Genomic DNA, 57671 nt, shown 5'->3' with positions numbered 1-57671 from the left:
AGCTCGATATCCACGTTTATGAAGACCATCTCCAGAAGTATCCAATAGAATGGTTGCAATATCATTCAACATAATTATCTCTAATCTATATCTGGCACCAGTTTCTGTTAGCCATCCAGTAACACCATAACTCTTCTTCATTTTTTCTACTATTGCTTTTTTAACAATTGATTGACAGTCTGAAACACTGAATAATGTAGACTTATGGCTACGTCCATCTACAGGGAATTTAGCATCTACTGGAAGATATTTATCCCATTCTATTTCTTTTGTTTTTTCAAATAACTCCTCAAAAGTATAAGCTGGAAATTGTGCAACAACGATTTTCACCCTATCAGCACATCTTAACCATAGATTTGAACGAACAATCGCTCTTTTATCTCCTGAGTAATAAACTCTCCCATTTTCTACTTTTGTTTCATAACCTAATTCTTGAACTTCTTTAGCCACTATTGCTTCAATACCCATAGGGGTCGTTGCTACTAAATTAAATTTCATCTCTTCCTCCTTAAAAAAAGAGGCTCCTAAGAGCCCCTAGAACTAGTTGTTTTTCTTATCATAAGCCATATTCTGTATCTACCTTACTCAATCGAGTCTAGTCTACTCTCGTAAAAATAGCTGTGATCATCTGTCTAAATATATACATATTTCCTATTCCTACATTCATTTCTGCGGAATAAGTGCTTCTACCAAAATTTGAATTGCTCACTCAAGGGGTTTACCGCGTTCCACTTCTTATATTTCTACAAGAACTCCGTCACTGTGGCACTTTCAAGACATATAACCATATAGAAAACTACTTAGGTTATATTTTCTGCCGTCACCATAAGGTGCCTAAACTTATTTTTTCGTTTAGCGTTGAACACTACAAGCATCTCAGCCTGTGTGAGTATGGACTTTCCTCAGCATTACTGCCGCGATCACTCAAAGAAAAACACTTATACTACTTTACACTAAAAATATTATTTTGTAAACAATATTTTAAACTATTTTTCTAAAACTGAAATTTTCCCTTCAGCAATTTCTTCTAATGCTTTACCTACTTCTTTATGAGAAGTATATTTATCTAATTTTGCTGTTTCAGGGTTTGCAAATAATTCTCTAGCTCTTTTACTTGCTAATGAAACTAACATATATTTTGAATTTACTTTTGATTTTAATACATCTAATTTTGGATATAACATCTTCTTCTCCTACATTTCTTCTAATTCTAATAATGCTCTTCTATATTTCATTTCTATACGTTCACGTTTTAAATGTTCACTAAGTATAATCGCTTTGATTCTTTCTACAGCTTTATCTACTTCATCATTCTCTACAACATAATCATATAGATGCATCATATTAATTTCTTTTTTTGCCTTAGCTATACGTGATTCTATTACTTCATCGCTTTCAGTACCACGACCTTTTAATCTATCTTTAAGATCTGCAATACTTGGTGGAGCTAAAAATATAAACAAGGCATCTGGAATTTTACTTTTAACTTTCTCAGCGCCTTGGACTTCAATTTCTAAAAATATATCTTTTCCTTTTTCCATCGTCTCCCTAACGTACTTAACGGGAGTTCCATAATAATTGTCGACATACTGAGCATATTCTAATAATTCACCTTGTTGAATTAAACTTTCAAATTCTTCTTTTGTTTTAAAGAAATAATCAACTCCATCTTCTTCTCCAGGCCTCATGCCTCTTGAAGTCATTGAAATTGAATATTCGAAGTCAACATCATTACTTTCAAAAATTCTCTTTCTTACAGTACCTTTACCTACTCCTGAAGGTCCTGAAAGAACTATTAGTAATCCTTTCTCCATTTTTCGTATCCTTCTATCATGTTTTATTATCTTTTTATAATACCATAAATCGAAAAAAATTTAAACTATAAACATGTATATTTAAGTTGAAAATTAATTTGTTAGTATTTTTTAAAAATTCTTAATTTTTATTTCTAATAAACATCGCAATCTTAATCTATACTTTCTAAAAAACATATCTTATTATCGCTAAAGATACTATTCCAACTACAACAATTACTAGAAGACTTTTTGAAATAATAGCACTAACTACTGTAGGTAGAGACGCTAGTAGATTTTCATAATTGATTTGAGGAAATTCTCCAATTTTTTGTATAAATAAACTATCAAACCATAACGCTGACATTATAACAATCGGCACAAAGCTAAGATACTCTATTACCGCTTTAGGCAAATCAAACTTTTTCAATAATACAAATGGAAGTACTCTAGATAACCATGTTACAATTGTACATCCCAATATTGTTAAGAGAATATAACTAGTCGATAACATTTTTTAAAATCACTCCTATCGCACACCCTATTAAAGTAACTACTATTATCAATACATTACTAGGAATAAAAATCATTCCAAAATATACTAAAAATAACACAACGGTAATAACAATAAACTGAACCTTTTTCTTAATAGTAAAATCTGATAATACTTGCAGGTACAACAATCCTATAAACATTGCTACTAAAGCAAAATCTAAACCAAGAGATTTGGGATCCTTAACTATTTCCCCTAATAATGCCCCTGCTACTGATGAAGTAAACCATGTAAAATAAGATATTAAATTTGCTGTATTAAACCATTCATAAGTAAGATTTCCACCTGTATAGTTTTGCTTATTCATTCCTAAAGCAAAACTCTCATCGGTTAAAAAAGTGCCAATTACTATATTCTTAAACACACTATAACGTTTAAAAAATGGAGCTATTGCCATACTCATTAATATCATCCTCGAATTAATTAGAAATGTTGCTAGTATGATTGAAAGTATAGGAGCACCACTTGAGAGCATACTCACTGTAATAAATTGAGCTCCTCCTGCATAAATAAATAATGACATTGCTCCAACAAAGAAAGGATTAATCCCCACTGAACTAGCTATAATTCCAAATGCCAACCCTATACCTATATATCCAAACACGGTTGGTAATGTATCTTTTATAGCTGTTTTTGCATCCAATTTATCATTCATGTGTTCACCTTCCTTTGATGTTTAATATTTAATTTTTATCATTTGTTAAAAGTTGTCCAATTAGATCTTTATCTATCTTTTGCTTAACAGTTTTTTGTCCTGTATACGTCACTAATCCAGGTTTAGCACCAGATATTTTTTTCACGTTTTTTATTAATGTTCTATCTACATTAACATATTCTTCGTTTTTAAACTTCGAATAGTATGCTGCTAACATTGATGCAACTTCTATTGTATCTTCACTTGGATTATTATCAAAAATTACAACATGACTACCTGGAATATCTTTTGCATGAAACCATAAATAGTCACGTCTTGCTAATTTATTTGTAATAGTATCATTTTGAAGATTATTCTTTCCAACATAAATTGCTGTCTCATTATGATGAATAATAAAATAATTACTCTTGTTCTTTTTCTTATTAATTTTTATCTTTTCTTTTAAAATCCCATTAGCAATCAATTCTTCTTTAATCTCTGCTATATCTGTTTTATCCGCATTTTCAAGTTGGAATTTTATCGTCTCAAAATACCCTAAATCTTCTTTAGCTATCTCTATTTGTTCAATTAGATTCTCAATAGTTCTCTTATTCTTTTTATAAAGATTAAAATACTTCTCCGAATTTTTTTCAATAGTTAAACTCGGATCTAATTCTATCTCAATTTCAGATAAATCTTCACTATAAAAATTCTGCAACGTTACTGTTTCTGGTATATCTCTTTTAAATAAATAAATATTAGAAATCAATAGCTGACCTTTTAATTTGTAATCATCCCTATTTTCAGCTTGAATAAGCTCGCTTTCTAGTATACTTACCTTTTTATTTAGTCTATTTATTTTTGTATTAATAAAATTAAATAGTTTTCTGTCAGTATTCTTATTAATTGATTCTCTGGCTATGTCCATATAGTAGTAATCAAGGAGTTGTGATAACGAATCAAACTCTTTACTATATTCTTTAACGTCAAAGAAGTAAAAATCCTTTTTACCATTTTCTTCAATCAAAATAGGCTTATTATAGTTATCAAATTCCTCACAGAAGTTTAGAAAAGCATTTTTCAAATTCAACTCAGAATGTCTTTCGAAATAATTATTTAATAAAGCAGAAACACCATAGAAATTTTTCATTAAAAACTTCTTATCTTTATTCTCAAATTCTAAATTTTTATATTTGTCATAGTCGAATGGATCAAATTTCTCTTTAGTAGGAGGTAAAGTATAAGCCATGTTTGAAATTGTAGATCGTTTATATTCAAGACTATAACTATTTTTCAATGATTCAAGTATAATATTATCTTCATTAGTTAAAATAATATTAGAATGTTTCCCCATTAGTTCTGTTATTAAATAATAGTATTTCTCATATCCAAGGTCATCAAAATTTTTAATTTTAAAAATCAAAATACGATCATTATTTACTTGCTTTATTTCTTGTATTATCCCACCTGTTAAGTATTTTCTAAGTACAGAACAAAAATTTGAGGGTGTTGAAGGATTTTCATAACTATTATTAGTTAATTGTATTCTAGATGCACTTGGATTTGCCGATAGAAATAATTTCAAATTTTTCCCTTTTCTTATTGAAAAGACGAACTCATCTGTTGATAGATTATTTACTTTATTTATTCGTCCTTGTAATATACTTTCTTCTAACTCTTTTACCATCTTTCTTACAAAAAAACCATCGAATGCCATTTTTCTCCTCCTAAATCTAATATAATATATATTTTAAAATTATATCATATATCTTTCTATGTGTATATGAAAACTAGAAGTCCAAGTTAACAGAAAAAGAAGAGATAATAACTATATCATCTCTTCTTTATATATATTATTTATTTTCAAATCTTTTTGATACTAAAATTCCCCAAACTAATAATCCAAGTAATACAACCCAGAAAATCACAGTCCAAAGTGTTGAATGAGGAAAATCGTGTGGTATTAATCCTAGTTTTTCATGAGCTGCTGCTATAACAAATAGTTTAATACCTACCCAGCCAACTATTAAGAAAGCTGCAATTTCTAAACCAGGCTTAGTTTCCAATACTTTGATAAAGATATTAGCAGCATAACGCATTATTACAACACCTACAAAACCACCGATTACCATAACAGAGAATTGTCCAAGGTTAATTCCTCCGATTGATGCCTCTGAGATATGCGGTAATGTAATCGCAATTGCCACAGCTGCTAAAATTGAATCAATAGCAAAAGCTATATCTGTTAGTTCTACTTTTATAACTGTTGCCCAAAAACCACTTTGTTTTTTCGGCGCTTTTACTTCCTCTTCAGAATTTTTTTGTTTCTGTTTATCAAAAAATTCCTTGATATGCGTACCAGCCATATATATAAGATATAGTCCACCTAGTACCTGTATTTCCCAATACTGTGCTAAAATTGTAATTAGGAAAATTGCAATTATTCTAAAAATTAATGCTCCTGCAAGACCATACATTAAAGCATGTTTTTGATCCTTCGGAGGAAGATGTCTAACCATAACAGCTAGTACAATTGCATTATCTGCTGACAATAATCCTTCTAATAGTATCAAACTAAGCAACACTATTACATACTGAATTAATATCTGTGTATCCATTAAAATCTCCTTCTATCCGAATATTTTTTTTATTAATCTTACTATATAAATAACTATTACTAACCCAACAAAATTTAACACTACAGGTAAAAAAGTAGTAAGGTTAAATGTAATATGCTGATTCAAATTATTAAATGATTTAGTAAAAATAGTAAGCACACTATTATCTATTCTTTCACTTGCAAAGTTAAGCCTTGTTTTGATCATCTTAGCAATTACCTCTCCACCTAAAAAGTATAAAAGAGAAACAGAAATAGCCAAATTAGTATTATTGAATAATGTTAACGATAATAAGAATATAATATTTGCAAATAATAACAATAATATTAACATTGTTGCGAACGCTCCTGCAGTATTTACATTCATCATAATCGATTTTATTTCACTAAATAAACTATTCTTACGAACAAATAATAAAGCTAATAAACTTGATACTATTATTACATAATAAACTAAAAAGTAAATTAAATTAGCTAAAATTGAAGAAAAATCTCGGACACTTTTCTTTTTATGAATCTCAAAAAAAACATTTACCTTTGAAATATAATCTTCTCTGTACGAAAAGATGTAATTCAATCCCATAATAAATAATATTAGCACCAAATCTATTTTTAATACAATATTAAAAATAATATCCACTAAAGACTTATCATAAAATAATGATAAAGAATCTAATTTGAAAACTACACCTAAATTTAATAAAATTAAAATTAATGCGAATAGATAATTAAATTTCCTTCTAAATAACTTACCAAATTCAATCTTAAAAAACATTATAGATCATCCTCGCCCTCATATAATTTAATTTTCTCACCTAAGTTACGAATTTGATATACTTCAATACTATTTTTTAATAAACTATAAACTACTTCTTCAAGAACCTCTTCTCTTACTACTATTTCATTATCATGATATATAGTATACTGATATCCAGATAGTATATCATCTAGTTTTTCATTGTCAGAAATATTAATGGCAGTAAGTTGTTTTAAGATTAATAAATCTTCAAGATTTCCGAAATATGATTTAATCCCATCAGTAATAACTAGAACCTTATCTGCAATACTGTTATATCTATTTAACATAGTATCTAAAATAATTACATTGGCATTATTTGATTTATCCAAAACAAAATCACTAATAGCTTCCATATCTTCTGGAGTTAAATCTTTGTCAGTATTATCAATAATAAGAACATTTTGGTCTACTAATATTGAAAACAATATATGAAACTTACTAATTTCATTTGGTGATATGTCCTTATACTTAGAACTTGGTTTAAGACCTAAAAATTCTAAATCATTAGCTAAATCATCAATAGAATATTTCACATTGAATAATTCTAATGCTACTTTTAAATTTTTTAATAATGTTAAATCGTTATAAAATCCGAAATCTTTAGTAAATAAAAGTTTTTGCTTACTAACATCTTCATCATCGAAAAGAATCTCACCTTTATACTTCGTTCTTTTTCTAAAAGAATCTTTTAGAAGTTCTAAATTCTCCGATTTATTATTAATAATAGTTAAAATTTCACCTGTATCCACCTGTAAATCTAATTCTAAGATGGTATCTTTTTTTATTTTCTTTTTATATTCTCTAAATTCTAAAACCATTGCTTCTCCTATATAAAAATAACAAAATTTTATTACTCTTCTTCTAGATCTTTTTTTTCTTAAAAATATAAGACTACATCTTAATATAATACCATTGCTTTATCTTATTGTCAAAACAATAGTCAAAAAATTTAAAAAGATGATAGAAGATTAAACTCCTATCATCTTTTTAAAAAATTATCTTTTTTCTTTTACAAAAAAAGTTAAAACGATACCTAATACAAAACCAATTAAAGCAAAGTCTAACCATGCAAAATCTGCAGGTACTGGTAAGAATTTAACTTTTGCTAATAAATTATCAACAGCTGGTACTGCTAATTTAAATGTTGAAATTACAGTTGAATATAAACTAAATAATCCTGTAAATAACACTGTAGTTACATAAACAACTCTCTTTCCACCAAAGAAATTATTTAAGAATCCTAATAGGATTAATACCATTGTTAATGGGTATAATAATACTAATACTGGTACTGCACCTTGAATGATTGCAGCTAATCCATAGTTACCTACTGCAAATGAAAATAAAGTAAGTGCAATAGCATAAGTTTTATAGCTAACTTTATCATATAATCTTACGAAATATGAAGAACAAGCTGTTACTAATCCTACACTTGTTGTTAAACAAGCTAAAAATACAATAACGAATAATAGTAATTTACCAACATTACCGAAGTAAAAAGTTGTTGCCCCAGTTAATACTCCTGCACCTGTTTTTTGTAATCCTAATACTGAAACAGATGTAGCTCCAATATTTGAAATGAATACATAAACTAAAGCCAGTAATACCGCTGCAATAATTGCTGATTTAGCTGTATTGTTAAATACTTCTTTCTTAGTTTTAGCTCCATATAGTTTTACAGAGTTAATAACGATAATACCAAATACTAATGACGCCAATGCATCCATAGTATTGTATCCTTCCATTAAACCATTCGTAAATGCTAATGAAGTAGTAGCATATGTTTTTGTAGGTTCTTGAGCTACACCCATAGGTTTAACTAATGATGCAATAATTAACACAACCATTGAAAGTAGTAAAACCGGAGTAATTACTGTTCCAATTCTATCTACTAGTTTGTTTGGGCTAATAGCTAACCATAATGTTAATCCCATGAATAAAGCTAAGAAAATAGCCTGAGCAATTGTAGTATTTTCAGGTGCTACAAAGCTTGATAATCCTAATTCATAAGTTGTAGTTCCTGTTCTAGGAATTGCAAAGAAAGGTCCGATTGTTAAATATAATAAAGTCGTAAAAGCAATACCGAATCCTTTACCTGCTCTACTAGATAAATCTAATAAGTCCTCAGCTCCTGAGTACCCCATTACTATAACTCCTAAAAGTGGTAATCCCACTCCCATAATAATAAATCCTATCATCGCTGTAGATAAATTAGTTCCAGCGTTTTGTCCTAGGAATGCTGGGAAAATTAAATTACCAGCACCAAAGAACAGTGCAAATAACATAAGTCCGATTGATACATATGGATTTTTCTTTAAAAATTTCAACATGTCATCTCCTCCAAATAATTTTTGTTTTTTAAAGTATGTTATATACAATAATATATTTATTAACATTTGTCAATAGATTTTTAAAAAATATTTCTTTTTTTGTTGGATAAATGTTTTAAATTTTCTGATAATTAAACTTTCAAATAATTTAAGTGAATCGTTTTCTCAGTTAATTCACTATATTTAAATACGTTTTTTTATACTAATAAATTATTAGCTATCAATAATTAAAAATTAAAAAGATTTGACAATTAAATAAATTATCAAATCTTTTTTATTATTTCTATTTTTTAATTTCTTCTTTATAATCACAGTGATCACAATGAACACCTTTTTTACCTTCAAATAGAATATTATCACACTTAGGACAATTTCTATTTATCGGCTTATCCCATGATACAAAATCACAAGTTGGAAATCCTTCACATCCATAGAAAAGTTTACCTTTTTTAGATTTCTTTTCTAATATATCATGTTTCTTACATTTTGGACATTTTACTCCTACTTTTTTCTGAATTGTATTTGTATATCTACAATCAGGAAAATTAGAGCAAGCTATAAATTTACCAAATTTTCCTAGTTTAAATACTAGTGGAGAGGAACATTCTGGACAAGATTCTCCAGTAAATTCTTGTTTAATCTCAACTTTTTCCATTTCTGATTCTGCTTTTTCTACATCTTTTCTAAAACCACTGTAGAAATTATAAATTGTTTTTTCCCATCCAACTTTACCTTCTGCAATATCATCTAGCTGACTTTCAAGATTTGCAGTGAATTTTGTATTAATAATATCAGGGAAATACTGTTCAGTAATTTTACTTACTAATGTTCCTAATTCTGTTGGAGTAAACACCTTATTTTGCAACTTAGCATAATATCTTTTTTGTAGAGTATCCACTATTGTTGCATAAGTTGATGGACGACCTACACCTAATTCTTCAAGTTCAGCAATTAATTTTGCTTCAGAATATCTTGCTGGTGGCTGTGTGAAGTGTTGCTCTTCTTTTATTTCTTTAACCTTAGCATCTTCTCCAACTTCAAATTCTGGTGCTAATTTAACTTTTTCTTTTTCTTTTAATACAGCTAAAAATCCATTAAATAATAGATTAGAATGTGCACCACGATACACAACTTCATTGTTTTCAAAAGTAGTTGTACTAGTTTCATAAACTGCAGCACTCATGCGACTCGCAAGGAATCTTTCCCAAATCAATTTATATAACTTGTATTGATCATTTGATAGATATTCCTTAATTGAATCTGGTGTAAAATTAACATTCGTTGGTCTAATACCCTCATGGGCATCTTGAACATTCTTACTAGCTTTTCTTGATTTTACTGATGTGGCTAAATATTCTTTACCATAATTATTCAATATAAAATCACTTGCCATTTTTACCGCTTCATCAGAAACCCTCGTAGAATCTGTTCTCATATACGTGATTAAACCTGTAACACCACCTAATTTTTTAAGATTTATTCCTTCGTATAGCTCTTGAGCTACACTCATTGTTTTACGGGTTTTGAAGTTAATCTTTCTTGAAGCATCTTGTTGCATAGTAGAAGTAATATACACATTTGGTGCATTTCTATTTTTCTTAGTTTTCGCTACATCTATTACTTTGAATGTATCACCTATTATAGCTTTTCTTATTTTGTCTACATCTTTTTTGCTCTCAAGTTTAATTTTTTCACCTTTATACGAATAGAAATTAGCTGTTAAAACTTTTCTATTTTTTATAAAGTCTATAGGCATTGACCAATATTCTTGAGGTACAAATTTTTGTATCTCCTCTTCCCTATCAACAATTAGTTTTAATGCGGCATTTTGCACTCGACCAGCCGATAGTTTTGGTTTAACTTTTTTCCATAAAACAGGTGAAATATTATACCCTACAAGACGATCAAGAATTCTTCTTGCCTGTTGTGATTGAACTAAATCCGTATTAATTTTTCTTGGATGTTTAATTGCATCTTTTACCGCATCTTTTGTTATTTCATTAAATACTATTCTATTATCAGAATCATTATCTAAACCTAATATGTGAGCAATATGCCATGCTATTGCCTCTCCTTCTCTATCAGGGTCGGATGCTAGGAAAACTTTTTTTCCTTTAGCCTCTTTTTTTAGAGACTTGATTACATCACCTTTTCCTCTTATAGAAATATAATCAACATCTACACTCCCATTATCTAGTACTTCTACTCCCATTCTACTTTTAGGTAAGTCTCTTACATGACCTTTTGAAGATATTACTCTGTATTTTTTCCCTAGATATTTTTCAATAGTTTTTGCCTTTGAAGGAGATTCGACTATTACTAAATTTTCTGCCATTTTCTTCTCTCCATATTTTTTTAATAAGTAGTATCTTAAAACATTTTTATTAACTTGTCAACTTTTTTCAATGAAAATTAATCTATTTTTGTTAAGATTAACGGTTCTTGATTTTCACGAACTACAATTGTATGTTCATATTGAGCGATATATGAACCGTCATTTGCGACTAATTCCCATTCGTCTCTCTCTGAATTTCCTACAGTTTTTGCTTTTGTAGATACGAATGGTTCTACAGCTAAACACATACCATCTTTTAGGATAATGTTATCCCATGGATCAAAATAGTTGAAGACATGTTGTGGCTCTTGGTGCAATGAAGTTCCAATTCCATGACCAGTTAAATTTTCAATTACTTCTAATTTATGTTCTTTAATTTTTTTATGAACATTTTTTCCAATTTGATTAATTTTTCTTCCTGCAACAGCATGTTTGATACCTTCGTAAAATGCTTCTTTAGCAACTTCACATACTTTTTCTTTCATCGGATCATCAACTTTACCAACAACAAAAGAAATACCAGTATCAGCATAGTAACCATCTTTACACCCCGATACATCAATATTAAGAAGATCTCCATCTTTTAAAATTTTAGTACTAGATGGGATACCATGTGCAGCTTGATAATTTAATGAAATACATGTATACCCTGGGAAGTCATACTCAGTTATTGGAGCTGATTTCGCTCCATATTTTTCAAATAATTCTTTAGCAATATTATCTAGTTCTTTTGTTGAAACACCTGGAACTGCTTTTTTTACCATTTCATCTCTGATTGTTGCACAAATGAAACCTATTTCTTTCATTTTCTGTAATTGTTCTTCAGTTTTTATAATCATTTATATTCTCCTCACTATTTAATCAATTGATATAAGTTTTCTATTGAATACGTTGGTTTTTTTTCTTTGTCTTTCAATTCTTCGAAGCTTGTCACACCTGTTTGAACATGAATTGTATCTATTCCACTATTTATACCTGACATAATGTCTGTATCATAATTATCACCTACCATTACTATTTCATCTTTTCTATAATTGAATAATTTAATGGCAGATTCCATAATAATATTACTAGGTTTACCTATAATTGTAGCCTGCGTAGAAGTTGCATATTCCAAATATTTGACTTGCCCCCCATTACTTGGCACGAAACCCTGTGCAGTAGGTAATAATGTATCTGGATTAGTACCAATAAGTTCTGCTCCATTTAAAATAGCTTTAGTAGCAATAGCTAATTTTTCATATGTAAGTTCTCTATCTAGACCTACTACTACTGCTTCAACATCTTCTTCAGTATCCTTTTGGCAAAATGAACTTAGTGTATTCTTTACCCCAGCTTCTCCTATTACATATAAGTTTTTATATCCTTTAGATTCAAGATAAATTTTAGTAGCGTCACTTGAAGTAAAAACATGTTCTTCTGAAGTGTATATATCAAATTTCTTAAGATGCTCAGCGACATCTTTTGGTTCTTTCGTCGAATTATTTGTTAAAAATAAATAGTCTATATTCTTTTCGTTTAAATATTCAACAAACTCTTTAGCATACCTGATTTTTTTTTCTCCATTATATATAGTACCATCTAAATCTATCAGGTATAATTTATAATCCTTTATAGTCATGCTATTACTCCATAAGTTTCTATTAACATAACAGTAAAATCATCAAATTAAAATAATTTTCATCTAAAAATATTAATTAATATCAATTAATATTGCATAAGCTATATAAATCATAATTTTGATTCATTTTAACACATATTATGTTACTCTTTATATTTTACACCGTTTATAAAAAAAATAAAAGCATTAATTAGGTTTTTCCTATTTAATGCTTTAAATAAAATCGTTAAATATTCTATCTAAAAAGATTAACCATGAGTTCATTTCAGATAATTGTTTTTTCTCATGATACCAAACTATCATAATAACTGATTGTAACGTTATATACCACTTCAATCTATTTCTATATTTTAAAGTAGGTTCTTGACCATATATCGCTAACCATTCATTCCACTCGCTTTGAGGAATATATCTATACAGTACAAATGAAATATCGATTGCCGGATCACATAATATTGAGTGTTCCCAATCAACTAAAAACAGTTTCCCTTGATCAGATAACAACCAGTTATCTTTATGTAAATCTGTATGACACGGCGTATACTCAACTTCATCAACCGGAATAGAATTCTCTAAATAATTAAGTGCATTTACTATATTACTATTTTTACGAAGCTCGTCGGCAATAATTGATTTCAAATTGTATAAGGAACTCGCAGCTGTTTCCTCTGTATATCCCTGAGCCTTCATTATTTTCTTTAATTTTTCAGATCCATGAACTTTTTTTAAAATTTCAGGAATACGTTTATCAGTCATGTCTTCTGTATTTAATGTTCTACCATTTTCAAAATCTTGAGCAATTAATACATCCCCATTACTTATACGCTTAGTCCATCTTAATCTAGGTACTATTCCTTCTGCTGAAAGAGTTGCAATCATTGGAGTAGTATTTTTTTTAATAAAATATCTCTGATTATCTCTCGAACAAAAATAATCTTCTTGATATGTATCATCTAAAGTCCAGCCCATTTGATAATATTCTTTAGACATTTTTCTTACTGCTCCTTTCTTCAATCTCTTTTTCTAATTTTAAAAACTATAATGCACTATATATTTTACATTCTTTAATCATTTTTTTCAAGATGCTATTTTTAATTAAAATTAAAAATCTCAAAGATATTCTAATTTTAAAATTAAAAATATATAAGAATATCTTTGAGATTGACTTTTTATGTTACCTTGTGCTCTAAAATTATTATATCAAATAAATATTTTTATATAATTTTTATTCGCAGCAAAGTTTGTAAATTCCTTCTGCATAAATCGCAGTTGCTAATAATAAATCTTCAATTTCTAAGAATTCATTAGCTTGGTGCATTGTATCTTGTTTACCTGGGAAAAGAAGTCCAAATGCTACACCTTTTTTCAGGCATCTAGCATATGTTCCACCACCAAGTACAAATGCATCATTTTCAGTATCTCCTGTATATTTTCTATAAACATCCATTAGAGTAGTTACTAACTCATCATCTTTTGGTACGTAGTGAGCTTCTTTTGTACTAGTTACTTCAATATTTACATTATCAACTTTTATTGTTTCCAGTTTTTCAACTAGATTAAATTTCTTAGGATGGCGGCAGTCAGTTGATACTATCCCAACTTTTTCTGCTAAATCATATTTTAAAATACCATAGTTGTATGTTGATGCACCCATTTCATCATCAGAATAATTTATCCCTAATTTTTCACCGAATGGATCATTAGCTAATTTTTCTACTATATAATTAACGAAATTTTTACCATTAACATCTAATCCTAATGTGCTTAAAAATTCTGCTAATTTTGTAGCACCGTTAATACCAAATTGTGGTGTTGATCCGTGGGCAGCTTTACCTTTTAGAGCAAGCTTAATTGTATTACCAACTTCAACTTCTCCTTCTAGTTTTTCATTAGATAAGAATTTTTCAAATTTTTCTTTAATATCGCCAGCATCACCTTCTAATTCAGCTTCTGCACTTGCGATAACCATATTAAGAACCTGTCCACCATTAAATTTAACAAGTTTGTAATCGTAAGTTCCTTCTTCATCTTTGAAGATTAATTTATGGTCAAAAGTAACACGTGCTTTTTCAGCATAAACTAACGGGAACATAGCATCTGGTGTAAATCCTAAAGCAGGTTGTTCTTCATGTTTAAAGTATGATTCAACACATCTAAATCCTGTTTCTTCATCACTACCGATAATTAAACGAACACGTTTATTCCATTTTACACCCAGTTTATCTAAAAGTTTTACAGCGTAGTAAGCAGCCATTGTAGGTCCTTTATCATCTAAAGATCCACGAGCATAAATTTTTCCATCTCTAACTTCTGGTTTAAACGGGTAACTAATCCAATCAGCTTCAACTACTGGCACTACATCAACGTGACCAAGGATACCGAATAACTCTTCACCTTCACCAACTTCAATGTGACCAGCTTTGTTTTCTACTAATTTAGTTTTATAACCATCACGTTCTCCAAATGATAGAATTAAATCTAATGCTTCTCTTGGACCGCTACCAAAAGGAGTTTCCTCAGTTACATCAGTTCCTAAAATTGAACGAACACTTAATAAATCGAATAAATCTTTTAATAGATCCTCCTTATGATTTTGAACTTCTTGTTTAAAATTGATATTCATAATATATCCCTCCATTATTTATTTAAATTTTTTAGTTCCTTTTCTGTTAAATATCTATATTCACCTAATTTTAAATTTTCATCTAATTTTAATGATCCTATAGACAATCTCTTTAAGTATGTTACTGTAGTTCCTAAAGCTTTCATCATTCTTTTTACTTGATGAAACTTCCCTTCAGTTATAAATATATTTGCTCTACTTTTTTCCTCAATAGATTCGAGTATTTCTAAGCGAGCACTTTTACACTTATATCCTCCGTCTATAATAAGTCCATTCTCGACAATTTTGATATACTCATCTTTTAATTTCCCAGAAACTTCAACATAGTATTTTTTTTCTACATCTTTTTTGGGGGAAATTAATTTATGAGCAAGCTCACCGTCATTTGTCAGTAACATTAATCCTTCAGTATCCTTATCTAGTCTACCAACAGGAAAAACTTTATGCATACGATCTTTTTCTTCTAAAATATCAACTACTGTTTTTTCAACCGCATCTTCTGTAGCTGATACAACATTTTTAGGTTTATTCATCATTATATAAATATATTTTTGATAAACTAACCGTTCTCCATTCACTATAACCTGATCACATATCTCATCAACCTTATAATCAGGGGATTTTACTAGAATATTATTAATTAATATTCCATTTTTTATAATTTTTTTTGCTTCTGCTCTACTTAGTGTCGTCGTTGTACTTATAAATTTATCTAGTCTCACTATCCTCTTCTCCTCATATTTCTTAATGATAATAAGGTTATTGTTCTTCCAAACAAATACTTATCAAATTTCATTCTAGTAATACTAAAGAAGTAGACTGCAGCGCCTATAACAGCACATATAATAATTAATATCATACTAGAGATTTTTGACTCAATAACAAAATTAGAGACAATCGAATCATAAACCGCAGCGACTGCAATAAACATAATGAAACAACTACTTAAAAGAATAATTAATTTTGATAAAAATTCTAAAACTTTAAGTTTAACAATACTATTTATAATTACTAAGTTAATTATAATCATAACTACATAAGTTGTTATTGAAGATAAAATTACACCGTTTGTCTCATAATTAACTACAAATGGAGTAATCGTCATATATTTGACCGCCAACCCAATCACTATAGTTATAAGATTTATCAATTGTTTATTTATTGCTTGCATTATGATACTCGTTAAACTATAAAGAGAATACAAAATCGCAAGTGGTAAATAAAATCTAAGTAAATCTGCATTTATAAGACTCCTACTATAAAAAGTAGAATAAAGTGGATCGGCAAGAACATACATCCCAACCAATGCTGGTAATACCATCATCATAAGAGCCAATATTACTTTATTAATCTGAGAACTCACACTCACTTTATCACCTTGTGCAAATAATCGCGTAATAGAAGGTAAAAATGTACTTGAAAATGCTGGAGCAATAGCCACAGCTATCATTACTACCTTATTAACAAGTTGCAATGCAGAGAATCTTCCATCAACAATATCAGCTTTTCCTATTTTTGTCATACCATGAATAAAATTATGTTGATCTATTATATTTAAAATCGGGAATAATCCAACAATAAATATAAACGGAATTGAAACTGATAGAAATTCTTTTACTAATTCTCCAGTAGTAACCTCTATAGAATTACTATCTTCTGGAGAATTAAAATCTAAACTTCTTCTATATTTAGTATAAAAAAAGGATAGCGTAATTAAAGAAAACACAGCTCCTACTGCTGCAGCAAAAGTTGCACTAACATTCCCTTCAACGACTCCATAACCTAAAACTCTCATAATAAAATATGTTGCACCTAACATAAAAGCAATACGAGCTACTTGTTCCACGAATTGACTTAATGCTGATGGTAACATAATCTCATGGCCTTGGAAAAGTCCTCGAATACCTGCTGAAATTAATACAAGTGGTATTCCAAAACTCAAACTTTTTAGTACCAAAGCTCCTTCTTGTGGTGTGAATTTTTGTTGATTACTAATTAATATCTGTTCCGAAATAAATCCAGAACCAAAAAATAAAATACAAAAACCAATTATTCCCATTACTACAAGAATCCAAGAACCTAACCTATAGATTTTTCTACTTATACTATAAGCACCTAAAGCATTATACTTTGCAACTAACTTTGCTATTGCTAAGGGAACCCCCGCTGCAGAAATCTCCAATATAGTAGCATAATAACTATATCCATAATTGAACAAAGCCATCTGTTCTTCTCCACCAATAATTTGATAGAACGGAATTAGATATACAGCTCCCAAAACTTTCGTCAAGATTAAACTTATGCTAAGTATAGCAGTCCCTTTAAACAAGGAATCTTTTTTCAAAATTTTCACATCCAAACTTAATATTTAATTGTAATTAAAATTATTATAAGTATAAATATTGATAGCAAAATACTAAAGCACTAACTAAACTATATGCTGCTACCAACTTCAATACCTTATCCATACGTCTTTTTTTTATTTTTCTATTTGCTACTAACATTATGTACGAACCTAAAAGTAGAACAAACGAGATAATAAAAACTATAACAGATAAAAATATCGCCATACTATCATCCTTTCTTTTTTATATAGCTTTATTTTATCACGATTTCTAAAAATTTTAAACACACTTTATATATATATTTAAAAAAACTCCACAATAATACTTCTCAATGTTAACATAAACTTTTAATGTAAGATTATTTAACATATACTTTATTTTTAAATTTTATTTTGTTATTATACTATATAGATATAAAATATTTATTTCACAAAATCTAATTTGAGAGGTGCTTTTATGGGGTTTAAAGAATTACAAAAAAATCTTCCTGTTTTTTCTATAAGTGTAGTAACTAAGATTACGCAACTTACTGCTAGACAGATAAGATATTATGAAGAAAAAAAACTATTCACTCCTAAACGTACCGAGGGAAACACTAGGCTTTTTTCATTTAATGATATTGATAAACTATTAACTATAAAAGATCTACTTACAAAGGGGTTTAGTTTAAAGGCAATAGATGAAATTATAAATGAGAAAGATGTATCTGCTAAAACTACACAAATCAGACAAATTATCCATAACGACATATTTGCTGGTCCTAACGGATTACCTAGGGAACGCTCAATTGGACGAGGTGACTTATCAAGATTTTATAACAATAAAAAAAATAAATTTTAATGTTAGATTTTTTAACAAATTTTTTACAGAGTTTTAAGGAGAAGACATGGCTAAAACTATTACTAGAGAAGAAATTATTAAAAGAATTGAAGAAGAAAATGTTAAATACATTCGATTACAATTTACTGATATTACTGGAACTATAAAAAACGTAGAAGTACCAGTTAGTCAAATTGAAAAAGTATTAGATAATAAAATGATGTTTGACGGTTCATCAATTGAAGGTTTCGTTCGTATCGAAGAAAGTGATATGTACTTATATCCTGACTTAAATACATTCTTAGTATTTTCATGGGATAGTGAATATGGAAAAGTTGCTCGTTTTATCTGTGATGTATACACAGTTAATGGTAAACCATTTGCCGGAGACCCACGTGGTAATTTAAAACGAACTCTTGAAAGAATGAAAAAACTTGGTTTTGACACTTTAAATCTTGGGCCAGAACCAGAATTCTTCTTATTCAGACTAAAAGAGAATGGGGAACCTAGTTTAGAATTAAATGATAATGGTGGATATTTCGACCTTGCTCCAGTTGATTTAGGAGAAAATGTTCGTCGTGACATCGTACTTGAATTAGAACGCCTTGGATTTGACATTGAAGCAAGTCACCACGAAGTTGCACCTGGTCAACATGAAATTGACTTCAAGTATGACGATGTAATTTCAGCTTGTGATAATATTCAAACTTTCAAATTAATCGTTAAAACTATCGCTCGTAAACATGGACTACATGCTACATTCATGCCAAAACCTATCTTTGGTATTAATGGGTCTGGTATGCACTGTAATGTTTCATTATTTAGTAAAGGGGAAAATAGTTTTTACGATGAAACTAGCGAAAATGGTTTAAGTGAAGTTGCTTCGCACTTTATTGCAGGGATTCTTAAACATGCTCGTAGTTTCACAGCTGTTTGTAACCCTACTGTAAATTCATACAAACGTCTAGTACCAGGATACGAAGCACCTTGTTATGTTGCATGGTCAACATCTAACCGTTCTCCTCTAGTACGTATTCCAGCAGCCCGTGGTAAATCTACACGTGTTGAAGTTAGATCAGTAGATCCAGCAGCAAATCCATACTTAGCTATGTCTACTATTTTAGCGGCTGGCTTAGATGGAATTGAAAATAAACTTATTCCGTCAGAAGAAGTTAGAAGTAATATTTATGTTATGACTCCTGAAGAAAGAATTGCTAATGGGATCGATGAATTGCCATCAACATTATACACAGCCCTAAAAGAATTATCTTCATCTTCTATTATGAAAGAAGCTCTTGGTGATCACATTTTCTATAACTTTATAGAAGCAAAATCAATCGAATGGGATTCATTTAGAACTCAAGTTACCGATTGGGAAATTGATCAATATTTAAAAAATTATTAATTTAAAAGAAACAAGGAATCGCTTAATTACATGCCATTCCTTGTTTTGTCTTTAATAAAAAAGGGAGTGACTCAAAAATCGTGATTTCGGAGAAATCGATTTTGTCGAGTCACCCCCGCACAGTTTATTAGATATCTAAAAAGCTTTTATAAAGCGAATTTAGATATCAATAAACCACTGCGTCTATGAGTTCTCATAGAAACTTTGTTAAAATTTAGGACTTTTAGTTCAGCCCCTTTTTTTTATTAGTATTTAGATAGTAATTCTACTAACGCTTCTTTTGGTTGGTATCCAGTTTTTTCTTCTAATACTTCACCATTTTTCATAATTAATAGTGTAGGAATTGACATAATTCCATATTCACCAGCTGCTTCTTGATTTTCATCAACATTAATTTTGTAGAATTCAATGTTAGTTAATTCATTAGAAACCTCTTCTAATACTGGTGCTAACATTTTACAAGGACCACACCATGGTGCCCAAAAGTCAAATACTTTTACACTATCAGTTTTTGATAGTTCAAAAAATTCTTTATCTGTAATTTCTCTCATTGTTTCTGTCTCCTTTATTACTTATGTTTTTATTTTATAATATCATAGAAAAATATTCAAATTATTTGTCTTACTAATAATTTATTACATCATTGGCATCTGAGGTTGTATTGGCTCATCCTTTGAAACATCTGCTACTACTGCTTCTGTTGATAAGAATAAACTTGATACACTTGCCGCATTTTGCAAGGCAGAACGAGTTACTTTAGTCGGATCTACAATACCAGCTTTAATCATATCAACCCATTCTTCAGTAGCAGCATTAAATCCATATCCTACTTCAACTTCTTTCAGTTTAGCCACGATAACGCTACTCTCTAATCCAGCATTTTCTGCAATTTGACGAACTGGAGCTTCAAGAGCTTTTTTAATTATGTTAATACCTGTTTGTTCATCACCAGTTGCTTCTAGTTTTTCAACTTCAGAAATAACTTGAACAAGTGCAGTTCCACCACCTGGAACTATACCTTCTTCTACCGCTGCACGTGTTGAATTTAACGCATCTTCAATTCGAAGTTTTCTTTCTTTTAATTCAGTTTCAGTGGCAGCACCAACTTTAATAACTGCAACCCCACCCGAAAGTTTCGCAAGTCTTTCTTGTAGTTTCTCACGATCAAATTCAGAACTTGATTCTGCATATAATGCTTTTATTTGTTGAGTTCTACTTTCAATTTTTTCTTTATCACCTTTACCACCAACAATAACTGTATTGTCTTTAGTAACATTAACCTTAGCCGCTTTACCTAGCATTGTAATATTAGCATCTTTTAGCTCAAGACCTAAATCATCAGTAATTAATGTTCCACCTGTTAAAATAGCAATATCTTCTAAAATTGCTTTTCTTCTTTCACCAAATCCTGGAGCTTTTACAGCTACAACATTAAACGTACCACGAAGTTTGTTTACAACAAGTGTAGCAACAGCTTCTTGCTCTATATCATCTGCAATAATTAATAGTGGTTTAGCAGCAGCAACTACTTCTTCAAGTACTGGTAAAATTTCTTGAACCGCACTAATTTTCTTATCCGTTACAAGGACATAAGGATTATCTAAGTCAGCAATCATTTTCTCAGTATCACTAACCATATAAGGAGATAAATATCCTCTGTCAAATTGCATCCCCTCTACTACTTCTAACGTAGTTTCAAGTCCTTGAGATTCTTCAATAGTAATAACTCCGTCATTACCCACTTTATCCATAGCTTCTGAGATGAATTTTCCTATTTCTTCGTCAGCAGCAGAGATTGCACCTACTTGAGCAATTTTATCCTTAGAATCAACTGTAACACTAATCTCACGAAGTCGATCCACAGCGACTTTTACAGCTCTTTCCATACCTTTTCTAATTCCAATTGGATTAGCTCCGCTTGTAACATTTTTTAGACCTTCAGTTATCATTGCTTGAGCAAGTATTGTCGCTGTAGTTGTACCATCTCCTGCAATTTCATTTGTTTTATTAGCAACTTCAGCTACTAACTTTGCTCCCATATTCTCATATGGGTCTTCCAGTTCAATTTCTTTAGCAATTGATACACCATCATTAGTTATTAATGGCGAACCAAATTTTCTATCTAATACAACATTTCTCCCTTTTGGTCCTAATGTTATTTTTACAGCATTCGCTAATTTATCCACACCAACTTTCATCGATTGACGTGCATCTTCTGAAAATTTTAATTCCTTTACCATGATTCCTCCTATAATACTAAAACATCTCTTTATTTAGATACGAACTTAATCTTCAATAACAGCTAAAACTTCTTCTTCATTTACTAAAATATATTCTTCATTTTTGAAGTTAACTTTTTTATAATTATCCGAAAATACAACTTTGCTTCCAGCAGTTAATTCCCCCTCATTATCCTTTGATAATAAACAACTTTCCCCTAAAGCAACTACTACAGCAATATTAGAAGTTTCTTCTTTAGAAGCCAATACTATTCCACTAGTCGTTGCTTTTTCTTCTTCTACTTTTTTTAATAATACATTATCAAATAATGGTTTAATCATATTAATAACCTCTTTAAATAATTTTTTTCTATATATCTTCTGAAATATATAATAAAACAAAAGTCAAAAAAAGTCAAATCATAAAATTCAATAGGTGATATATAATAATATTCAATTTAATTTTAAAATAAATATTTAACAAAAATGTTTATAATTAAAAACATATTTTCCTTAAAGATAAAACGATAACAAAGCCATTCTAATCATTTTATTGAAGCATATTATTTTTATATTTTGGTGTTATATGTTATAATACTATTTGTATAATAATACAATAGAAATTATACGGGAAAATTTTAATATTAATTTAGGAGGAAAATATATGAAATATGTAGTTGTTGGAACATCTCACTTCGGTTACGAAGCTGTTCAAACTATCTTAAAAAACGAGCCTAATGCTGAAATTCACTTATACGAAAGAGGAGCTGGGGCTTCATTTATGGGTTGAGGTAGCCAATCTTATTTAGATGGGACATCTAAAGCGTTATCTGAACTACACTTTGCAACAGAGGAATCTTACCGTTCTCAAGGTATTAACATCCACTGTAACAGTGATGTTGTAGGATTAAACTCAAAAGAAAAATATGTTGTTGTTAAAACACCAGCTGGTGAAGAAAAACAAAGTTACGATAAATTATTATTAAGTCCTGGTGGAGCTGCAATTAAACCTCCATTCGAAGGAATTGAATTAGAAAACATCCATACTTTCCGTGGACCAGAAGACACTCAAGCTGTATATGATTGTATGCAAAACAGTAAAAAAGCTGTTGTAGTTGGTGGTGGATACATCGGTCTTGAAGTTGCAGAATCTTATGCAAAACACGGTATCGATGTGACAATCGTTGACTTCGCACCAAGAATCTTAAATACATACTTAGACCAAGAATTAACAGACATCCTTACTGAAGAAGGTGCTAAGCACAACCTTAAAGTTCGTGGTGGAGAAAAAGTTCTTTCATTCAAAGGTGAAAACGGAAAAGTTACTTCTGTAGTAACTGATCAAGGTGAATACGAAGCAGATACAGTTATCGTATCTGTTGGTGTTCGTCCAGATGCATCTTGGTTAAATGGAGAATTAGAAATGACAGAACGTGGTTTTGTTGTTACTAACGAATATTTAGAAACTTCTGCTGAAGATGTATATGCTGGAGGAGACTCTACTCTTCTTCCATACGCTCCAACACGTGGAGAATTACCAATAGCTCTTGCTACTCTAGCTCGCCGTCAAGGTGTAGTGGCTGCATTAAATGCTATGGGTACAAAAACTAAAATGCCTGCAGTAAACGGTACTTCTGCATTATCATTCTTTGATTACAAATTTGTAAGTACTGGATTATCTCAAAACGGTGTAGGTCTATACGACGGTAAAGTAGCTTCTAAATATGTAGAAGAAAGAATCTACCCTGACTTCATGAGAAAAGAAAACAATCTAGTTCACATGAAAGTTTACTATGATGAAGATACTCACAGAGTTCTAGGAGCTCAATTTATGTCTAAACACGACGTTTCTAGTGCTATCGCAGCTTTATCAATAGCTATCGCATCAGACTGGACATTAGAACAATTAGCACTTGCTGATATATTCTTCCAACCAGAATTTGACCGTCCATGGCACTTCATTAACGTACTTGCTATGGCAGCTCTAGACTACAAACTAGGTGGAGCAGATAAATTACTATTCTAGTATAATGAAAAAAGTTCACAGAAAAATTTCTGTGAACTTTTTTATTCTGAAATTACTTGATCTAAATTTGATACTATTCTCGCTCTTCCCTGTACTTTAAAGTTTACGATATTATCAAAAATATTTAGAATAATAACTTCTCCCTTATTTAATATTTCTAGAGCTTCTTCATTATTGGTCTTCTTAGTAATAACTTTTACATTATCTACTTCTGCTCTAATAATAATATAACTACTCTCCTTCATAATCTACTCCTTATATTACCAGTTATTTTTATAACTTAATTTTATATTGAATATCTTTTACTAATTCTGTGTCTTCTAAGAAAATACCAGTTTTTTTACTAGTCACTGTTTTTGATCCGATTTTCTTGATTCCACGCATAGCCATACACATATGTTCCGCTTCAATAATTACATACACACCTTTTGGTTGTAATTGTTCTTCAATTGCGTTTACTAACATAAGCGTCATATCTTCTTGAATTTGTAGTCTACGACTAGCACTCTCAACTAAACGCGCTAGCTTACTAAGTCCTGTAATCTTTTTATTATTTGGAACATATGCTATATGACATACCCCATAGAAAGGTAGCATATGATGCTCACATAATGAATAAAACTGAATATCCTTTACTAAAATAGGTTCATCATTATCTGATTCAAAAAATGTATTTATCTCTTCTTTTGGATCTACATTTGTTTTAGATAATAATTCTTCATACATTTTTACACATCTTTTAGGTGTATCCAGTAATCCAGCTCTTGATGTATCTTCACCAATATTTTCTAATAATGTTTTTATAAGTTCTTGTGATTGTTCTTTATTTTTCAAAACTATCCTCCGTTTTTATAAAAAAAAGAGCTACTAAGTAGTAACTCCTCTTTTTGAATTAAATTGTTATTATTTAACTGCGTCTTTAAGAGCTTTACCAGCTTTGAAAGCAGGAACTTTGCTTGCAGCGATTTCGATAACTTCGTTAGTTTGAGGGTTACGTCCTTTACGTGCAGCTCTTTCTCTAACTTCAAAGTTACCAAATCCGATAATTTGGATTTTTTCACCTTTAGCTAAAGTTTCTTCAACTGTTTCTACGAATGCTTCGATAGCAGCAGTTGCTTGTTTTTTTTGTAGTCCTGATTTCTCAGCAACTTTTGAAATTAATTCTGATTTATTCATTAATTCTTTACCTCCATTATTGAGTAACGGTTCTACCGTTTCACTTATTAAATATTACCATATAAATCGCTAATAATCAAGGTTTTATTATATAAATTTAGCCTTTTTTAGCATTTTTTCTATATTTTAATTAGTAATTTTCAAATTATTTTATCTTTCTACTAATACGTAAACTTATTTATTCAAATTTATTTAATTCTTCTGCGGCCATCTTATTCATAAGGTTGTTAACACAGTCTTTTATACTAAGTCCTTCATACAATACTTTGTATATATTTTCAGTAATTGGCATATACACATCAAACTTCTTAGACAAGTAATAACATACTTTTGTAGTTCTCACACCTTCAGCTACCATATCTAATTTTTTAATAGCTTCTTCTAATGAATATCCTTGTCCTATTAAATAACCGCAATTATAGTTTCTTGAATGTTTAGATGTACATGTTACTACTAAGTCACCTATTCCTCCAAGACCTAAGAACGTCATTTCATCAGCACCTAGTTTTTTCCCTAATCTTGTTATCTCGATTAACCCACGTGTTAATAATGCTGCTTTAGCATTATCCCCATAAGCCATCCCATCAATTATTCCACATCCAAGGGCAATTATATTCTTTAAAGCACCACCAACTTCAACACCAATCAAATCTTTATTAACATAAATTCTAAAATATTTATTATGGAAGATTTCTTGTGCTAATTTATTTAATTCATCATTTTTTGATGCAATAGCAACTACTGTAGGGTTTCTTAAAATTAACTCTTCTGCATGAGATGGACCACTAAGCACTCCCACACCTTTAAGTTTATCACTATCAATTTCATCAGATATAACCTCTGACATCCTCTTGTTAGTATCCATCTCTAAACCTTTAGATACATGGATTATATATTTTGGTTTATCTAAATATTTATTGATTTCCTTTGATACTTCTCTCATCACTTTTGTAGGAACTGCAATAACAATTACATCTGCAAACTCAACTGCTTCTTTTAAACTACTAGTAGCAACAACTTCCTTAGGTAAAATAGCATTTTTTAAATATCTACTGTTTGTGTGATGTATATTAATTTCATCACGCGATTTCTCACTTCTTGAATATAATAATAGTTCATGCCCATTATCAACAACAGCCTGAGATAAAGCTGTTCCCCAACTTCCTGAACCTATCACAGATATTTTCATCGTTCTGTCCTCACTATATTTTATTCTTTCTATCATTATATCAAATTTTTTTAAAATATACATTAATTTTACATTAAAGCATGAATTAATCTTTCCTTAATAACTATAGTAATATTTAAATTTACTATACTATTTTTTTCCTTAGAACTATGATATAATTTAAGCATAATAATAAAAAGGAGGTAATTTTATGAATTGGTTTGAAATTACTCTAATAGATGGAAATCGTGGATTAATCAACTTAAACAATATCGTTGATGTTTGGAAAGGACTAAATGATGAGTATGCCACTATTTCTCAAGTAAATGGAGAAGAAATTGAAGTGCCTGCATCAGAATATGATAGGTTAAAACGTGCTTTAGATATGAAAGGATACGTATTAGGAGGATTCTAATATGGCTAGATTTTTAAAAATATTTCTTACTTTATTATCAATTACTGCAATTGCTATAGGATTATATTATTACTTCAATGGCTCTTTTTCATCGACAAATGGTGATCAAGTTGATGATAAAACTAATATAGAAAATATAGTGAAAAGCGATTCATCTTCTCAAGAAAAAATTGAAGGAACTGTAGTAGCTAAACGTTCTACAGAAAACAACTAATTTTACGAAAGGATATTACTATGAAAAAGAAAACTTTAAAAAAACTAACAAGCTTATTTCTTACTTCGACACTTATTCTTTCTACATTAAGCGCATCAAGTATAAATATAGTAGAAGCAAAAGGTTCTTCAGCAAGGCCTAATGCATCAAGATCAAGTTCTAAGCCTAGTTCTTCTAAACCATCTAGTAGCAAGTCAAGTTCTAAACCTACTACTTCAACTGCTAGTAGTAAACCAACTACAGGAACTAAAAAGAACTTTTCAAATAGTACAAATGGTTCATATAATAAAGATTACAATAGTTACAATAATCAAGGATATAAAAGACAATACACAGACTATATAAACAATAACTATAGAACTAGTGGTTTCTTTTCTGGAAGCACTATAACTAACGCTCTTTTATGGTATACACTATTTAATTCTGCAACTTCACACAATCATGTTCAAGCAAGTGATAAGCAAAAAGAATTAGTCGACAATGTAAAAGATTCGAAAGTTCCAGTTTATATGCTTGAAATTAAAACTAAAGATGGTGAAACAAAACACGTTACCGTTACAAAAGAACAATATGAAAAAGTTAAAGAAGGGGATAATATCTCTTTAGATAACGGAAACTTAGAAATTAAAAATCAATAATATTTAATCTTGTTCAAGAGTATAAGAGTACTCTTGGACATTTTTTAATTAAACATATCATACAAAAAAACTTTCGAAATAGTTTCCTACTTCGAAAGTTTTTTTAATTTTATTCTTCTGAATATTTAGCTTTACGAGCTGCTTTTTCACGAGCTGCTTTATCTAATTCTTTTTTACGTAGACGAATTGACTCTGGAGTTACCTCTAAGTATTCATCATCACTTAAGTACTCAAGACTTTCTTCTAAAGTCATAATGCGAGCTTTTTTAAGTGTTACTGTTTGGTCTTTTGTAGAAGAACGTACGTTTGTTTGAGCTTTAGCTTTTGTGATGTTAACTGTTAAGTCATTTTCACGGCTGTTTTCTCCAACAATCATACCACCATATACATCAGTACCTGGTTCAATAAATACTGTACCACGATCTTCTAAACTTGAGATAGAGTATGCTGTAGCTTGACCATTTTCTAAAGCTACTAATACACCATTACGACGTCCACCAACACGTCCTTTTTGCATTGGTTGGTAAGAGTCAAATGTGTGGTTAATAATACCATATCCTTTAGTCATAGACATGAATTCTGTAGAGTATCCGATAAGTCCACGAGCTGGAACGTTAAAGATAAGACGAGTTTGTCCATTTCCATCAGCTTGCATATCTACCATATCACCTTTACGTTGCCCTAATGATTCAATAACAGCACCAACACTTTCATCTGGTACATCAACTTGAACACGTTCAACCGGTTCGCAATCTACACCATCAATGTTACGGATAATTACTTCTGGTTTAGATACTTGAAGCTCGTAACCTTCACGACGTAAGTTTTCGATAAGAATTGATAAGTGAAGTTCCCCACGTCCACTTACTACCCAAGAATCACTTGTATTAGGTTCTACTCGTAATGAAACGTCTGTTTCTAATTGTTGCATTAATCTATCTTCTAATTTACGAGCTGTAACAAATTTTCCTTCTTTACCAGCAAATGGTGAGTTATTAACTAAGAAAGTCATTTGTAGTGTTGGTTCATCAATGTGAAGTACTGGTAATGCTTCTTGATGATCTGTTGGACAAACTGTTTCCCCAACGTTAATATCATCCATACCACTTACTGCAACGATATCCCCTGCATGCGCTTCTTGAATTTCTTCACGTTTTAATCCAAAGTAACCAAAAATCTTAGTTACACGGAAGTTTTTAACTGTTCCGTCAAGTTTCATAAGAGAAACTGATTCTCCTACTTTCATACTTCCACGGAATACACGTCCAATACCAATACGTCCAACATAGTCATTATAGTCTAATAATGCTACTTGGAATTGAAGAGGTTCATCACTATTATCTTTTGGTGCTGGAACATAATCAATTACTGTTTCATATAAACATTGCATGTTTTCTTCTTGAGCACTTGGATCACTTTCTAAAGAAGCTGTTCCATTAATAGCAGATGCATAAACAACTGGGAATTCAAGCTGTTCATCGTTTGCTCCTAATTCGATAAATAAATCGATAACTTCATCTACTACTTCTTCTGGGCGAGCTGAAGGTTTATCAATTTTATTTACAACAACGATTGGTTTTAAGTTTTGTTCTAAAGCTTTTTTAAGAACGAAACGTGTTTGAGGCATTGTCCCTTCATAAGCATCTACTACTAGAAGAACACCATCTACCATTTTCATAATACGTTCTACTTCTCCACCAAAGTCTGCGTGTCCTGGTGTATCAAGAATATTAATTCTTTTACCTTTATAATCAATAGCTGTATTTTTCGCTAAGATCGTAATTCCACGTTCTCTTTCTAAATCATTAGAGTCCATTGCTCTTTCTTCTACATGCTCATTTGAACGGAAAATTCCTGATTGTTTTAATAATTCATCAACCAATGTTGTTTTACCATGGTCAACGTGAGCTATAATTGCAATATTTCTAACATCGTCTCTTAATTGTACTGACATTTTTTTCTCCTTGTTCTTACTTTATAAAACATACTAAATTCTCGAATACATTTTATTTAATCTAACTTAACAATAATACCATTATTTCATCTTATTGTAAACAAATATACTAGCTAAAACTCTATAATTTACGATATTTTTTTTCGTTAGCACTTTCAAAAAAAAGAGATCGAGTATGACTCGATCTCACTTAAAATTATTCTTTTATTATGGGTGTACTGGAATCATCCATCCAAGTACTCTAGTTGATTGAAGTGCGACGATAGCACACACAATAATTAATAGGATGAAACTGTGTTTAACTGTAAATTTAAGTAAGTCTGACTCTCTTCCTACTAATCCAACCGCTGCAGCTGCTACTGCGATAGATTGTGGAGAAATCATTTTACCTACTACTCCTCCAGATGCGTTAGCCGCTACTGCTAATAGTGGATCCATTCCTACTTGGCTAGCTGTAACTTGTTGTAATTTAGCGAATAGTAAGTTAGCTGATGTATCAGAACCAGTGATGAATACTCCAATCCATCCAAGTGCTGGAGATAAGAATTTAAATGCTCCTCCAGTTGCCGCTAAAGCATATCCTAGAGTATTTGACATACCTGATGCATTCATGATGTAAGCAAATCCTACTACGAAACAGATTGTTAGTAATGCAATTTTAACTTCATTAAATGTTTGCGCGAAAGTTATAGCTGCATCTTTCCAACTAATTTTAATGATAAATTTAGATATTATCGCTGCTACTAAGATTGCTGTACCAATTGATCCTACTAAATCTAACTTGAATACTGCAGCTATTTCTTTACCAGATACTGAACTGATAATATTGTTGTGAATAAATGGAACCTTCGGATTTAAAGCAATTGTTTTGAAGAATGCTTTAGAAGATTTCATAGTCCATAAGAAGATAATCACTGTTAATACTACGAATGGTGACCAAGCTACTAAAACCTCGTTTAAGCTGTGTTTTGCTTTAACATTGTCTTTTCCATCAACTTCTTTTTCATCAGCAAATCTCCAAGTTGTTTTTGGTTTCCAGAATTGAAGTAAAACAACGATTGAAACTAATGATACTAATGAAGAAAGAATGTCAGGTAATTGTTCTCCCATATAGTTAGAACTTATGAATTGTGCTATCGCAAATGACCCACCAGATACTAATAATGCAGGCCATACTTCTAATGTTTTCTTAAATCCAGCCATGATTAATACTAAGTAGAATGGAATAAAGATAGACACTAATGGTAATTGACGTCCAATCATCGCTGCGATTTCAGCAGCTGCGATTGGTGATCCATTTGCATAAGTTGCTAATCCATCCATAGCTGTTACCGGTGCTCCAACTGCTCCGAATGCTACTGGCGCAGTATTAGCGATCATACAAACACCTGCAGCATAAAGTGGTTTAAATCCTAAACCTACTAATAATGAAGCCGTGATTGCTACCGGTGCTCCAAATCCTGCAGCTCCTTCTAAGAAAGCCCCAAATGAGAATGCAATGATTAATGCTTGGATACGACGGTCATCAGTTAATGAAGTAATACTGTCTCTGATAATATCAAAGTGACCAGTTTTAACTGTCATTTTATATAAGAATACTGACGTTAAAATAATCCAACCGATAGGCATAATACCGTATACCATACCGTGAATTGTTGAGAACGCTGCGAATTGGAATGGCATTTTAAAGAATACGCATGCAATTACAATTGCTACTAATAAAGTTAAAAGTCCTGTTAACCACCCTTTAACTTTAAATCCTGCTAGTGCTACTAAGTAAAACACAATCGGAATTAATGCAACAAGTGCAGAAAGATATAAATTATCAGCAACCGGCTGTAATAATTGAGTGAATTTTTCCATAAATACACTTCTCCTTTGTATAAATATATTTTGTTTGGTTTGTGAAAATCTATTGTTTTTAACTACCAAATAATATGTTAACTAAAAATAAAATATTGTAAAAATTCTTAACTGTTTATTCTAAAGACTATTTCTCTCCGTCTCTTTAAATCAGATATATAACAGTTTTTTTGCTGTTACATTTTTTACTATTTAGATATAATAACTCTTTTAGATTTGATGGTAATTTGTCAACGATTTTCTTGTTTACATTAAATATTGTAGCACGCTTTCATTTAAATGTAAAGCGTTTTTTTAGTTATTTTTACAACATTCTTAAAAAATCCACTAATACCAAAGAAAATAATATATATTTTTTTGAAAAAATTAACGTTGTTTTTTTATAACAGTTCTATTTTAAGAAAATATTAATTATTAGAATCCATATCATAAAGTAATATTCTTCTATTATTTTATACTTCATATAATAAAAAAACATATTGTAATAAACTTTATCACAATATGTTTCTCTATATTTTTTATAAAATAATACGTAGTTTTTTAATATTTTTGTTTGTCTTTTAATACTCTATTAATTTCTTTATTTGCTTCTTTTTGCTTCAGTACATGACGTTTATCATAATTCTTTTTACCTTTAGCAACCCCTATTAATAGCTTAGCATAGCCATTTTTAATATAAAGTTTCAGTGGAACAATACTCATTCCTATTTCATTTTGAATATTAGTTAATGAAGCTATCTGTTTTTTCTTTAGTAATAATTTTCTTACTCTTAATGGTTCATGATTAAATCTATTTCCCTCTTCAAAATGAGAAATATGCATATTATAAACAAACATTTCACCTAATCTTGTTTGGCAATAAGAATCCTTTAAATTAATTCTTCCACGGCGGATTGATTTTATTTCTGTACCAGTTAAAACTAAACCTGCCTCATATGTTTCTTCTATGAAATAATCATGATTTGCTTTTTTATTCTGAGCTATTACTTTAATTTCTTTATTCATAATATCTTCCTCTACTTATTACTTATTATTGATTTATGTTTTAATATTTTAAAATCTATCTCCTGATTTTCTAAATCAACATTTGCGACTTTAACAATGACCTCATCTCCAAGTCGGTATACTTTTTTCTTTCTTCTTCCAATTAATATCATATTTTTTTGATCATACGTATAATAATCATCATTCATAGCTTTAATATGAACTAAACCTTCAATATTACTTCTCTCTAACGTTATAAATACTCCAAAGTTAGTAACACTAGAAATAATTCCTCTGAACGTCTGTTCTTGATATTTAAGCATATACTCACACTTTTTCATTCTGTCAACTTCACGTTCACAATCTACAGCTCGTTTTTCATATTCTGAAGAACTTTCTGCCAATTCTGGTAGTTTTGTTATGAATCTATCAATAGTTTTATCTGATACGTCTCCATTGAATAAATAAGTTCTTATCATTCTATGTACCAATAAGTCAGGATATCGTCTTATTGGCGATGTAAAATGAGTATAATATTTTGTAGCTAATGCAAAGTGTCCAATATTATTTGTAGAATATCTAGCTTGATTCATAGTTCTTAGTAAAATTGTAGAAAGCATCGGCTCTACCACTTCACCCTTGAATTTTCTAAGCATATTGGCAAGAATATAAGGTTCAATTTCGTCAATTTTCCCTTTTGTTCTATATCCTAGACTAGCCGCAATATCAAAAAATTGTCTAAGTTTTTCAACTTTTGGCTCTTCATGAATACGATAAATGAATGGTACTTGCATCCAAAAGAAATGCTCTCCAATAACTTTATTTGCACTTAACATAAAATCTTCAATAAGGCGTTCTGATATACCTCTTTCTCTCAACACTATATCTAGTACTTCACCATTCTCATCTACAACAACTTTTGATTCCGGTTTATCAAAATCAATTGCACCTCTATTTTCTCTATTTTTACGAATTTTTTTGGATAATTCTAGCGCTATATTTAACATCGGCACATAGTCTTTGTATTCTTCTATAACTTCTTTATTTTCTGCATAGACTTCATTAACCTTTTTATAAGTTAATCGACCTTTAGATTTTATTACCGCTGGATAGATATCATAACTCTCAGGATAACCTTTGGAATTAAAATCAATATCACAACAAATGGTATACCTCATTACATGTGGGTTTAACGAACAAATATTATTAGATAATTTTCTCGGTAGCATTGGTACAACTCTATCTGCTAAATAAACACTACATCCTCTATTGGCAGCTTCTTTATCTAATGGACTATCTTCCGTAACATATCTACTGACATCGGCTATAAAAACTTTCAATCTATAACCTTTTTTAGTTTTAACTACCGAAACGGCATCATCTAAGTCTTTTGCATCATCTCCATCAATTGTAACTACCATTTCATTTGTACAATCTATATATTTATCTTCAAGTTTAATCTCTTCGCTAATTTCTTCAGTTTGTTCAACTACTTCCTTTGGAAATTCATTCGGGACATTATGTTTATATATCACTGAAAGAATATCAACTCCTGGATCATCTTTGTGACCTATTGACTTGATTATTATCCCTTTATGATCTTCAAAGCTGACCTTAGAGTAATCAGTAATTTCAACCAACACCTTAGTTCCATCAACTAAATTGAAGTTCTTCGCATTAGTTATTTTTATATATTTTACAATATTTTTATCATCACTTTTTACAAAAGAGAAAAATTTTCCATTAGTTAATGTTCCAACTGTATACTTAGTATTTCTTTCTAGTACTTTTTGAACAATACCTTCTAGATTACGATCATCTTTATATACACTATCAACTTTAACTAAAACAACATCACCAGTCATGGCACTTTGAGTAAATCCTTTAGGTACATAGACTTCTATTCCTAAATCAGCCGAATAAACAAATGCAAAGCCTTTTTGATGTAATCTAATTACCCCTTCTACTTCTAAGGCCTCTTTGATATAAAGAAATTTCTCATTAGGTAATTGAGTTATCACTAATTTTCTTTCTAACTTTCCAACATTCTTAACTAACTCAACAAATTCTTTTGCTGAATCAATATTTAATTTTTCTTTTAAATCTTCAATACTTAAAACTTTATCTTCTTTGAATATTTTTTCAATTTTTTCTAACATATAATCCTCCTTTTTTAGATTATACAACATATAATTATTTCTATAAAAATAAACCTAAAATGAAATTACATTTTAGGTTTATCATTGTTTAGTCTATAATTTTAACCAAGTAAGACACACTAGTGTTATAAAAAATATTAGTCCTAGTACTATTGTAATTCTTTGTAAAACTAATTCAGCACCTCTTACTTTTTGTTTTCCAAACAGTTCTTCTGCTCCACCAGTTAATCCAGATAAACCTCCAGATTTACTTTCTTGTAATAAAACTACTACAATTAACAGAATACTGCTCACTATTGCTATTGTCATTAAAAAAGTGTGCATACTCTCCTCCTAAAATAATCATTCGTTAATACAATACAATTTATATTAACACATTTTTTCAAAAAAAGCAAATTTATTAAACAATTCTTGTGAATATTATTCTTCCTGAAGATGTTTGTAGTACACTTTGCACTTCAACTTCAACAGTTTTACCTACGGCACGTTTACCATTTTCAACAACAATCATTGTACCGTCTTCAGTATATGCTACACCTTGATTATTTTCCTTACCTTCTCTTAGAACCTGAACTTCTAATTTTTCGCCTGTAGTTAACATAGGTTTTACAGCATTACTTAAATCATTAACATTTAAAACCTTAATAGATTGTAAAGTAGCAAGTTTATTAAGGTTATAATCAGTTGTTATAATAGCACATTTATATTTTAAAGCATAGTCAATTAGTAGATTATCTACACCTTTATGCTCGTTATAATTGTATTTATTATCAATCTCAAGATCAATTTCTTTCATTTTTTGAAGGTGCTCAACACAATCTAACCCTAATCGACCTTTTGCACGTTTTAATGGATCTTCCGAATCTGAAATTAATTGTAATTCTTTTAATACAAATTCAGGAACTATAATTTTCCCTTCTAAAAACCCAGTTCTAGCAACATCTTGAACTCGTGAATCTATTAAGGCACTTGTATCAACAACTTTAGCTACTACTTTCTTAGTTTTCACTTTAGTTTCTTTTTCTTTTGGTTTAGATCCAAATTTAAACGCTGTAAGTATATTTAAAAATTCACCTTCACGTCTATATCCAAGTACTAATCCTAAGTATCCAAAAACAATATAAATCACAGCCGAAATAATTCTACCCATTATTCCCACACCAGCTATAACATCTACTCCTGATGAAAGTAAACTAGCTAACAGTAATCCAAGAATTAATCCTATTGTCGTGAAAACAATTTTTTGTATTGGTGTTCTAGTAAGACGATCTTCGATTCTTTTTAACATTGCTACAAATCTATCTGAAAATAATAAAGACATTAATACAAAAAATACTGTAGTTCCAATTGTAACAATGATTCTTAACATCGTCTCACTCATTGAAGTAAATATATTATAATAAATCAATGCACTAGTTGTTAGTGTTCCAACAGTTATTCCTAGAAAAAAGGAAATTGTAATTAAAACTTTTTTCAACATGAAAATCACTCCTTTAAATATTTAATTGTAATTTAAAATTATTAATTATTCTCTAATAATTTTATATTGTATGATAGAGAGATATAAAACATCTCTTCTAACTATTCTACTACATTCTACTTAAAATTAACATAATTAAATTCAAAATAATTTAAGTTTTTTTATACTAATAGATGAATAGAGAAATAAATATACTAAATCTCTACTCACCTATAATTATTTATTTAAAAAACATTGCTAAAAGCTATGTCTAAACATTCTCTAATATCTTTTACCGGTATTATTTCAATCCCATCTGGAAAATCAGAATTTTTCATATTACCGATTGGCACTATAACACGTTTAAATCCATGTTTTTTAGCCTCATTGATTCTTTGTTCAATTCTACTTACTCTTCTCACTTCTCCAGTTAATCCAACCTCACCAATGAAACAATCATTCATATTAACCGCAATATCTTTAAAACTTGAAGCAACAGCCATAACCACACCTAAGTCTACTGCAGGATCATCAATCTTGACTCCACCTGATACCTTAACATAAACATCTTGTTGTTGAAGTAGATACCCTGCTTTCTTCTCAAGAACAGCCATTAATAGAATTAATTTATTATACTCTAATCCAGTAGAAATTCTTCTTGGGTTATTAAAAGCAGTTGGTGTTGTTAATGATTGAATTTCTACAAGAAGTGGTCGGCTACCTTCCATTGTACTTATAATTGTTGCCCCTGCAAGATTTTTGCTTCGTTCCTCAAGAAACATCTGAGAAGGGTTTGCTAAATCCTCTAGTCCACTATGTTTCATTTCAAAAATACCAATTTCATTAGTAGATCCAAAACGATTTTTTACTGCTCTAAGAATTCTGTAACTATGTTGCCCTTCTCCTTCAAAATATAACACTGTATCAACCATGTGTTCAAGCATACGTGGTCCTGCAATAGTTCCTTCTTTAGTAACATGCCCTACTATAAATATTGCTATATTTAAACTCTTAGCAATCTTCATAAGTTGTTGTGTACATTCTCTAACTTGAGTAATACTTCCTGGAGAATTTTCTAGGTTAGGGTTATAAATTGTTTGAATTGAGTCAATGACTAAAAACTGTGGTTTTATTTTTTTTACAACTTGATAAATTAAATTTAAATCAGTTTGCGCATAAACAAACAGTTCATCCGTGTTATTTTTTAACCTATCAGCTCTTATTTTAACCTGTCTCACAGACTCCTCACCTGTTACATAAAGAACATCGTGTTCTTTGGCTAAATATGCTGATATCTGAAGAAGCAATGTAGATTTACCGATACCTGGATCTCCACCTAAAAGGACTAATGATCCTCCTACAACTCCTCCACCTAAAACCCTATTTAATTCACCGCTATCTGTAAGTGTTCGTGGAACATCCTGTGTAGAAACTGATTTTAGTTTCCCAGCTTCTACACGTTCTGTATCATTTATTTTAACTTCAAATTCTGTATGTTTAGTAGCCTTTTTTGCTTCAACTACTTCTTCCATAGATGCCCATTTTTTACAATTAGGACATCTTCCCATATATTTTAAGCTTTGGTAACCACAGGCATTACATTCGTATTTAACATTTACCCTTGCCATAATTACCTCTTAGTTTTCTTTACAACAAAATTATCATTTTTATAATCAATATTAATAGTTCCAGTTAATTCAGGATTTCTTAATAGTTCTTCACTTAATAAGTCTTCAATATTTTTTTGAATACTACGTTTTAATGGACGTGCTCCGTATTCTTTTATACTACCGTCTTCAACGATTTTAGCCATGGCTTTTTTCGTAAGTTTAATAGTAATATCTCTATCTGCTAATCTCTTAGATAATCCATCAATTAATAACTCAGAAATTTTTTCTAATTCTTCTTTTTCAAGAGTTTTGAAGACAATAATATCATCTATTCTATTTAAGAATTCTGGACGATATTGTTTTTTCAATGCTTCCATCATAGTATTCTGAACATTTTTGTAATCATTTTTAATTGATTCACTTCCACCAAATCCTACGAATTTTTGATCATTTAGTTCACTTACTCCAACATTTGAAGTCATGATAATGATAGTATTTTTGAAATCTACTACGCGACCTGAAGCATCTGTTAAACGTCCGTCATCCAACACTTGTAATAGAATATTAAAGATCGATGGGTGAGCTTTTTCAATTTCATCAAATAGTACTACAGAATATGGTTTTTGACGAACTTGTTCTGATAGTTGTCCTGCTTCCTCATATCCCACATAACCTGGAGGAGCTCCCACAAGTCTACTAATTGAGTGTGGTTCCATATACTCACTCATATCAATACGTATCATATTATCTTCTGAACTAAACAATGCTTCAGATAAACTTTTCGCAAGTTCTGTTTTCCCTACCCCTGTAGGGCCTAAGAAAATAAAACTTCCTATCGGTCTATTCGGTGCTTTGAACCCACTTCTCGCTCTTCTAACTGCTTTTGCTAGACTTACTACAGCTTCATCTTGTCCAATAACTCGTTTGTGTAAAATTTCTTCTAGTTTTAAAAGTCTTTCACTTTCTGTTTCTGTTAATTTAGTAACAGGTACACCAGTCCAAGCAGCAAGAACTTCAGCTACATGCTCAGCACTAATTTTAATTTTATCTTTTGATAAACTGTCTTGCCAAGAAATTTTAAATTGTTCAATTTTACTAATTACTTGGTTAACTTCATCACGTTTTTTAGCTGCTATTTCGAATTCTTGATTAATTACAGCTCTATCTTTTTCTTTATTTAAACGACTTAATTCATCTTCATATTCTTTTAATTTTTCTGGAGATTTATAAAATCTTAATTTAACTTTAGAACAAGCTTCATCGATAAGGTCAATTGCTTTATCTGGTAAACATCTATCAGTAATATATGTTGTACTTAACTTAACCGCTGCATCTAAAGCTTCATCTAAAATTTCCACATTATGATGTTCTTCATATTTATGACGTAATCCTTCAAGAATTTTAATTGAATCTTCTGTATTTGGTTCTTCAACTTTAATCGGTTGGAATCTACGTTCTAAAGCTGCATCTTTTTCAAAATATTTTCTATATTCTTCAGTAGTTGTAGCTCCTATACATTGAATTAAACCACGTGATAATGCTGGTTTTAGGATGTTTGATGCATCGGCACTACCTTCAGTCCCTCCAGCTCCAATTATCGTATGAATTTCATCGATAAATAAAATAATATCTCCTGCATCTTCTATTTCAGTAATGATATTTTTTAATCTTTCTTCAAATTCACCACGATACTTAGTACCTGCAAGTAAAGTTCCCATATCTAGAACCATAACTCTCTTACCTAATAAATTACTCGGAACATTTTGAGATACTATTCTTTCTGCTAAACCTTCAACAATAGCTGTTTTCCCAACTCCAGGTTCTCCAATCAATACCGGATTATTCTTAGTACGTCTATTTAAAATCTCTATCATACGAGTAATTTCTTTATCACGTGCTAAAACCGGATCTAATTTGTTATTAAATGCATCTTTAGTTAAATCTTTAGCTAATGAATTTAAAGTTTTAGTTTTTGCTGAACTATCTTCTGGTGCTTCTAATTTTTTAAATCCATCAAATAATTTAGACAGTAATCCTTGGCTTTGTTTTAATAATTCAAATAGTTCCGTAATTAATGCATCAACATTAACTCCTAACTTATCAGTTAATAAACGAACCGCAGTCCCTGTTTTCTCATTAAGTAAAGATAATAGTAAGTGCTCGCTTGTAACTACAAAACTAGATGTATCATCTGCAAATTGTTGACTTTTTTCTATAGTTCTAACAGCTCCATTTGTATAATCTATCTTCATTAAAACATTACGATAAAAATCAGTACCTTCTAATTCTGCTTCATAAAAGTCTACTACGTTTTTTCTGAAGTCATCATAATAAACACCATATTTATTAAGTGTTTTACATGACAATGTATTATTCATACTCAACATAGCTAATAGTAAGTGTTCAGTTCCTACGGCCTTAACACCAAAATCATTAGCTTCTTCTTTTGCTGTCGTTAGCACCATAAGGGCCGTTTCATTAAATCTTATGTACATAACCTTATCCTCTCTTATTATATTTTATATTTGTTAAAAATCTTATTGTTAAATCTTTTAAATTCGCTTTTGTTTTAGAAATCATCTCTTCAGCACTATTTTCATCAATATGCTCTAAAAACTGATTATGCACTTCTGTAATAATCTCTACGCTATCTATAAAATGATTGTAATCAAATTTATCTATGTATTCTTTTTCAAGTAGAATTTTAGCTATTCTCATAGCTTCATCTACCTCTAAAATTTCATTATCTATTGTCTCAATTAAATAGTCTATGTAATCTTTATTTTTGTGAAGGGTTATTTTAGTAATTCTAATAAATCCTCCCCCACCACGTTTACTTTCTATAATAAATCCATGCTCCGGAGTAAATCTCGTTTTTATTACATAATTTAATTGGGATGGTACACAGTCAAATTTTTGTGCGACATTACTTCTTTTAATAATTATATGATCCTCTGTTGCCTCATTAAATAAGTTCATAATATATTGTTCAAGAATATCTGTCATATTATTATTCATAAGGGCACCTCCTTTATTGACTAAAATTGACCTTTATTAAATTATACTACATCTACAATATTTTGTACACAAAAAACATTGATTTTTAAGCCTAAACACATAAAAAAAGAGAACGTTTTTATAAAATCGAAATATTGTCTTAATCGATATTATAAAGTCATTCTCATTTTAAATTCTAATAAGTTTCTGTATCTAAATCATAATCTACAGTTAACTAATTATTTATTAATTTTTGATCTTCTATTAAATATTAAATTCATTATAATAGCAACTATTGTTCCTAGTACTATACCACTATCAGTAAACATACGAACAAAACTTGGTAATTGTGCAAATGCTGTTGGTACTGTAGTGACACCCAGTCCTAATCCCACTGAACAAGCTATTATCATAAGATTTTCCTGTTTAGCAAAGTCTGTATTACCTAACATCTTAACTCCATATGCTAGAACCATACCAAACATACTAATCATCGCTCCTCCCAATACTGGTTGAGGTACAATTGTAGCTAAAGCTCCGATTTTTGGAATAGATCCAAAAACTAGTAGTAAAAGTACCATTACATACATCACTTTTTTACTTTTCACACCTGAAATTTGCACAAGACCTACATTTTGAGAATAAGTTGTATACGGGAATGCATTTACTAATGAACCTATCATTACAGCTAAACCTTCAGCTAAGTAACCTCTTCGTAAATCAGGTTCTTTAACTTCTTGATTACAAATATTTCCTAGGGCATAATATACACCAGTTGATTCAATCATACTAACAATCCCCACTATAACAAATGTTAAAATAGCACTCATATTAAATTCAAAACCAGTAAATTTAAATGGTGTTGGATGTTGGAACCAACCCGCTTGTGATACTTCTGATAAACTCACCAATCCCATAAAACTAGCAATAACTGTACCAGATACTAATCCTAGAAGAATAGCAATTGATTGGATAAATCCAGTAGTAAATTTATATATTACTAAAATAATTGCTAAAGTAATACATGCTAGTAAAATATTTTTTGGATTCCCGAAATCTTTTGATCCTTCTCCTCCTGCAATATAATTCATCGCAACAGGCACTAAAGTAATACCAATAATCGTTACTACACTTCCTGTAACAACAGGAGGGAATAATTTAGCCACCTTCGCAAAAAACGGTGCTATTAATACAACAACCAACCCAGAAACGAAAATAGCTCCATACATAGTTGGTAATCCAGAACTATTACCTATAGCTATCATCGGTGCTACTGCAGTAAAAGTACATCCAAGAACAACAGGTAAACCAATACCTGTAAATTTACCTTTATAAACTTGTAGAAATGTAGCCACCCCACACATGAAAATATCAACTGACACTAAATAAGTTGTTTGTTCTGCTGAAAGACCTAATCCACCAGCCACAATTATCGGAACAATAACTGCTCCTGCATACATTGCTAGTACATGTTGTAAACTTAAAATAAAAGTTTTCAAAATTCTTATCTCCTTAGTTATATATTATTTTTTGACAAATATAACTATATAAATACAAAAAATCGCCTATAATTACTTATAGGCGATTTAAAATTCTACTACAAATAAATGGGAGTGACTCAAAAATCGTGATTTCGGGGAAATCGATTTTGTCGAGTCACCCCCGCACAGTTTATTAGATATCTAAAGAGCTTTTATAAAGCGATTTTAGATATCAATAAACCACTGCGTCTATGAGTTTTCTTGTAAACTTTTTTAAAATCTAGGATTTTTGGGCCAACTCCAATAATATTATAATAAGAATGCCCATAGTCATCAAATTTACGGTCTGATGGTAGAAACTTGCAAGCCATATTCTTGCCTTTATATGTGCTATATTTTGTCTATACAATATATAATAACAATTTTCAAAATTATTTTCAAGTGTTATCTATTTTTTCTGTTACATCTTCATCGTTAATTAAAATTTATACTATATATATGCTAATTATTTATTCTATTACCTTTAATTTACCTCTAAAGTCATCTAAACTTGAGTACCCTTTTTCTTTCATCACTTCTTGAAGCTCTTTAGTTAGTCTAGCAAAAACTGAAACTCCTTCCTTATGAAGAGTTGTTCCTACTTGCACTAAATCAGCACCACATAGAATATGTTCAAATACATCTTTACCATTTATAACTCCACCAGTTCCAATAATTTTTATACTAGGATTCAAGCGTTCCCTAAATGCACGAACATTAGCTAATGCAGTTGGTTTTATATATTCTCCTCCTAGTCCACCAAATCCACCTTTAGGTTTGATAACTACTTGTTCTTTATCTAAATCAATATATAAACCATTCCCTACACTATTTACACTATTCACATATGTAAGAGGATATTTATTAAGAATTTTAGCCATTTCATCAAAATGAGCAATATCGAAATACGGAGGTAGTTTTACCCCAATAGGTTTTGTAAAAAATGTGAATACCTCAGCCAATAATTTATCTGTAAGTTCAAAATCATAAGCAATCTGAGGCTTTCCTGGTACATTTGGGCACGATAGATTAAATTCAGTCACACCTTCATATTCACTCTCTTGAATTTTTTTTAATAGAGCAATATTTTCATCATAACTCATACCTGTTACAGATAAAAACTGTAATTTTGCACCTGCTCTTTGGCGTTCAATAACATAATCTAAATAGTAATCTAAGCCATTATTTGGCAACCCCATTGAATTTATACTTCCTAAAGCAGTATCATAATATCTAGGCTCAGGATTACCTTCTCTATAATCACGAGTTGCAGTTTTTGTAACAAAAGCCCCCGCTTCACTATTCGCTAATTCATCTAACTCCCTAGTCGTCATACAGTGTACCCCTGATGCATTCATTAATGGGTTAGATAGTTCTATATCTAAAAAATTTGTTTTTAACATTCTTCATACCTCCTATGTATAATAATAACAGTTTATCATAAAATACTCTCAATAACCATTGATAAAACTAGTTTTAGATTTATATTCACATAAAAAAGAAGAATTATAGAAAATCAATTTTATCTATAATTCTCCTTATTTAATTTTCTTATCTAAAATAAACAATTCTTAATTATACTTCTAGATACTTAATGATATCTAAATACAAATTATCCATTTTTGGTAAAATGTCTTTTATTCTATCAGAATGTTCTTCTTTTAACCATGAAGTAGGTTTTTCATATAATACTTCTGTTTTATCATCTCTCTTAATAAGTAATAATTTAAGTGGTAGGTTAAAACTTAGATATAAGTCATCTTGCATTAGTAAAGTTCCTACTTTTGGATTACCAAAAACTACATATTGAATATCCTCTAATTCTAAACCAACATTTTTAGCATATTCCCCTTGGTTTATATTTAAAAATTGGTGAATGTTATTTTTTTCTAAATATTCATCTACTCTTGATTTTACATTGACAAATTCGTCATTAATTAGATATTTTTCCATAATTTACCTCTTTTTTACTATTATTAAGTTTATTTGATTTCATAATACACTAATTATCTACTTTTGTCATCAATTTAGTTTTCAAGAAATTATAAATTTTAGCAATTAAGAAGTAGTATTTCTAAATTCACCAATAACCTATCCATTAATATCATCGATAACCTCTTTTAATAGTTCATATGAATGATGCTGTGCTTTTTCGTCATAAATATATGAATTTATCATTAATTCATCGAACTCTACCCTATTTTTCAAATCTAAAATTTGATTTTTCACAGTTTCCTTATTACCAATAAATGAGATTTTTGTCATCTGATCAACGACAGCTTTCTCATGATCAACTATCTCATCATGTTCAAATGCAATTGGCCCAAAATGTGGCACTTTAGTTGTAGCTATATAATTTTTCCAAACCGCTTCTTCCGATTGTACTGGAGGAACCATACCTTGAGGATTACTTGTAATGATATTTAAAAATGATTGAATCTGAGTTGTTGATAATCTTTTTGCTTCTTCATCGGTATCTGCAACAACTGCATTAGCACCTAAAATTACATACGGCTCACTTAAAACTTCTGATGGTTTAAAGTAATGTCTATAAATTGTTACTGCATTTTCCATCATAGCTGGAGCAAAATGCGATGCAAATGAATAAGGTAATCCTAGCTCAGCAGCTACATATGCACTATCAGTACTTGAACCTAGTATGTATAGTGGAACATCAAGCCCAGCAGCTGGATATGCATGAACAGGTCTTGTATCTTTAAAATACCCAGATAGCTCCACGACTTCTTTTTTAAAATCCATCTCTCTATTTGTGTTTCTTCTAATAGCTCGCGCAGTGTTATAATCAGTACCTGGAGCACGACCTAAACCTAAATCAACTCTTCCTGGATAAAGAGTCTCTAAAGTTCCATATTGTTCAGCAACTATATACGGACTATGATTAGGCAACATTACTCCACCTGATCCTACTCTAATATTTTTTGTATTATCTAATGTACGTTGTATTAGTAATTGTGTCGCACTACTTGCTACACTTTTAGTATTATGATGTTCTGCAATCCAATATCTTTCATATCCTAATTCATCAGCCTTTTTAGCTAATTTAACCATTGCGTCAATAGCATCTTTAAAATTCTGCCCCTGTCTTAATGGAGCTAAATTTAAAATTGAAATTTTCATAATTATCACCTCTATTTATTTACCATTTTTAACAACTCATCTACAGCTACAATTCCTAGTTGATTTGCTGCAAGAGGACTGTCTCCAGTTATTAAGTTTCTATCTATATGAACCTGACCGCTTATTGCTTCATTTACTATTTTCGCACCCAAACTTTCTAGCTTTTCAGCTAATAACCATTTTAATTTTCCTGGCATATAGCCAATTTCTTGGTTTGCTCCCTCATCTATACTATCTGGGAAAACAGTCATTTCATAATTTTTAAATAAGAACTCTGATTCATCAATATTTCCTGAAATTAATGCAGCTGGACCATGACAAAGTGTTATGATTTTTTTATTCTCTTTAATTGCCCATTTAAGAACCTCTTTTACTTCTCTACTTTCAGGCAAGTTAATCATTGCACCATGACCACCTGGTATGAAAACACCTGAATAAGGTGAATTTTCTGAAGTAATATTCTCCAAAATTCTATCTAATTTAAGAGGATTCTCAAATTTTTCTATATATTTATTATAAAGCTTCATAACATTTTCATCTTTTTCTGGCATTGCCCACATCTCTAATTTTACAGAGTTTCCTGATAAAGTAACAATATCTATCTCAAATCCAGCAGCATCCATATGTAACATTGGTAATAATGTTTCTACAGGGTGATTACCTGTCGAAAAATACTTTCCATTAGACATTTGTAAATATCTTTCATCTGTCGCTATCATTAAAATTTTATTCTTTTCACCACTATATGTGTTTTCAAATTTAAAACCATCAAAATTTGTCACAGGGCTTGTATATATACTCAAAGAATAGTCTGATGGAAAATATGCATTATGTTCTGCTCTATCTTTTACTGGTTGATTTGTTAATTTTGTCATTTTAATTCTCCTAACTTTTATTTGAAAATATTTGCTTGCACAAACAAGTACATTAGTAAAATATAAAAATCAAAATAATAAATTCTGATTTTATATTTTATCACTATTTCTATTTAATACATCTGTAACTATACTTGTAGTATTTTCTAGGTACTTTTTTCCTTTAGGTGTTAATTTTATACATACACCTCTCTTATCCTCAGCAGAAGAAAATCTTTCTATTACACCACACGTATTCTCAAATTTAGCTAACATTCTTGATGTTGCACTTAAACTTAATGAAATCTTAGTACTTAAATCTGTCATTCTTAATATATTTCCTTCGGTTTCATTCAAGTAATGTAAGCTATAGTATTCATTTAAAGTTATTGGATGCTCTCCTTTTGATAAGGCATCTTCTAATTCAGTACTTATTTGTTTCATATTACTATGAAATGCTATCCATTTATTTACTACTTCTTCATTATTCATTTGTCACCTCTTAATTTACTTGCGTTTGCAAGTAAATTAATATTACTACTTTTATTATTAATTGTCAATAAAACAATCTTTTCTTAATTACTACCAGATAAAAATATCCTTTTGAGCTAAATTCTCAATACACTCATCATAGTATGCTGCATCGTGTTCTTTATAAATCGGCTTATTTATTTTATACTCTTTTAGATCGTTGTGAGGAGCACAAATTTTTCCTCTATAATTTTTATCTAGCCATTCTTTACTAACATTATATCCTCTATTCTTCATTTCCTGCATGATTAATTCATGATACTTAAAAAGGAAAAATGGCTTATGTTCAAATACATAATCTACCGTTGCATGTTTCTTACCCCAACCATTTCCTCTTAATGCGCAGCATTCTCTATGTTGACCTAAAAGTTGTTGCCTTGGTAGTTTTGATATTAGTTCTTCATGCCAAAGTCTCATCTTGTCCTCCATTGATAAAAGTAGATTCTTCCAAATATCTATTTGGATATTTCTTTAGAAGATATTTTACTTCATTTATCAAACCTTCTTTTTTATATTTATTATTATGATATTCTTCAATCATTTCAAAAAAATGATCTTTTTCTTCTTTTGTTGCAAATTTTTTAAAATATCCCCAGACATGATGAAGTGCATTCGTTACTTGTCCTTTATCTTCTGGTAAACTTATTGCTTGATTTATAAGTTCACTCACTTTACTCAGTGATACTTCTTCTTGCTTTAAATACGTTCTAATTTCTAAGTATATTTTACTTGAGTGACTTAGAACTAAGTATTTATTATTTGCCCATAACTTTTGGCATTGAACTTTTTCTTCTTTATTATTCATTTTATCCTTTCGAAACTTATTATTTATAGTATTCTAATTATATTATATCCTTCACTTTTTTACTACAAATTAATATCACAATATATGTAAAAAAGTTCCTTATTAAGTTTTGTCTTAATAAGGAACCCCTATATTAGATTTTTGTTGTATTAAACCTATCCATGTTCTTTTGATTTGCTAAGTCCATACTATTTCTAAAGTACCAATGAAATATTTCCATATAATATTATTCTAAATATACCTATAATAGCTAAATGTATTGGATAATAGTAGTAGAAGAACCACTTAGAACCAATATGTTTTCCTCTAGTGCCATCATATCTCATTAATAATGGTAAAGAGAATAAAGTTGAAAACTGTAGTACTCCATAAAATACATCTATAAATATAATATAAATAGCTGCATAAACACTTATCCAGATAACATAGTCAAGTATTTGTTGTTTTTTATTATCTCTATGATTATATAAAAAGAATGGCATCATTAGAGCTATTGAAGACCAATCCGCTACAAACGTTAATAAACAGAAAACAATAATTGCTAAAATCTTTAATGTATTATTTATCTTCTCATTTCTAAAAATTGCGATTAATGCAACCGACATCGCCAATGGGAATAAGACACTAGTTTTATTAAATATACTTCCTGTTGTTATATCAAATGGTATACCTAAACCGAAACAAAAAGCAAAGTGACTGATAACAGCAAAACTCATAATCCTAAAGAAATATTTTTTAATATCTTTTGTATAATAACATCCTTCTGCAATAAAATACCACATAATCGGTGCTGTTAAACGTCCTACTATGTGCATAATTACTGGTATCGGTTCTTTAACTAAACCTGGATATAATAGCCATGCTAAATGATCAATTGTCATAGCAATTATAGCTATATATTTTAACTGGGTTCCATCAAACTTTAAATTCTTCATCTTCTTCCTTTCTATACTATTTTTGCGATAAAAATAGCATAAAAATCTAGTTATCCGCATAAAAACTGGACTTATCACACTTTATCAAGGTCAAAACCACTCAATTTACTACTAATTTACTACTTATGAATGAGCTTTGATACGACGATTTATCCTTGAAAAGTGAAGATATAAAGATACTTCCAATAAAATTTGAATATTTAATAGGTAGACACTTCAAAAAATGAGGTGTCTATTTTTTTACCCGATTTTGAAAGGAAGTGAACTTATGAAAACAAAAAATCAAGAATCAAAAGGTCGTTCCCCACTCTTTAAGACCATCAAACATTCATTCAGCCAATAAAAAAGAAAGGATAGGTAAAAATATGGAACTTAAATTTGTGATTCCCAACATGGAAAAAACATTCGGCAATTTAGAATTTGCTGGCGAGGATAAAGTCGTTCAGCGAAGAATCAACGGACGGCTAACTGTCTTATCAAGAAGCTATAATCTCTATTCTGATGTTCAAAGAGCAGATGATATTGTGGTGGTGCTTCCTGCTGAAGCTGGCGAAAAACATTTCGGCTTTGAGGAACGTGTGAAGTTAGTCAATCCACGTATTACCGCAGAGGGCTACAAAATCGGCACTCGTGGTTTTACAAATTACCTTTTACATGCTGACGACATGATAAAAGAATAAAGAAAGAGAGGAAAAATGATGAGATTAGCAAATGGCATTGTATTAGATAAAGACACGACTTTTGGAGAATTGAAATTCTCTGCTCTACGTCGTGAAGTGAGAATCCAAAATGAAGACGGGTCGGTTTCAGATGAAATCAAGGAACGTACCTATGACTTAAAATCCAAAGGACAAGGACGCATGATTCAAGTAAGTATTCCTGCCAGCGTGCCTTTGAAAGAGTTTGATTATAACGCACGGGTGGAACTTATCAATCCCATTGCGGACACCGTTGCTACTGCCACCTATCAAGGAGCAGATGTTGACTGGTATATCAAGGCAGACGATATTGTGCTGACAAAGGATTCTAGTTCATTCAAAGCTCAACCACAAGCAAAGAAAGAACCGACACAAGACAAATAGTCGCTAGGTAGAAAGGAGACTTTTTCGCATGAAACAGCGTGGTAAAAGGATTCGCCCATCTGGTAAAGATTTAGTCTTTCATTTTACGATAGCGTCACTCCTGCCTGTTTTCCTGCTGGTTGTCGGACTGTTTCATGTGAAGACAATCCAGCAGATCAACTGGCAGGATTTTAACCTATCACAAGCAGATAAGATTGACATTCCCTATTTAATTATCAGTTTCAGTGTCGCAATTCTTATCTGCTTGCTGGTAGCGTTTGTATTCAAACGGGTTCGCTATGATACGGTTAAACAACTTTACCACCGTCAAAAACTGGCAAAGATGATACTTGAAAACAAGTGGTATGAATCTGAACAGGTCAAAACAGAGGGTTTCTTTAAAGATAGTGCTGGTCGTACAAAGGAAAAGATAACCTACTTCCCTAAAATGTATTATCGACTTAAAAATGGCTTGATACAGATACGGGTGGAAATCACGCTGGGAAAATATCAAGACCAACTCTTACACTTGGAAAAGAAATTAGAGAGTGGCTTGTACTGTGAGCTGACGGATAAAGAGTTAAAGGATTCCTATGTGGAATATACTTTGCTCTATGACACCATAGCCAGTCGTATTTCTATTGATGAAGTAGAAGCTAAAGATGGTAAACTTCGCTTAATGAAAAACGTATGGTGGGAATATGATAAGCTCCCTCATATGTTGATTGCTGGTGGTACAGGTGGCGGTAAAACTTACTTTATACTGACACTGATTGAAGCCTTGCTTCATACAGATTCAAAACTGTATATTCTTGACCCGAAAAATGCTGATCTTGCGGACTTAGGTTCTGTGATGGCAAATGTCTACTATAGAAAAGAAGACTTGCTTTCTTGCATTGAAACATTCTATGAAGAAATGATGAAACGTAGTGAGGAAATGAAGCAGATGAAGAACTATAAGACTGGCAAAAATTATGCTTACTTAGGTCTCCCGGCACACTTCTTAATCTTTGATGAATACGTCGCTTTCATGGAAATGCTGGGAACAAAAGAAAACACCGCAGTTATGAATAAGCTGAAACAGATTGTCATGTTAGGTCGTCAAGCTGGCTTCTTTCTAATACTGGCTTGTCAACGTCCAGACGCAAAATATTTAGGCGACGGAATCCGTGATCAGTTTAATTTCAGAGTGGCTTTAGGTCGTATGTCTGAAATGGGCTATGGCATGATGTTTGGCAGTGACGTACAAAAGGATTTCTTCTTAAAGCGAATCAAAGGTCGTGGCTATGTTGATGTAGGAACAAGTGTCATATCAGAGTTTTATACTCCCCTTGTACCAAAAGGATATGATTTCTTGGAGGAAATTAAAAAGTTATCCAACAGCAGACAGTCCACGCAGGCGACGTGCGAAGCGGAAGTCGCAGGTGTGGACTGATCTTGCTGGCTGGTGTGGCAATAGCCACGCCAGCACTTAACCCCCCGTATCTAACAGGGGGGTACAAATCGACAGGAAACAGTCAAAAAAACATTAGAAAATCCTTTGGTTACAAGGGATTTACAAAATTTCAGCGTATGTCAAATGGGCTTTAAAAGTTGACATACGCCTTTTTGATTGGAGGGATTTTTACTGAATGAACAAACTTGGTTACAGCATTTAAAAGAAAAACGCTTGGCTTATGGACTATCTCAAAACCGTTTAGCTGTTGCGACTGGTATTACAAGGCAGTATCTAAGCGATATTGAAACAGGAAAAGTCAAGCCATCAGAGGATTTACAGCAGTCCCTTTGGGAAGCTCTGGAACGCTTCAATCCCGACGCTCCCCTTGAAATGCTGTTTGATTATGTAAGAATTCGCTTTCCGACAACAGACGTACAGCAGGTGGTCGAAAACATCTTACAACTGAAACTGTCCTATTTTCTTCATGAGGACTATGGTTTCTATTCTTATTCAGAGCATTATGCTTTAGGCGACATATTCGTCCTTTGCTCCCATGAACTGAACAAAGGAGTTCTGGTGGAATTGAAAGGTCGTGGGTGCAGACAATTTGAAAGCTATCTTCTGGCACAACAAAGAAGCTGGTATGAGTTCTTTATGGACGTTTTGGTGGCTGGCGGTGTGATGAAACGCCTTGACCTTGCCATTAACGATAAGACAGGGATTTTAAATATCCCTGTACTCACTGAAAAGTGCCAACAGGAAGAATGTATCTCCGTCTTCCGCAGTTTTAAAAGCTATCGCAGTGGCGAACTGGTACGCAAAGAGGAAAAGGAATGTATGGGAAACACCCTCTATATCAGTTCATTACAAAGTGAAGTTTATTTCTGTATCTATGAAAAGGACTACGAGCAGTACAAGAAAAATGATATTCCCATTGAAGACGCAGAAGTAAAAAACCGTTTTGAGATTCGATTGAAAAATGAGCGTGCCTATTATGCAGTCCGTGATTTACTCGTCTATGACAATCCAGAGCATACCGCCTTTAAAATTATCAATCGGTATATCCGTTTTGTAGATAAAGACGATTCCAAACCTCGTTCTGATTGGAAACTGAATGAAGAATGGGCTTGGTTTATTGGGAACAATCGTGAACGATTAAAACTAACCACAAAACCAGAGCCTTACTCCTTCCAAAGGACGCTGAACTGGCTATCTCATCAAGTTGCCCCGACCTTAAAGGTTGCGATTAAACTTGATGAAATCAACCAGACGCAGGTTGTAAAAGACATTCTCGACCATGCGAAACTGACAGACCGACACAAGCAGATTTTGAAGCAACAGTCAGTAAAAGAACAGGACGTGATAACAACAAAAAAATAACTCAAATACAAATTCATTGAATATAGAGAGGAGAACATTTTTATGAATTTTGGACAAAACCTTTATAACTGGTTTCTATCAAACGCTCAATCACTGGTGCTTTTAGCAATCGTTGTGATTGGCTTGTATCTTGGCTTCAAGCGTGAGTTTAGCAAACTGATTGGCTTTTTAATTATTGCGATTATTACGGTTGGCTTAGTCTTCAACGCTGCTGGAGTAAAAGACATTTTACTAGAGCTATTCAATCGCATTATTGGTGCTTAAATAAAACCGTTCTTTTGTGGAATATAAGTGGTTTTCTTATGTTCCGCAAAGGAATGGTACACCAAACGAAGTGCGGTAGGGATTTTTGAATCTCTACAAAGAAAGGACGTGAATATATGGACGATATGCAAGTCTATATTGCGAATTTAGGCAAATACAATGAGGGCGAATTGGTCGGTGCGTGGTTTACCTTTCCCATTGACTTTGAGGAAGTCAAAGAGAAAATCGGCTTGAATGATGAATATGAGGAATACGCCATTCATGACTACGAGTTACCCTTTACGGTTGACGAATACACTTCCATTGGCGAACTCAATCGACTATGGGAAATGGTATCGGAATTACCCGAAGAATTACAATCGGAGCTATCTGCTCTGCTCACTCATTTTTCAAGCATTGAAGAACTAAGCGAACATCAAGAGGATATTATCATTCATTCCGATTGTGATGATATGTATGACGTGGCACGCTACTACATTGAAGAAACGGGTGCTTTAGGCGAAGTACCAGCTAGTCTTCAAAACTATATTGATTATCAAGCCTATGGTCGGGATTTAGACCTTTCAGGAACGTTTATCTCAACCAATCATGGGATTTTTGAAATCGTCTATTAAATCTGTCGGTACATTACTACTGGCAGATTTTCTATTTTACGGGGTGGCTCAATCAGCTACCCCTATTTTTTATGAAAGGATTGATTACATGAAGAAAATACGAAGCTATACCAGTATCTGGTCTGTGGAAAAGGTACTGTATTCTATCAATGATTTTAGACTTCCGTTTCCCATAACCTTTACGCAAATGACATGGTTTGTCGTGTCACTCTTTGCAGTGATGATACTTGGCAACTTGCCCCCTCTTTCCATGATAGAGGGAGCATTTCTCAAATACTTTGGGATTCCTGTGGCTTTCACATGGTTTATGTCTACAAAAACTTTTGATGGTAAAAAGCCTTATGGATTTTTGAAGTCTGTCATTGCTTATGCACTGCGACCAAAGCTGACCTATGCAGGAAAAAAAGTAACGCTTGGCAGAAACCAGCCACAAGAAGCCATTACAGCAGTTAGGAGTGAATTTTATGGCATATCCAATTAAATACATTGAAAACAATCTCGTCTGGAATAAAGACGGGGAATGTTATGCTTACTATGAGCTTGTTCCTTACAATTACTCATTTCTAAGTCCAGAACAGAAAATACAAGTGCATGATTCTTTCAGACAGCTTATCGCACAAAATCGTGATGGCAAAATTCATGCTTTACAAATCAGTACAGAATCCAGCATACGTTCTGCACAAGAGCGTTCCAAAAATGAAGTCACTGGCAAGCTCAAAGCGGTTGCCTATGACAAAATCGACCAACAGACAGACGCTTTAATATCCATGATTGGCGAAAATCAAGTGAACTACCGTTTCTTTATCGGCTTTAAGTTGCTTCTCAACGATCAGGAGTTTTCTATGAAAAGTCTTACCGTTGAAGCAAAAAATGCTTTGTCTGATTTTGTCTATGATGTGAACCATAAGCTGATGGGCGATTTTGTTAGTATGAGTAATGATGAAATCCTGCGTTTTCAGAAGATGGAAAAGCTCTTAGAAAATAAAATCTCTCGTCGTTTCAAAATCCGCAGGTTAGATAAGGACGACTTCGGCTATCTGATTGAACACCTTTACGGACAGACAGGCACTGCCTATGAAGAGTATGAGTACCATCTATCAAAGAAAAAGCTGGATAATGAAACGCTGATTAAATACTATGACTTGATTAAGCCTACTCGCTGTTTGGTGGAAGAAAAACAGCGATATTTGAAAATCCAGCAGGAAGATGAAACCGTCTATGTAGCTTACTTTACCATTAACAGCATTGTCGGAGAACTGGACTTCCCGTCCTCTGAAATCTTCTACTACCAGCAACAGCAATTTACATTCCCGATTGATACGTCAATGAATGTGGAAATTGTAGCGAATCGTAAAGCCCTATCTACTGTCCGCAATAAAAAGAAAGAACTGAAAGACTTGGATAACCACGCTTGGCAAAGTGATAATGAAACCAGCTCCAATGTGGCGGAAGCTCTGGAAAGTGTGAATGAGCTGGAAACCAATTTAGACCAAAGCAAGGAATCTATGTACAAGCTGTCTTATGTGGTAAGGGTATCAGCAAATGATCTTGACGAACTCAAACGTCGTTGTAATGAAGTGAAAGATTTTTATGACGATTTAAGCGTAAAACTGGTACGACCATTTGGGGATATGCTCGGCTTACATGAAGAATTTTTACCTGCCAGCAAGCGTTATATGAATGATTATATTCAATACGTGACCTCTGATTTCCTCGCTGGTTTAGGTTTTGGTGCTACTCAAATGCTGGGGGAAAATGAGGGGATTTATGTTGGCTACAGCTTAGATACTGGACGCAATGTCTATCTGAAACCTGCTCTTGCCAGTCAAGGGGTTAAGGGTTCAGTAACCAATGCGTTAGCGTCGGCTTTTGTTGGTTCGCTGGGTGGTGGTAAATCCTTTGCGAATAACCTTATCGTCTATTATGCGGTGCTTTATGGGGCACAAGCAGTGATTGTAGACCCAAAAGCAGAACGTGGCAGATGGAAAGAAACCTTGCCAGAGATTTCCCATGAAATCAATATCGTCACTCTGACTTCTGATGAGAAAAACAAAGGCTTACTTGACCCTTATGTGATTATGAAAAATCCCAAAGATTCTGAATCACTGGCTATTGATATTCTGACATTCCTTACGGGGATTTCCTCTCGTGATGGGGAACGCTTCCCAATCCTTAGAAAAGCCATTCGTGCAGTAACCAATAGTGAAGTACGAGGGTTGATGAAAGTGATTGAGGAATTACGGGTTGAGAATACGCCACTAAGTACCAGTATAGCCGACCATATCGAAAGTTTTACAGACTATGACTTTGCACATTTATTATTCAGTAATGGTTATGTGGAGCAGTCTATCAGCTTAGAAAAACAACTGAACATTATACAGGTTGCGGACTTGGTACTTCCCGACAAGGAAACTTCCTTTGAGGAATATACCACTATGGAGCTTTTATCCGTTGCTATGCTGATTGTCATTAGTACCTTTGCTTTAGACTTTATCCATACAGACCGAAGCATTTTCAAGATTGTAGATTTAGACGAAGCATGGAGCTTTTTACAGGTAGCACAAGGAAAAACACTATCTATGAAGCTGGTTCGGGCTGATCGTGCTATGAACGCTGGGGTATATTTCGTGACCCAAAATACAGACGACCTCTTAGATGAAAAACTGAAAAATAACCTCGGCTTAAAATTTGCATTTCGTTCCACTGACCTTAACGAGATTAAAAAGACCTTAGCCTTTTTTGGTGTAGACCCAGAGGACGAAAACAATCAGAAGCGATTGCGTGATTTGGAAAACGGGCAATGCCTTATCAGTGATTTATATGGTCGTGTCGGTGTGATACAGTTCCACCCTGTATTTGAAGAACTGCTCCATGCCTTTGATACCAGACCACCTGTGCGAAAAGAGGTGTAAATGTGAAACCATCAATAGTAAACAGAATAAAATCAAACTGGACGCTGAAACGTCTAGGTAAAGTGGCAATGACAGTGGCTTTCACACTTGTGATTGCCATTTTTCTTTTAGCCATGCTGGGAACGGTGGTTCAAGCTGCGGGCTTGGTAGATGATACGGTCAATGTGGCAAATGAATACAGCCGATACCCACTTGAAAACTATCAACTGGATTTTTATGTGGATAATAGCTGGGGCTGGCTTCCGTGGAACTGGTCGGACGGGATTGGAAAACAGGTCATGTATGGACTATATGCCATTACCAATTTTATTTGGACAATCAGTTTGTATGTTTCCAATGCGACAGGTTACTTAGTACAGGAAGCCTATTCCTTAGACTTCATTTCCGCTACAGCAGATTCCATTGGTAAGAATATGCAGACCTTAGCTGGTGTGAGTGCAAACGGATTTTCAACAGAGGGTTTCTATGTTGGATTCCTCTTACTCTTGATTTTGGTTCTTGGGGTTTATGTTGCCTATACGGGACTGATAAAGAGAGAAACCACAAAGGCAATTCATGCCATTATGAATTTTGTGCTGGTGTTTATCCTATCGGCTTCCTTTATTGCCTACGCTCCCGACTACATTAAAAAAATCAATGACTTTTCATCAGACATCAGTAATGCCAGTTTATCACTTGGCACGAAGATTGTCATGCCCCATTCCGATAGTCAAGGCAAGGACAGCGTGGACTTAATCAGAGATAGCCTGTTTTCCATACAGGTTCAGCAACCGTGGCTACTGCTTCAATACAACAGTTCAGACATTGAAAGTATCGGTATTGACCGTGTGGAAAGCCTGCTCTCCACCAGCCCAGATTCCAACAATGGCGAAGACAGAGAAAAAATTGTTGCGGAAGAAATTGAAGACAGAAGCAATACCAATCTAACCATTACAAAGACCATTAACCGTTTAGGTACAGTCTTCTTCCTATTTGTCTTCAATATTGGGATTTCCATATTTGTATTCCTATTAACAGGAATCATGATTTTCTCGCAGGTACTTTTTATCATCTATGCTATGTTTCTGCCTGTGAGCTTTATTTTAAGCATGATTCCATCATTTGATGGTATGTCAAAACGAGCCATAACAAAGCTCTTTAATACCATTTTGACACGAGCTGGAATCACATTGATTATTACGACAGCATTTAGTATTTCAACCATGCTCTATACCTTATCGGCTGGTTATCCGTTCTTTTTGATTGCTTTTCTACAGATTGTGACCTTTGCAGGAATCTACTTCAAGCTGGGCGATTTAATGAGTATGTTTTCTCTACAGAGTAACGATTCTCAAAGTGTGGGAAGTCGTGTGATGAGAAAACCTCGTATGCTTATGCACGCTCACATGCACCGTCTACAGCGGAAACTTGGACGTTCCATGACTACTCTAGGGGCTGGGTCTGCCATTGTTACAGGTAAAAAA

The 57671-nt window shown here is 31.6% G+C and carries 58 protein-coding genes, 1 other RNA gene and 1 riboswitch (1 of these 60 running past the window's edge); of the genes, 15 read left to right on the top strand and 44 right to left on the bottom strand.

Translation table 11 applies throughout. The features are described from left to right. The 19 genes from O5Y44_RS05390 to O5Y44_RS05300 all read right to left on the bottom strand — a co-directional run. Window positions 1-498 carry the beginning of a THUMP domain-containing class I SAM-dependent RNA methyltransferase gene (locus O5Y44_RS05390; RefSeq protein ID WP_271965547.1) on the bottom strand. Its footprint begins 630 nt before the window's first position, so only the first 498 of its 1128 coding nucleotides appear in the window; the start codon lies at window positions 496-498; its stop codon lies off the left edge, out of view. 56 nt (window positions 499-554) lie between these two features. Then, window positions 555-932: RNase P RNA component class B (gene rnpB / locus O5Y44_RS05385), an RNA gene on the bottom strand. A 54-nt stretch (window positions 933-986) separates the two neighbouring features. Next, window positions 987-1184 carry a DNA-directed RNA polymerase subunit omega gene (gene rpoZ, locus O5Y44_RS05380; RefSeq protein ID WP_003146858.1) on the bottom strand — a complete coding sequence of 66 codons (198 nt, stop codon included), beginning with the start codon at window positions 1182-1184 and terminating at the stop codon, window positions 987-989. 9 nt (window positions 1185-1193) lie between these two features. Then, window positions 1194-1814 carry a guanylate kinase gene (gene gmk / locus O5Y44_RS05375; RefSeq protein WP_314989800.1) on the bottom strand — a complete coding sequence of 207 codons (621 nt, stop codon included), beginning with the start codon at window positions 1812-1814 and terminating at the stop codon, window positions 1194-1196. A gap of 166 nt (window positions 1815-1980) precedes the next feature. Next, a complete protein-coding gene (locus O5Y44_RS05370) occupies window positions 1981-2307 on the bottom strand; it encodes an AzlD domain-containing protein (RefSeq protein ID WP_271965545.1) in 327 nt (108 codons plus the stop codon). Further along, the gene (locus O5Y44_RS05365) at window positions 2294-3001 is read right to left on the bottom strand and encodes an AzlC family ABC transporter permease (RefSeq protein WP_371465664.1); all 708 of its coding nucleotides are present in this window, start codon (window positions 2999-3001) and stop codon (window positions 2294-2296) included. The genes O5Y44_RS05370 and O5Y44_RS05365 overlap by 14 nt, the downstream gene beginning before the upstream one ends. Before the next feature lie 28 nt (window positions 3002-3029). After that, entirely contained in the window at window positions 3030-4697 is a 1668-nt protein-coding gene (locus O5Y44_RS05360; protein WP_271987469.1) for an Rqc2 family fibronectin-binding protein, read from the bottom strand. A gap of 136 nt (window positions 4698-4833) precedes the next feature. Beyond that, complete coding sequence (locus O5Y44_RS05355) at window positions 4834-5598, bottom strand: TerC family protein (protein ID WP_271965158.1); 765 nt, start codon at window positions 5596-5598, stop codon at window positions 4834-4836. 12 nt (window positions 5599-5610) lie between these two features. Beyond that, the gene (locus O5Y44_RS05350) at window positions 5611-6372 is read right to left on the bottom strand and encodes an iron ABC transporter permease (protein WP_271965159.1); all 762 of its coding nucleotides are present in this window, start codon (window positions 6370-6372) and stop codon (window positions 5611-5613) included. After that, a complete protein-coding gene (locus O5Y44_RS05345) occupies window positions 6372-7214 on the bottom strand; it encodes an ABC transporter ATP-binding protein (RefSeq protein WP_271987467.1) in 843 nt (280 codons plus the stop codon). Before O5Y44_RS05345 ends, O5Y44_RS05350 begins: the two co-directional genes overlap by 1 nt. 177 nt (window positions 7215-7391) lie before the next feature. Further along, entirely contained in the window at window positions 7392-8726 is a 1335-nt protein-coding gene (gene brnQ, locus O5Y44_RS05340; protein ID WP_371465663.1) for a branched-chain amino acid transport system II carrier protein, read from the bottom strand. Between the two features lie 283 nt (window positions 8727-9009). Beyond that, the gene (gene topA, locus O5Y44_RS05335) at window positions 9010-11061 is read right to left on the bottom strand and encodes a type I DNA topoisomerase (RefSeq protein ID WP_271987465.1); all 2052 of its coding nucleotides are present in this window, start codon (window positions 11059-11061) and stop codon (window positions 9010-9012) included. A 77-nt stretch (window positions 11062-11138) separates the two neighbouring features. Next, window positions 11139-11900: a type I methionyl aminopeptidase gene (gene map, locus O5Y44_RS05330; RefSeq protein ID WP_271965167.1), complete on the bottom strand. Its 762-nt coding sequence runs from the start codon at window positions 11898-11900 to the stop codon at window positions 11139-11141. Between the two features lie 14 nt (window positions 11901-11914). After that, the gene (locus O5Y44_RS05325) at window positions 11915-12682 is read right to left on the bottom strand and encodes a TIGR01457 family HAD-type hydrolase (RefSeq protein ID WP_271965169.1); all 768 of its coding nucleotides are present in this window, start codon (window positions 12680-12682) and stop codon (window positions 11915-11917) included. A 213-nt stretch (window positions 12683-12895) separates the two neighbouring features. After that, complete coding sequence (locus O5Y44_RS05320) at window positions 12896-13672, bottom strand: phosphotransferase family protein (RefSeq protein WP_271965172.1); 777 nt, start codon at window positions 13670-13672, stop codon at window positions 12896-12898. 235 nt (window positions 13673-13907) lie between these two features. Further along, window positions 13908-15305, bottom strand: coding sequence for a dipeptidase PepV (pepV, locus tag O5Y44_RS05315; RefSeq protein ID WP_271987462.1), 1398 nt, complete (start codon window positions 15303-15305; stop codon window positions 13908-13910). Window positions 15306-15319: 14 nt separating this feature from the next. Beyond that, window positions 15320-16027 (bottom strand): pseudouridine synthase, encoded by a 708-nt coding sequence (locus O5Y44_RS05310; protein ID WP_271965176.1) that lies wholly within the window; start codon window positions 16025-16027, stop codon window positions 15320-15322. Then, on the bottom strand, window positions 16027-17658 hold the full coding sequence (locus O5Y44_RS05305) for a putative polysaccharide biosynthesis protein (RefSeq protein WP_271965178.1): 1632 nt from the start codon (window positions 17656-17658) through the stop codon (window positions 16027-16029). Before O5Y44_RS05305 ends, O5Y44_RS05310 begins: the two co-directional genes overlap by 1 nt. Before the next feature lie 34 nt (window positions 17659-17692). Next, window positions 17693-17875, bottom strand: coding sequence for a hypothetical protein (locus tag O5Y44_RS05300; RefSeq protein WP_271965180.1), 183 nt, complete (start codon window positions 17873-17875; stop codon window positions 17693-17695). A gap of 231 nt (window positions 17876-18106) precedes the next feature. Here O5Y44_RS05300 and O5Y44_RS05295 point away from each other — a divergent pair, with 231 nt between their 5' ends. Together O5Y44_RS05295 and glnA are read left to right on the top strand one after the other, a co-directional pair. Beyond that, entirely contained in the window at window positions 18107-18490 is a 384-nt protein-coding gene (locus O5Y44_RS05295) for a MerR family transcriptional regulator (RefSeq protein ID WP_271965182.1), read from the top strand. 46 nt (window positions 18491-18536) lie between these two features. Then, on the top strand, window positions 18537-19874 hold the full coding sequence (gene glnA, locus O5Y44_RS05290) for a type I glutamate--ammonia ligase (protein WP_271987461.1): 1338 nt from the start codon (window positions 18537-18539) through the stop codon (window positions 19872-19874). Window positions 19875-20119: 245 nt separating this feature from the next. Here the strand turns inward: glnA and trxA are convergent, their stop codons facing one another. From trxA to O5Y44_RS05275, 3 genes are all read right to left on the bottom strand, one after another. Further along, window positions 20120-20425 carry a thioredoxin gene (gene trxA / locus O5Y44_RS05285; protein WP_271965711.1) on the bottom strand — a complete coding sequence of 102 codons (306 nt, stop codon included), beginning with the start codon at window positions 20423-20425 and terminating at the stop codon, window positions 20120-20122. 84 nt (window positions 20426-20509) lie between these two features. Continuing rightward, the gene (gene groL / locus O5Y44_RS05280; protein WP_271987209.1) at window positions 20510-22114 is read right to left on the bottom strand and encodes a chaperonin GroEL; all 1605 of its coding nucleotides are present in this window, start codon (window positions 22112-22114) and stop codon (window positions 20510-20512) included. A gap of 45 nt (window positions 22115-22159) precedes the next feature. After that, on the bottom strand, window positions 22160-22435 hold the full coding sequence (locus tag O5Y44_RS05275; protein WP_271965709.1) for a co-chaperone GroES: 276 nt from the start codon (window positions 22433-22435) through the stop codon (window positions 22160-22162). A 322-nt stretch (window positions 22436-22757) separates the two neighbouring features. Between O5Y44_RS05275 and O5Y44_RS05270 the strand changes: the two genes are divergently transcribed. Then, window positions 22758-24119 carry an NAD(P)/FAD-dependent oxidoreductase gene (locus O5Y44_RS05270; RefSeq protein ID WP_271987208.1) on the top strand — a complete coding sequence of 454 codons (1362 nt, stop codon included), beginning with the start codon at window positions 22758-22760 and terminating at the stop codon, window positions 24117-24119. Window positions 24120-24160: 41 nt separating this feature from the next. On the opposite strand, the gene mtrB is transcribed toward O5Y44_RS05270, so the two are convergent. The 4 genes from mtrB to O5Y44_RS05250 all read right to left on the bottom strand — a co-directional run bounded on the left by mtrB (window position 24161) and on the right by O5Y44_RS05250 (window position 26484). Beyond that, a complete protein-coding gene (gene mtrB, locus O5Y44_RS05265) occupies window positions 24161-24364 on the bottom strand; it encodes a trp RNA-binding attenuation protein MtrB (RefSeq protein ID WP_003146887.1) in 204 nt (67 codons plus the stop codon). 28 nt (window positions 24365-24392) lie between these two features. Then, window positions 24393-24953, bottom strand: a complete 561-nt coding sequence (gene folE / locus O5Y44_RS05260) for a GTP cyclohydrolase I FolE (protein ID WP_060914163.1) — start codon at window positions 24951-24953, stop codon at window positions 24393-24395. 69 nt (window positions 24954-25022) lie between these two features. Then, complete coding sequence (locus tag O5Y44_RS05255) at window positions 25023-25295, bottom strand: HU family DNA-binding protein (protein WP_003144688.1); 273 nt, start codon at window positions 25293-25295, stop codon at window positions 25023-25025. A 178-nt stretch (window positions 25296-25473) separates the two neighbouring features. Next, the gene (locus O5Y44_RS05250) at window positions 25474-26484 is read right to left on the bottom strand and encodes an NAD(P)H-dependent glycerol-3-phosphate dehydrogenase (protein WP_271965705.1); all 1011 of its coding nucleotides are present in this window, start codon (window positions 26482-26484) and stop codon (window positions 25474-25476) included. Window positions 26485-26674: 190 nt separating this feature from the next. On the opposite strand from O5Y44_RS05250, the gene O5Y44_RS05245 reads away from it, so the two are divergent. The 3 genes from O5Y44_RS05245 to O5Y44_RS05235 are packed head-to-tail and all read left to right on the top strand — an operon-like array spanning window position 26675 to window position 27730. Then, complete coding sequence (locus O5Y44_RS05245) at window positions 26675-26878, top strand: hypothetical protein (protein WP_271965704.1); 204 nt, start codon at window positions 26675-26677, stop codon at window positions 26876-26878. 1 nt (window position 26879) lies between these two features. Beyond that, window positions 26880-27092 carry a hypothetical protein gene (locus tag O5Y44_RS05240; protein ID WP_048802685.1) on the top strand — a complete coding sequence of 71 codons (213 nt, stop codon included), beginning with the start codon at window positions 26880-26882 and terminating at the stop codon, window positions 27090-27092. 20 nt (window positions 27093-27112) lie between these two features. Continuing rightward, the gene (locus O5Y44_RS05235) at window positions 27113-27730 is read left to right on the top strand and encodes a DUF7489 domain-containing protein (protein ID WP_048802684.1); all 618 of its coding nucleotides are present in this window, start codon (window positions 27113-27115) and stop codon (window positions 27728-27730) included. 109 nt (window positions 27731-27839) lie between these two features. Here O5Y44_RS05235 and typA read toward each other — a convergent pair whose 3' ends face one another. The 18 genes from typA to O5Y44_RS05145 all read right to left on the bottom strand — a co-directional run bounded on the left by typA (window position 27840) and on the right by O5Y44_RS05145 (window position 48539). Then, window positions 27840-29684, bottom strand: coding sequence for a translational GTPase TypA (gene typA, locus O5Y44_RS05230; RefSeq protein ID WP_048802683.1), 1845 nt, complete (start codon window positions 29682-29684; stop codon window positions 27840-27842). Between the two features lie 207 nt (window positions 29685-29891). Then, on the bottom strand, window positions 29892-31547 hold the full coding sequence (locus O5Y44_RS05225; protein WP_271987206.1) for an L-lactate permease: 1656 nt from the start codon (window positions 31545-31547) through the stop codon (window positions 29892-29894). Window positions 31548-32087: 540 nt separating this feature from the next. Next, on the bottom strand, window positions 32088-32552 hold the full coding sequence (gene smpB, locus O5Y44_RS05220) for an SsrA-binding protein SmpB (protein WP_048802681.1): 465 nt from the start codon (window positions 32550-32552) through the stop codon (window positions 32088-32090). 11 nt (window positions 32553-32563) lie between these two features. Continuing rightward, window positions 32564-34690 carry a ribonuclease R gene (rnr, locus tag O5Y44_RS05215; protein WP_271987205.1) on the bottom strand — a complete coding sequence of 709 codons (2127 nt, stop codon included), beginning with the start codon at window positions 34688-34690 and terminating at the stop codon, window positions 32564-32566. Between the two features lie 93 nt (window positions 34691-34783). Beyond that, complete coding sequence (secG, locus tag O5Y44_RS05210) at window positions 34784-35014, bottom strand: preprotein translocase subunit SecG (RefSeq protein WP_003146900.1); 231 nt, start codon at window positions 35012-35014, stop codon at window positions 34784-34786. Between the two features lie 76 nt (window positions 35015-35090). Continuing rightward, window positions 35091-36170, bottom strand: a complete 1080-nt coding sequence (locus tag O5Y44_RS05205) for a PIN/TRAM domain-containing protein (RefSeq protein ID WP_271987204.1) — start codon at window positions 36168-36170, stop codon at window positions 35091-35093. 224 nt (window positions 36171-36394) lie between these two features. Further along, complete coding sequence (radA, locus tag O5Y44_RS05200) at window positions 36395-37777, bottom strand: DNA repair protein RadA (protein WP_271987203.1); 1383 nt, start codon at window positions 37775-37777, stop codon at window positions 36395-36397. Between the two features lie 2 nt (window positions 37778-37779). Next, the gene (locus O5Y44_RS05195; protein WP_271987202.1) at window positions 37780-40254 is read right to left on the bottom strand and encodes an ATP-dependent Clp protease ATP-binding subunit; all 2475 of its coding nucleotides are present in this window, start codon (window positions 40252-40254) and stop codon (window positions 37780-37782) included. Between the two features lie 4 nt (window positions 40255-40258). Continuing rightward, complete coding sequence (locus O5Y44_RS05190; protein WP_102170210.1) at window positions 40259-40777, bottom strand: CtsR family transcriptional regulator; 519 nt, start codon at window positions 40775-40777, stop codon at window positions 40259-40261. A gap of 218 nt (window positions 40778-40995) precedes the next feature. Next, window positions 40996-42255 (bottom strand): nucleobase:cation symporter-2 family protein, encoded by a 1260-nt coding sequence (locus O5Y44_RS05185; RefSeq protein WP_271987201.1) that lies wholly within the window; start codon window positions 42253-42255, stop codon window positions 40996-40998. 289 nt (window positions 42256-42544) lie between these two features. Continuing rightward, window positions 42545-42646, bottom strand: a riboswitch (purine riboswitch). 100 nt (window positions 42647-42746) lie between these two features. Further along, entirely contained in the window at window positions 42747-43679 is a 933-nt protein-coding gene (locus O5Y44_RS05180) for a dihydroorotate oxidase (RefSeq protein WP_271986828.1), read from the bottom strand. 172 nt (window positions 43680-43851) lie between these two features. Next, on the bottom strand, window positions 43852-44229 hold the full coding sequence (locus O5Y44_RS05175) for a DUF302 domain-containing protein (protein ID WP_060914150.1): 378 nt from the start codon (window positions 44227-44229) through the stop codon (window positions 43852-43854). A 138-nt stretch (window positions 44230-44367) separates the two neighbouring features. Continuing rightward, entirely contained in the window at window positions 44368-45414 is a 1047-nt protein-coding gene (locus O5Y44_RS05170; protein WP_271986827.1) for an LLM class flavin-dependent oxidoreductase, read from the bottom strand. Between the two features lie 11 nt (window positions 45415-45425). After that, window positions 45426-46289: a glyoxalase III HchA gene (gene hchA / locus O5Y44_RS05165; protein ID WP_271986826.1), complete on the bottom strand. Its 864-nt coding sequence runs from the start codon at window positions 46287-46289 to the stop codon at window positions 45426-45428. 90 nt (window positions 46290-46379) lie between these two features. Then, window positions 46380-46760, bottom strand: a complete 381-nt coding sequence (locus O5Y44_RS05160) for a MarR family winged helix-turn-helix transcriptional regulator (protein ID WP_003146915.1) — start codon at window positions 46758-46760, stop codon at window positions 46380-46382. 90 nt (window positions 46761-46850) lie between these two features. After that, window positions 46851-47216 carry a TIGR02328 family protein gene (locus O5Y44_RS05155; protein WP_271986825.1) on the bottom strand — a complete coding sequence of 122 codons (366 nt, stop codon included), beginning with the start codon at window positions 47214-47216 and terminating at the stop codon, window positions 46851-46853. Beyond that, a complete protein-coding gene (locus O5Y44_RS05150) occupies window positions 47200-47604 on the bottom strand; it encodes a YbgA family protein (protein WP_271986823.1) in 405 nt (134 codons plus the stop codon). Before O5Y44_RS05150 ends, O5Y44_RS05155 begins: the two co-directional genes overlap by 17 nt. A gap of 194 nt (window positions 47605-47798) precedes the next feature. Further along, the gene (locus tag O5Y44_RS05145; RefSeq protein WP_271986822.1) at window positions 47799-48539 is read right to left on the bottom strand and encodes a TraX family protein; all 741 of its coding nucleotides are present in this window, start codon (window positions 48537-48539) and stop codon (window positions 47799-47801) included. Between the two features lie 365 nt (window positions 48540-48904). Between O5Y44_RS05145 and O5Y44_RS05140 the strand changes: the two genes are divergently transcribed. The 9 genes from O5Y44_RS05140 to O5Y44_RS05095 form a co-directional block, all read left to right on the top strand. Next, window positions 48905-49219 carry a YdcP family protein gene (locus tag O5Y44_RS05140; protein WP_000420682.1) on the top strand — a complete coding sequence of 105 codons (315 nt, stop codon included), beginning with the start codon at window positions 48905-48907 and terminating at the stop codon, window positions 49217-49219. Between the two features lie 18 nt (window positions 49220-49237). Beyond that, complete coding sequence (locus tag O5Y44_RS05135; RefSeq protein ID WP_001234286.1) at window positions 49238-49621, top strand: YdcP family protein; 384 nt, start codon at window positions 49238-49240, stop codon at window positions 49619-49621. Window positions 49622-49649: 28 nt separating this feature from the next. Further along, window positions 49650-51035, top strand: coding sequence for an FtsK/SpoIIIE domain-containing protein (locus O5Y44_RS05130; RefSeq protein WP_000813488.1), 1386 nt, complete (start codon window positions 49650-49652; stop codon window positions 51033-51035). A gap of 177 nt (window positions 51036-51212) precedes the next feature. Then, window positions 51213-52418 (top strand): MobT family relaxase, encoded by a 1206-nt coding sequence (gene mobT / locus O5Y44_RS05120; RefSeq protein ID WP_271986821.1) that lies wholly within the window; start codon window positions 51213-51215, stop codon window positions 52416-52418. Window positions 52419-52460: 42 nt separating this feature from the next. Further along, window positions 52461-52682 carry a hypothetical protein gene (locus tag O5Y44_RS05115; protein ID WP_371465659.1) on the top strand — a complete coding sequence of 74 codons (222 nt, stop codon included), beginning with the start codon at window positions 52461-52463 and terminating at the stop codon, window positions 52680-52682. Window positions 52683-52798: 116 nt separating this feature from the next. Continuing rightward, window positions 52799-53296, top strand: coding sequence for an antirestriction protein ArdA (locus O5Y44_RS05110; protein WP_000342539.1), 498 nt, complete (start codon window positions 52799-52801; stop codon window positions 53294-53296). Continuing rightward, window positions 53271-53777 carry a conjugal transfer protein gene (locus O5Y44_RS05105; RefSeq protein WP_000506270.1) on the top strand — a complete coding sequence of 169 codons (507 nt, stop codon included), beginning with the start codon at window positions 53271-53273 and terminating at the stop codon, window positions 53775-53777. The genes O5Y44_RS05110 and O5Y44_RS05105 overlap by 26 nt, the downstream gene beginning before the upstream one ends. Then, on the top strand, window positions 53761-56208 hold the full coding sequence (gene tcpF / locus O5Y44_RS05100) for a conjugal transfer ATPase TcpF (protein ID WP_000331158.1): 2448 nt from the start codon (window positions 53761-53763) through the stop codon (window positions 56206-56208). The genes O5Y44_RS05105 and tcpF overlap by 17 nt, the downstream gene beginning before the upstream one ends. 2 nt (window positions 56209-56210) lie before the next feature. Beyond that, a partial coding sequence (locus O5Y44_RS05095) for a CD3337/EF1877 family mobilome membrane protein (RefSeq protein ID WP_134808082.1) occupies window positions 56211-57671 on the top strand: 1461 nt, incomplete at its 3' end.

This window comes from Gemella sp. 27098_8_155 (assembly GCF_041433725.1).
GTDB classification, from domain to species: domain Bacteria; phylum Bacillota; class Bacilli; order Staphylococcales; family Gemellaceae; genus Gemella; species Gemella haemolysans_D.
Note: the sequence above shows the minus strand (reverse complement) of the source record. Positions and strands in the feature narration are given on the sequence as shown.

Excerpts from the sequence above, each read along its gene's own strand:
- rpoZ (WP_003146858.1), bottom strand. The coding sequence starts at position 1,184 with ATGTTATATCCAAAATTAGATGTATTAAAATCAAAAGTAAATTCAAAA.
- gmk (WP_314989800.1), bottom strand. The coding sequence starts at position 1,814 with ATGGAGAAAGGATTACTAATAGTTCTTTCAGGACCTTCAGGAGTAGGT.
- O5Y44_RS05370 (WP_271965545.1), bottom strand. The coding sequence starts at position 2,307 with ATGTTATCGACTAGTTATATTCTCTTAACAATATTGGGATGTACAATT.
- O5Y44_RS05365 (WP_371465664.1), bottom strand. The coding sequence starts at position 3,001 with ATGAATGATAAATTGGATGCAAAAACAGCTATAAAAGATACATTACCA.
- O5Y44_RS05360 (WP_271987469.1), bottom strand. The coding sequence starts at position 4,697 with ATGGCATTCGATGGTTTTTTTGTAAGAAAGATGGTAAAAGAGTTAGAA.
- O5Y44_RS05355 (WP_271965158.1), bottom strand. The coding sequence starts at position 5,598 with ATGGATACACAGATATTAATTCAGTATGTAATAGTGTTGCTTAGTTTG.
- O5Y44_RS05350 (WP_271965159.1), bottom strand. The coding sequence starts at position 6,372 with ATGTTTTTTAAGATTGAATTTGGTAAGTTATTTAGAAGGAAATTTAAT.
- O5Y44_RS05345 (WP_271987467.1), bottom strand. The coding sequence starts at position 7,214 with ATGGTTTTAGAATTTAGAGAATATAAAAAGAAAATAAAAAAAGATACC.
- brnQ (WP_371465663.1), bottom strand. The coding sequence starts at position 8,726 with ATGTTGAAATTTTTAAAGAAAAATCCATATGTATCAATCGGACTTATG.
- topA (WP_271987465.1), bottom strand. The coding sequence starts at position 11,061 with ATGGCAGAAAATTTAGTAATAGTCGAATCTCCTTCAAAGGCAAAAACT.
- map (WP_271965167.1), bottom strand. The coding sequence starts at position 11,900 with ATGATTATAAAAACTGAAGAACAATTACAGAAAATGAAAGAAATAGGT.
- O5Y44_RS05325 (WP_271965169.1), bottom strand. The coding sequence starts at position 12,682 with ATGACTATAAAGGATTATAAATTATACCTGATAGATTTAGATGGTACT.
- O5Y44_RS05320 (WP_271965172.1), bottom strand. The coding sequence starts at position 13,672 with ATGTCTAAAGAATATTATCAAATGGGCTGGACTTTAGATGATACATAT.
- pepV (WP_271987462.1), bottom strand. The coding sequence starts at position 15,305 with ATGAATATCAATTTTAAACAAGAAGTTCAAAATCATAAGGAGGATCTA.
- O5Y44_RS05300 (WP_271965180.1), bottom strand. The coding sequence starts at position 17,875 with ATGGCGATATTTTTATCTGTTATAGTTTTTATTATCTCGTTTGTTCTA.
- O5Y44_RS05295 (WP_271965182.1), top strand. The coding sequence starts at position 18,107 with ATGGGGTTTAAAGAATTACAAAAAAATCTTCCTGTTTTTTCTATAAGT.
- glnA (WP_271987461.1), top strand. The coding sequence starts at position 18,537 with ATGGCTAAAACTATTACTAGAGAAGAAATTATTAAAAGAATTGAAGAA.
- trxA (WP_271965711.1), bottom strand. The coding sequence starts at position 20,425 with ATGAGAGAAATTACAGATAAAGAATTTTTTGAACTATCAAAAACTGAT.
- groL (WP_271987209.1), bottom strand. The coding sequence starts at position 22,114 with ATGGTAAAGGAATTAAAATTTTCAGAAGATGCACGTCAATCGATGAAA.
- O5Y44_RS05275 (WP_271965709.1), bottom strand. The coding sequence starts at position 22,435 with ATGATTAAACCATTATTTGATAATGTATTATTAAAAAAAGTAGAAGAA.
- mtrB (WP_003146887.1), bottom strand. The coding sequence starts at position 24,364 with ATGAAGGAGAGTAGTTATATTATTATTAGAGCAGAAGTAGATAATGTA.
- O5Y44_RS05255 (WP_003144688.1), bottom strand. The coding sequence starts at position 25,295 with ATGAATAAATCAGAATTAATTTCAAAAGTTGCTGAGAAATCAGGACTA.
- O5Y44_RS05250 (WP_271965705.1), bottom strand. The coding sequence starts at position 26,484 with ATGAAAATATCTGTGATAGGTTCAGGAAGTTGGGGAACAGCTTTATCT.
- O5Y44_RS05245 (WP_271965704.1), top strand. The coding sequence starts at position 26,675 with ATGAATTGGTTTGAAATTACTCTAATAGATGGAAATCGTGGATTAATC.
- O5Y44_RS05240 (WP_048802685.1), top strand. The coding sequence starts at position 26,880 with ATGGCTAGATTTTTAAAAATATTTCTTACTTTATTATCAATTACTGCA.
- O5Y44_RS05235 (WP_048802684.1), top strand. The coding sequence starts at position 27,113 with ATGAAAAAGAAAACTTTAAAAAAACTAACAAGCTTATTTCTTACTTCG.
- typA (WP_048802683.1), bottom strand. The coding sequence starts at position 29,684 with ATGTCAGTACAATTAAGAGACGATGTTAGAAATATTGCAATTATAGCT.
- O5Y44_RS05225 (WP_271987206.1), bottom strand. The coding sequence starts at position 31,547 with ATGGAAAAATTCACTCAATTATTACAGCCGGTTGCTGATAATTTATAT.
- smpB (WP_048802681.1), bottom strand. The coding sequence starts at position 32,552 with ATGAATAAAGAAATTAAAGTAATAGCTCAGAATAAAAAAGCAAATCAT.
- rnr (WP_271987205.1), bottom strand. The coding sequence starts at position 34,690 with ATGTTAGAAAAAATTGAAAAAATATTCAAAGAAGATAAAGTTTTAAGT.
- secG (WP_003146900.1), bottom strand. The coding sequence starts at position 35,014 with ATGCACACTTTTTTAATGACAATAGCAATAGTGAGCAGTATTCTGTTA.
- O5Y44_RS05205 (WP_271987204.1), bottom strand. The coding sequence starts at position 36,170 with ATGTTGAAAAAAGTTTTAATTACAATTTCCTTTTTTCTAGGAATAACT.
- radA (WP_271987203.1), bottom strand. The coding sequence starts at position 37,777 with ATGGCAAGGGTAAATGTTAAATACGAATGTAATGCCTGTGGTTACCAA.
- O5Y44_RS05195 (WP_271987202.1), bottom strand. The coding sequence starts at position 40,254 with ATGTACATAAGATTTAATGAAACGGCCCTTATGGTGCTAACGACAGCA.
- O5Y44_RS05190 (WP_102170210.1), bottom strand. The coding sequence starts at position 40,777 with ATGAATAATAATATGACAGATATTCTTGAACAATATATTATGAACTTA.
- O5Y44_RS05180 (WP_271986828.1), bottom strand. The coding sequence starts at position 43,679 with ATGTTAAAAACAAATTTTTTAGATATAGAACTATCTAACCCATTAATG.
- O5Y44_RS05175 (WP_060914150.1), bottom strand. The coding sequence starts at position 44,229 with ATGGAAAAATATCTAATTAATGACGAATTTGTCAATGTAAAATCAAGA.
- O5Y44_RS05170 (WP_271986827.1), bottom strand. The coding sequence starts at position 45,414 with ATGAAAATTTCAATTTTAAATTTAGCTCCATTAAGACAGGGGCAGAAT.
- hchA (WP_271986826.1), bottom strand. The coding sequence starts at position 46,289 with ATGACAAAATTAACAAATCAACCAGTAAAAGATAGAGCAGAACATAAT.
- O5Y44_RS05160 (WP_003146915.1), bottom strand. The coding sequence starts at position 46,760 with ATGAATAATGAAGAAGTAGTAAATAAATGGATAGCATTTCATAGTAAT.
- O5Y44_RS05155 (WP_271986825.1), bottom strand. The coding sequence starts at position 47,216 with ATGAGACTTTGGCATGAAGAACTAATATCAAAACTACCAAGGCAACAA.
- O5Y44_RS05150 (WP_271986823.1), bottom strand. The coding sequence starts at position 47,604 with ATGAATAATAAAGAAGAAAAAGTTCAATGCCAAAAGTTATGGGCAAAT.
- O5Y44_RS05145 (WP_271986822.1), bottom strand. The coding sequence starts at position 48,539 with ATGAAGAATTTAAAGTTTGATGGAACCCAGTTAAAATATATAGCTATA.
- O5Y44_RS05140 (WP_000420682.1), top strand. The coding sequence starts at position 48,905 with ATGGAACTTAAATTTGTGATTCCCAACATGGAAAAAACATTCGGCAAT.
- O5Y44_RS05135 (WP_001234286.1), top strand. The coding sequence starts at position 49,238 with ATGAGATTAGCAAATGGCATTGTATTAGATAAAGACACGACTTTTGGA.
- O5Y44_RS05130 (WP_000813488.1), top strand. The coding sequence starts at position 49,650 with ATGAAACAGCGTGGTAAAAGGATTCGCCCATCTGGTAAAGATTTAGTC.
- O5Y44_RS05115 (WP_371465659.1), top strand. The coding sequence starts at position 52,461 with ATGAATTTTGGACAAAACCTTTATAACTGGTTTCTATCAAACGCTCAA.
- O5Y44_RS05110 (WP_000342539.1), top strand. The coding sequence starts at position 52,799 with ATGGACGATATGCAAGTCTATATTGCGAATTTAGGCAAATACAATGAG.
- O5Y44_RS05105 (WP_000506270.1), top strand. The coding sequence starts at position 53,271 with ATGGGATTTTTGAAATCGTCTATTAAATCTGTCGGTACATTACTACTG.
- tcpF (WP_000331158.1), top strand. The coding sequence starts at position 53,761 with ATGGCATATCCAATTAAATACATTGAAAACAATCTCGTCTGGAATAAA.